Below are 57671 nucleotides of genomic sequence, written 5' to 3'. Positions count from 1 at the left end.
AGCGTTGTGGCTGTACCAAATCCTGTTGTGGCTGTTACGGTAATAGATCAATTTTTATCAGCGCGGATAAGTTTGCGACCAGATTCTGATAGTGTCGGTTTTTTTGTGCTGATAACCAGCTTTGCGTCTACTCCTATCTATGTGTTGGTGGTTCTGCTTGCTGCGCTGAGCTGCTGGGTAAGGCAGCAATGCTATATCATAGTAGGGTTATTGATTGCTACTTTAAGCAGTACTACCGTGACTTATTTGCTAAAACATGTATTGGAGCGCGAGCGTCCTGATAATAGCTTGCTTGCCGTACAAACTTTTTCATTTCCAAGTGGTCATGCGACGACTGCTATGGCGTTATATGGCTTTATCGCTTACCTACTGATTCGATTTAACCCAAATTTTGCGCGAAAAATTCGTATAACGACCATCGCCATACTTTTTATCCTATTGCTCGGCTTGAGCAGAGTGGTACTAAATCTGCATTATTTAAGCGATGTACTGGGCGGCTATCTTGTAGGTGCGTTTTGGTTGACGCTTGGCATTAGTATTACGGAGTGGTTAAGCGCTAAAGATAAGATCGTATGGAAAGTCGAGTGGTCAACTTCTCATGTATACATAATCTGGCTGAGCGGGTTAGGCGTATTTATTAGTACGTTGATTTACGCAAAAATCTATCAACTTCCAATGTTATCCTAACCATTGTAGTAAGCTACTATGAAGTATCCACACAAATAGCACACCGATAAAGGATCAAGTCCTAACTAGATTGACTAAAAAAGCCCGTGTCCATAGCCACGGGCTTTTTGCGTTTTAAGGGTATAACTATTTAAGGGTATAACTATTAAAGACACTATAATCAATAGTTATTTTGGTTACGCCAGTTGTCTACATCACGTTCAGCATCTTCTTTTGATTGACCATAACGCTCTTGGACACGACCGACTAATTTATCGCGGTCACCTTCGATATGGGTGAGATCGTCATCTGTTAAATCTGCCCATTTTTGTTTTACTGAACCTTTGAGCTGGTTCCATTCGCCTTTTAGTGTCTGGTTATTCATATCATTATCCATTTTTTGTTTGTTTTTGTACTGTTCATCCATACTTTTTTCGTTCACATTTTGATTGTCCATTATGGTTTTCCTTTTCCATTTATGAGTGTTTGAGTCAACGCATCTATACCAAGATTAAGCTCATCCATCTTTTATTTTTTTTATTGATAAATAGGCTATCAGCAATTATTAAACTTCAAGCTGACATATCTAATATAGAGAGACACAATTGGGCTGTCTGTATAACGAATGTTTAAAGTGTTGCTGAGCTATTGTTAAGTCCGCTGATTTGTTATGACGGTATAAGTTATAATTTTAATTAGACCGTTACTATCAGCAGCTTAATGAATCACTTATTCCGAACTGGGATTATAACCATCATTTTGACTCCTCTTTTACCATCGCTCTAAATCTATCGGAAAAGCCAGGTAAAACGGAACGCACTGTATTCCACGGAGAGAGGGATGCAACACCCATTGGATCCTCATAAAACTCATCTGCAGCTTCTTTGATAGCCTCTTCAAAAGCTTCGACTACACTTATCTCATTTTGGCGGTTATACTCAAGGGCATTTATCTTACTGAGTGCACTGTACTTTGAAATCTCAATACGCGACTGCTGGTAATATGAAGCAAGGAGTGTTTTAAAAGAGGCTTCTGAAAAAACCACTCCCTCTTGAGCTAAAATTCTAAAAAGAGTTTTAGCTATATCGTTTGCCATCTTGTAAATGCCATCACCTTCACTTTTTGAGCCTAAGTCTTGATGTTTATGCTCATAAGTCTTCATGATTTCTGTTTGACAGATGCGACGGCTTGAGGTGTTGTTATAAACTTCTGAGAGTGTTGAAACCTCAAGCCCCCAAGTAGGAGAAATCGCAATACCACGACCAAGAGAGCGGATAAATGCGAACTCTCCAGAGAGGGCATAACGAAAATTCTGCATATACTCCAAGTAGTGGTTTGAGCCAAAAGTAATCTTGAGTGCTTTTATGAGTGGTGTATAAAAAAGACGGGTCACACGACCGTGGAGCTTGTTTGTAACGCGAGAGTAATAGCCTTTATTAAACTCAAAATCAAGTCCTGGGTGTACTATGGGGTAAAAAAGCCGTGCAACAAGCGCTCGTGAGTAGTTTACTATGTCACAATCATGCAAGGCAAAAGCATAGTTATCTTGATCTGTGAGACCATAACCTATCATCGTCCAGACATTACGACCTTTTCCTGGAGTGTCTAAACCAGGAAAACCCTCATCTATAAGCTCTTTATATATCTTTTTCATGTTTGGACCATCATTCCAAAGTACCTCAACACTACACTCCAAAATGCTCATACGCTTCTTTACTTCTAAAAACTGCTCCTCAGTTGCACAGTCGAGTCCAAGTATAATTTTATAGAGATACTTCACGTTTTTAAGCTCATCAATAATAGTCTGCATCGCTGGCGTTTCAAACTCTGAGTAGAGAGCGGGAAGCAAAAGCACCATATTTCTGCGTTTTGAAAAGTGCAATAATTCTTCTTCTATGCTTTCTAAGGAGCGATTTCCCACATTTTGTAGTGTTGTTATAACGCCGTTTTGAAAAAAATCTGACATCTTATTCTCCCTTTTGATGTTATCTCATATAACTAGACTGCCATAATTTTTCAAAACCTCGCAGTGACAGCAAGTGTCATTGCGAGCGAAGCGCGGCACTCTAACCTTCACGGTTACCTTTTATTATTATCGCTACATCTATCATATTTGTGCCACTACAGTCTTATGTTTAGAGGGGTTACCATATTTCTTGCTATCTACACTTAAAATATTTTCTTTAAGCTAGCCATATTTTGAGACGAATTTTTTTAGCAAAGACGCCTCAAGTGCATCGGCAAATATCTCTCTTGCAAGCACTTTAGAGTCCATCAAATATCTCCAGTATAGAGCTATTCCAACCTTTTGGTCCTGGGTAGTCTGCTCTTTTTATATCTGCGTTTCCTATGGCACTAAAAGAGCCATCATAGAGGGGAACTAAAACACCAATATCTGCTTTTTTTATCATAGTAAAGTCATTTGCACTATCACCAAGGGCTATCTTGGTGCACTTTTGGTTGTAATACTCTTCATACATGTGAGCAAGTGTCAGCATGGCATTTGCTTTGTCTTGTAGGAGTGAGACAAGGTGATAAAATCTTCCCCCTTTTACTATATCAAAGCCCTCTTCATTTGCCTCTTTTTTAAGAGCCTCAAGCTCTCTTTCGTCTTGCATCAAAAAAGGCTCACTAAAGTCACGTTTCATGGCATTTAGGCTCTCTTCTCTTGGCAAACCTGTATGCTGTATTACTTCATCAACACTCATATCTCCAAAACCTTTTATAGAGTAGCTCCGTTTCATGTGTGTGAAAAAAAGTCTCAGTTCTGTGTAGGAGTGCGCCTTAGAGAATTTTATCCACTCCTCTTTAAATGCCATCTCTCTTGCAAGTACACTCTCTGAGGGCACAAATATCCCAGCACCATTCTCAACAATAAAAGGCTGCCGCATGCCTAACTCTTTTTGAAGCACTACTACTTCACTAAAGGTTTTGCTCGTAGCAATAATGAGAGGAATTGAGCGATATTTTAAAAGTGCTAAGGCCTCTTTTGCAGGAGCGAAACTATAATCCTGGTGATTGAGTAGTGTTCCATCTAAATCGGTAAATACAAGATATCTCTTCTTCATAGCAGTAGAATACAAAACAATTATTTGTTATGGTCAACTTATTTCAGACCACTTCTTAGCGGTTTTTATTGAAATAAACGCAGTCGAAAATGCCATGGAATCTCTCATGACATTCAGCACTTTAGAACAACCCCTTGAGCAATTACTTTATGGACTAATAACTTGGGTTTATTACAACTTAGATTGGGGGCAATATAGAATTCAAATCAAAGGCAACCAAATAAAAACACAAGCTAGTATGATCGCAGCCCCGTAACTGTCTTTAAGCTTATCATAACAAGTGGCGATGCCTCTAAAATGCTTCAACCTAGCAAAAGCATTTTCTACCAAATAGCGGCAGCGATATAAATATCAATCCAAGGTATCGTTATTGCTTTTAAAGTTAGACTTAACCGGTATGACCGACTCAGCACACTGCTTAAAGTCACACGCTCTAATGTCGCTACTATCATAGCCTCTGCCTGCTACTACCGTCTGAGTCTGTTTCTTAGTCGTGCTTTTAATTAATATATTGACTACCTTAGAGTCATGTACCTGTTCGCCTGTCAGCTGAACATAGATAGGGTTACCGCAAACATCAACCACTAAGTGCAGCTTGCTGCTATGATCGGCCACGCTCCTACTATAGCTTCATCACGACAACTGGCTGCACCTGTACTATGCTGATAGGCTTTGACCATACTGCCACCTATAAATAACCATTCGCTATCATAGTCTACTGTTACGATTGCCATAAGTTTTTGCCACTTACCTGTTTTACGTCAATAGCGGTATTGGTGATAAACGCTAGACCAATTGCCAAAACAGGGCAGTAAGTCACGCCATGGACAGCTCAATCGTATGCGATATAACATCGCTTCAACGGTGAGTCTTAGATTGGGCTTGGTATATATGTTGATTTGTCGCAATATATTAGACAGCTTGTGCCAGTACTCATTAGTGAGCTTAGGGCGAGCCATAAGTGATGCCTTTTTTCTTTGCTGTGGTAAACAAGAGGGTAAGGCGCTGCTTATTTTTTCAATTAGTGAATTCTATACAGTCCCTAATTAAAAAAGACTATAAAACATGCTGAGTGACATTAATTTGAATTGAATTATAACTATAATTGTTAGTCCAATAATTAAAATAAAGACTGCTACTGCCCGTATGATGAGCCTTTTATCTCTCATAGATTACCCCTCATGCTTTCATATAACTATAACCTTAAAATCCTTCTTTTATTAGCCTTTACTTCTTTTTATCGTTTGTCATTAAGTTATAAAAATAGATGAAGGCACTTACTATTTAATATCGCAAACATACAATCAATTTAGTAAACACTAGTTTATCAAGAAAAATCTACTTTTGGGGCTTAGATAATTCTAAACGTCTTTATACTGAAGGTATCACCATTTTATGTTCAAAATTACACTTCTATGTACACTGAGCTGCTATAAATAATTTTGTCTACTAACACCAATAGCATACAGCCTAATGTTCAAGTCCTCACTAGGGTACTGAACCAGTGAAATTGGTTTGTCATAGGTATACTTACAATAGATTATAGTGCAATGGGAAGATAGAACTAAGACAATTAAAGAGCTGATTAAAGAACTCCAAAGTTTTGAGGACCAAAACTTGATTGTTATGATAACTAATGATGAAGGTGAAACATTTAACTCGGTAAAGTTGGTTAGCAGAGGGTTTGTAGCTAATAAAGATGATCCTGATAAATATGAGAAAGTTTATTGTGCTTTACACTTCTAAGCTTTAAGACCATCTAAGACAGTTAGTTGGTTTTTTAATCCCTAAACCCATGAAAATCGGTTGGGGGGTGATTTTTTTGCCGTGTGCAGAGAAAAGCAAGTCAAAGATTTTTTTACTAGCTGCTTTAACGATAATCATTATTTAAGATAATTTCGTTAAAGCAGCTATGACTTAACTCTTAAATGTTAAAAGTTAAGGGTAAATTTGAAAAATCAAGGAGTTAAAATGACTTTACGACATTCTTCTTCACGCTTTTCGAAAATTTCATAACCTTTAGCAGCGTCAGACAAATTCATACGGTGAGTAATAATAGCTTCAGGTGATAAATCACCATTTTCAATATACTCTAATAATTGTGGTAAATACTTGTGTACATGGGTTTGGCCCATTTTGAAAGTAAGCCCCTTATCAAAAGCGTCACCAAATAAGAAACCATGAATAGGTCCTGCATACACACCAGGAACACTAACGACCCCGCCACGACGCACAGCTGCAATACATTGACGTAAAGCTGCACCACTTGATCCTTCAATTTTCAAATTGGTCATTATTGTTTCTAGCATACTGCCTTTGGCTTCAAAGCCAATCGCATCAATAACGCTGTCAACGCCGCGATGCCCTTTGGTCTGTTCAATGATGAACTCAGCAGCATCTACCTTATCGAAATTAACCGGAATAGCCCCGTACGTATCTTTGGCATACTGCAAACGGTAGTCATTATGATCTACCACGAAGATCTGCTCAGCGCCTAACATTTTGGCACAAGCTGCTGATAATAACCCCACAGGACCCGCACCATAAATAGCTACGGTTGAACCTTTAGTAATATTAGCATTAGTTACGGCCTGCCATGCAGTCGGTAAAATATCTGATAAAAATAAAACCTTCTCATCTGACAGTGAGCCAGGTACTTTGAACGGACCAAAATTACCTTTAGGAACCCGTACAAATTCTGCTTGTCCACCAGGAATCCCACCATATAAATGGCTAAAACCAAATAAAGCAGCCGGTGGCGGAATTATTTTTTTATTAAGAGCAGCGCCTGGGCCTGTATTTGTAGTCTCACAAGCGGACATTAGGTCATGCTGACAGAAAAAGCAGTTACCACATGCAATAACAAAAGGAATAACAACTCTATCGCCTTTTTTAACAGCAGTGACTTCAGAGCCTACTTCTTCAACCACACCCATAAACTCATGACCGAAGATATCGCCTTCCTCGGTTGCAGGCATTTTGCCACGATACAGGTGTAAATCTGAGCCACAAATTGCAGTCGCAGTCACACGTAAAATAACATCATCTTTTTCTTGCAGTTTAGGCTCTGGGACATTGTCCACTCGCACATCTTTAGCACCGTGGTAAGTTAAAGCACGCATAATTTCTCCAATTAAGTAAAGATTGCAAAATCTCGATAAACTCGATAAACAATAATCTGTGACAATACAATATGAAAGTTATTAGAATCAATGGTTTATGATATCTAAGTTAGGTATTACTCAATTATATTAGCACCTTGAAAAACAAGATTTATAATCAACGTGTGTTAAAAAGGTTGCGTGTTGTAAGTAAAAAATTGGGTGGTGGTTCAAAAAGTAGGCTAACATTAGACATACCCATGATTGATGTAAAAGAAAGCTAAATCAAAGGCTTTAAAGTGATTTTCCAGCTTTTTAGAAAAGTTACAACTTCGCCTAAATGCTCGCCTTACTCGATGTCTGATAGTGCAATTATTACCTTCAATGCCTTTTGCAGTCTTTGTATTTATAGTTTCGCTTACCATAGCTTTTGAAACCATTTTTCTTTATATTGTCACTTAGACAGGCTGGGCATTTGATGTATAGTGTCATTTGCATTTCACTATTTATCAATTTCTCAGCCTGTTTTTTTCCAGCCTACTTTTTGAACCACCACCCGGATATAAATGTAGCTATGAATAAAACAACTTTTAAAATATCGAAGATGGACTGCCCTTCGGAGGAAAACCTAATCCGAATGAAATTAGAGGGCCACTCGAATATTGAACATCTTGAGTTCGACATTCCTAACCGTCAATTAACTGTGTTTCATCATGACAATATAGAAGGGATAGAGACTGCTATTCATGACCTAAAATTAGGAGACACCCTACTCTCGACCGAAACCATTGACCCCTCTGATCCCAACAATAATTTTAAAATTGATGCTGACTCTAGTCACAAAAAAGATGCTGAGCAAAGAAAGCTACTATGGATAGTGCTGGTCATTAACTTTGCTTTCTTTATTATTGAAATGAGCACGGGACTGATTTCTCGTTCGATGGGGTTGGTCGCCGACAGCTTAGATATGTTAGCAGATAGCTTCGTGTACGGAATTAGCTTATTTGCGGTCGGTGGAACGGTCATTAAGAAAAAACGGATTGCTAGAATTGCCGGATATTTTCAAATTACGCTAGCGATTCTTGGTTTTTTAGAAGTACTAAGACGTTTCTTTGGCAATGAGCAGTTACCTGACTTTTCTACCATGATAGTCATATCGATTCTTGCGCTAATTGCAAACTCGATTTGCCTCTATTTACTACAAAAATCGAAAAGCAAAGAAGAAGCCCATATGCAAGCCAGTATGATTTTCACTTCAAACGATGTGATTATCAATTTAGGGGTAATTGTTGCAGGAATTTTGGTTAATTGGTTACACTCTAGTACGCCTGATTTGATTATTGGTAGCATCGTATTTGCTTTAGTTATTCAGGGCGCCTTTAGAATATTGAAGTTGAGTAAGTAGCCAAGCCTAATAACTGAAGCAAATAGCTCAAGTAAGTAGCTTAATTAAACCGCTAAGTGTAAAGTAACTGGGTTTGAAGCAAATAAACATCATAAGGATATGAGACCTCAAGCAATGATTGAACAAACTTTAAATCTAGTCACCACCAAAGACCATCAGCAAGTTGCCGTTTGGCGAATAATAGATGATGAAGTCTTTGATAAGAATCTGGTGGTGGTCAACTAATTTAGGACACTAATAAAATTCAAACCTACATCGCCATTCCTTATAACCCTGAGTCGAGAACGGATAATAATTATAAGCGTTGGGGCAACTTTTATGACCGCCAAGATCTGTTAGTAGGTGACGAATTATGGCAGCTTGTGTCAGGTGGTCAATTTTCACTCAATGATATGGTTGATATTTTTAGAGAGGTCGGTGCTGAGTCTAAAGAAGATATCGAGAAGGCTTTAAAGAGCCTTTCCTAAAAAGTGTGTAACTATCATTTAGATTGTAGAAGTACTTACACGAAATTTAGGAAAGGCTCTATGATTCCTATACATTTTACGCTAAAAAAACCAAAGGCTTTATGTCAAAATAGCGGGAGGGAATGTAGATTCTTATTTATTCCATAAGAATCTAGCAGACTCTGTTAACGTAGGAGAGTATTCCTCTAAACTAGATAACCAAGGTTATTACACGCTCCCATATTCAGGTAAATATGAATTGCGTATTCTTCAGCCACGCTCTCAAGCTTCTAGAGGGAAAACACCTGCGTATTGGCTAGAAGTATCTATTTTATAGTTATATAAGCTTAATATTATAATGCTGACCTACGCTATCACATACACAGACTGTAATACTCATGCTGAGTATTACAGTCTGTGTAGCGCACCGATCACAAATAAAATTTGTATGGTAAGTACACCGGAACTATTTCTTAGCCCACAGCCAAAGATTCAAGTCCTCACTAGAGAACTATACCAGTAAAGACGCCTGATCTATTTCACTAGGATTTGAGCAAAGGGCTTTAATTTGGTATCTTTTACATATTTTCAGACTTGTTCTTGGTTGGTGGTACTGAGTAGGTTCCCACAACATGGGCAACTAATTCGTCAGATCCATCTGAGTATAAAGAAACCTCACCTACGACTAGACTTCTTCCAACTTTTAGCAGTTTGCACTCAGCAATAATGAGTGATTTTGCAGTTGGTTTACGTAAAAAGTTGATAGTTAGACTCGTGGTTACTGCTAATGGTACTATGCCAATTCTACCTAAGATAGCCACATAAAGAGCCACATCAGCAATTCCCATCATTACAGGTCCCGATACAGTACCTCCAGGTCTCAAATCATCTAAACTGATATCATGGGATAAAATTGACCCACTGCTATTTACTGCCTCAATCTTGTACTTTGCTTGAGGGAACTCAGACTTCATGAACTCAGCTATCTCTTCCTTGGTTGCTGACATAGGGCTTCCTTTAATCTAACTGTTATTGGCACCTCTATTCTATCCTAACTTTCCACCTTACTACGATAAAAAGTTATATAGCCGTTTTAGTTCAGAGCACTAGTTTTAAAGTCCTTGACGGTTTGCTGAGATGTATAGTCTATTGATAGGTTATTGAGTCAGTGAGTCTGTACGAACAGGTTTGTACATTCAAGCCTTTAAACTTTATAATGCTCAATGAAATCATGAGGTAAAACGTGTTGTGATCACGGGCAATAAGAAATTACCTCACGAGAAAAGTATACAGTCCAATTAAGGTTATTGAATGAAACAATATCTAGATTTATGTCAACGTATAGTTGATGAAGGCGTGTGGGTCGAAAATGAACGGACTGGAAAGCGTTGCTTAACCGTTATTAATGCTGATTTAGAATACAACGTAGGCGCTAATGAGTTTCCTTTAGTGACTACTCGAAAAAGCTATTGGAAAACGGCTATAGCAGAGTTATTGGGGTATCTACGTGGTTATGATAGCGCAGCTCAGTTTCGAGCTATTGGATGCAATACATGGAGTGCCAATGCCAATGAAAATGAAGCTTGGTTAGCTAATCCTTATCGTAAAGGTGAGGATGATATGGGCCGAGTATATGGTGTACAGGGCCGCAGGTGGCGTAATTCAGTAGGAGAGGAGTTTGACCAGCTTCGTAAGATTTATGATAACTTGCGGAATGGTATTGATGATCGAGGTGAAATCCTAACTTTCTATAATCCAGGTGAGTTTCATATGGGATGTTTGCGTCCTTGTATGCATACCCATACGTTTTCATTGTTAGGAGGAAAGCTATATCTAACTTCATCCCAACGTTCCTGTGATGTGCCATTAGGTCAAAATTTCAATCAAGTCCAGGTTTTTACTTTATTGGCTTTAATGGCTCAAATTACGGGGCATGAGGCTGGAAAAGCTTATCACAAGATTGTAAATGCACATATATATGAAGACCAATTAGAGTTAATGCGTGATGTGCAATTAAAACGCGAACCGTATCCAGCCCCTAAACTTCACATTAACCCTGAAATTAAGTCTCTCGAAGATATTGAGACATGGGTAACATTGGACGATTTTGAAGTGGAAGGGTACCAGTATCATGAGTCTATCGCGTATCCATTCTCAGTTTGATACAAATATAGATTAAAATTTTAGAAAGATGATAAATTTCTGTTAGGCATAAAGTATTAATATATGTGATTTATGCTATAAGGTATATATTTGTTGGCTAAGCTCTTACTAGCTTTTAAGTACAAGGAAATTAAGTTTATACTTTTTATAGCATGGGTAGTTTCCGATAGATTAGTGCATCAGCTGGTTCGGTGTTGCATCTTTTAAAGCTAACATTTGTCTCAGTTTTTTAATCTCCTGTTTAGCTTCTAATAACGACCTTTTATCTGTATCAGATTGTTTTTTATAATAATCTCGTGACTCTTTCATTTTTTGTAACCGTTTATCTGAGTGTTGAGCGACTCTTTTTATATCTTGATATTCATTAAACCAGTAGATAACCTCATTTTGTGCTTGAATCATCTTTGCTTCAAGCACATTCTTAACATCAGCGTTATCTATAGCTTTTTTTTCTTTACGCGATTTCTCTTCAGCTTTTCTGATATCTTTGAGCTGATTTAGCTTTTGGACAGGCCAACCACGGTTTGTAATAGTATTTCGATGAATACCAGTCATCTTCGAAAGTTGCGCTATAGTGGGTTTTAGTTTTTTATTATTTTGAAGATCTATTAGGGCAATATTTAGAGCAGAAGTTATTGCTTCATAGTCATCATTATTTTTTTGATCATAAGCTTCATTACTCATAGTTCGATTGCCTCACCAAGATTTTCCAATACCATTTTGGCCTCGTTCATTGCTGCTAGAATTTGCTCACGAGACTCCAAATATTCTGGTTTATTGAGGTTGTTCTTATTTAACATGTAAACTTCACGCCATTTAGGAGCATGCTTGGTAGTTACAACGGCTTGTTTGCATCGAGCAGGGTTACAACGTAGCGAACCAATACATGGTAGGCTTGAGTCATACTCTTCTGCTCTACCACCATAGCAAAGCCCTTGTCCCATATAGACCATGGCAACCCCTTGATCTACCATAGCCTCATAAATCTCATCCTCTGTGTATCCTTCAGCCATATATCCACTAAACGTCTTGATCAGACCTTTTTTATGCTCACTCGCTTTACCACCATAATATGTACCATTTGGATTATGGGCAGTTTTAATAGCATCTAATTCAGCTGCTCGGCGCAGTGATTTCGTATCACCTTTTCGGTTACCGTCTTTTGACAGCATCTCACCTATATCACCGTAGCCTAACGTAACTGACGAGGTAGCGCCAGTAGATGTGTACTTAGAGATGCTCTCTACAAAATGTTTCAATTGAAACGATATAAGAGGCAATCCAACTTCAGCCTTAAACAATTGATATGTTAATGTGTGTCTTAGCATGTAGGGATTGAAATTCAGTTCATCAGCAATGTTTTTGCCTAACAGTTGGCCTATAAAACTATTCATTTGATGTGTAATGCCATTACTAGCCATTGACTGAGGGGAGCTACCTGGTTTAACAGTATCTACATTAGAAATTAAGTAAGGTGAAACTTTAATTTTTGAAATATATGATGCTGCTAATATTGCATCTTTAACAATCGGTATAGCTACCCATCTGTCGTCAAACAAGCCTGTACTAATTTCATCTTTATGTTTCTTGACGGTACTTTCAATAAGCCAAACGCCATCATCTTGAACTAGGCACGAACAATCTTGAACTCTTATTTCTGATAATTCAGATGGTCTCATACCTGTATACTGGCCTACTACATATGTGCATGCATACGCTACAAGATTAAAGTATTCTCTAAGATTATCTAACTTATAACCACGTTTTTTCAATTTTTTACGTAAAGTCAGTCCACCCATGACATTAGAGTCTTTGTTGAGCATCCAATTATAAGGTTCCACCATATCTGTAACGAAACTCGGAGAATAACCTTTAGTTCTTAATCTCATAGCAATATAAGCATTTAAAATTTCGTGGGTTACTCCTTCTTCGTTTGCCCATGAAACGTGGTTGCTTGTATTAAATCTTTCTAAGGAGTTAGGATCTGATATCTTTGCTGAAGCTCCTATAGCATTTAAAAAGTCCACTATGATAAAGGAAGCCATTTTCGAGAGAGATTCAAATACTAGATCTGGTAGTACTTGTTCTTTTTTCGAAGTATTAGTATTAGCAAGTCTCTTCCATTTCAGGCTATTTAACTCTACATAAGCGATAGGTTTTTCAAATACATACTGAACCGAAGATGGGCTGCGTAAATACTTGAAAAATTTATCTAGCTCTATATCTTTTACACGATTATAGTTTTCAGCGGCTTTGGAATACAGTTCAGGTGTTATATCGGAGAGTGTTCTGATTTTTTCCTGAACAAACTCATAGCCTAACTCATGAGACGCCTGTTTAAATATTTCATTAATAAATGCTAAACCTCTTTCGAAAATTGCAATCAACGAGTTCGCTTTTAATGATTTTTTTATTCGGCTTTTCCCCTCTTTTCCCTGAGGCTTGAAAATCGAATTGTTTAGCAGGGCCAACTCCAATATAACTTTGATTTCTATTAAAACGAATATTGGGATATCTGTATGCTTTGAAAAACTAATGCGGAGCTTCGCGCCCTGAACATTTCGTGCAGCATTAGGATAGTCGTCATTAAAGTCCCAAAAGTCGTCAGAAAACTTTGATAATTTCGATACAGGTTTGTCCATAAGGTACGTTACATACTCTATGTCATCTGTGTAATTATTTTGAAGGTGTCTCTTCTTTTGAACTGTAGCATGGTCTAGAGCATCTAAAACATATAAACGATGTTCTGCAAAACCTGTTAATACATTCAGCTTTTTTTCATAGTCCATTAGATTACTCCATCAACTAGTGTGGTCGTTTCAATGTATTCTGCTAAACGCCGCCCATTTTCTAATTCTTCTAAGGAAAAATTAGATAGTTCTGGTTCTGTGATGCCTTTTATCAGCTCTAAATTCTCTGAAACAACATGTCCATAGGGTGTATCCATGACACGGGAGTGCTCTTTCAAAAGCGTATAGTCGCGCTTCATTGCAAAAATTTCAGGAAGGTTTTTAGCTGTAATAATGACATTGTCACAACCCAAACATTTGTTATATTGTGAGCATGGAGTACCAGGTATGTAGGATGAAAGATTTTTTACAAAATCTGGCGGGTCAAAAATATTTCTGCATTCAGCTAGAGGAGTATGAAAGGTTGTTACCAACTCATCATTTTTTTTGGACTCTATATCTTTTGGCACTTTCTCAACTTCTTTATCCAGAGTCGATTGATGTATCTCTTCTAATTCATCATTTATCTTCATTCTACTCATGGAGTTAAAATCTAGAGAATCTATATAACCGAGAGTTGTTTGGAGTGAGGAGTGGCCCAACATGAGCTGAATTTCACGTACAGTTACGCCATTTCTAAGCATCTCACTAACAAATGTTGGTCTGAACCGACTTATTGTAAGAGTTAGGGGGTCTCCTGCATCATTTTTTAAATTATATTTATTAACGAACCTAGATAAACTAGTTCCCAATGCTTTTTTATTTTTTCCTTTGTTTCCTAATAGTGGAGATACTTTGCCGTGCTTTTTTGTACTATTCGACTGATAGATGAACAACCTATCTTTAAAAGCATCATCTTCAATATCTTGTCGAAAACTACCAGTTAACTGGTCCAACTCTTCAAAAATAACTTTTATCGACTTAGCTTGAGATGATGTAAGCCATGTCAGTTCTGCATTAAAAAGATCAAGGTGGTACTCTTTATGACCATCAGATCGCTCTTTCCAATATCTAAGGCAAGGTCGTGATGTTGCTGGATGAGAGTCTACGTAATCATCAATATTAAGTGAAAGTAAGGAGTCTGCATTTAGTCCTGTAATTTGGGCAAGCCTTAAAAGGTAAGGGGTGAGTACGTCTATATTTATCATTGGGGGGACGCCCCATTCGTTGTATACCTCTATCAACCCTTTATCTGAATCGGCAATAATTGCCAAGAAAGACTTCTCGATAGTTGATTTAGCTGTATTATGATGGACTGGCTTACATTTTAAGCAGTTTTCAAAAAGCCATCTTGCATTGTCCAGTGTTGAAAGCCCGTATATTCGACTTCCTTTCTTATCCAGAGGGTTTTTTCCGACTCCACTTTTTTTGTAAGGAGTTAGAGTTGCTCTAGATTCTCCTATACCTTTTTCAATAGCATCTAATATTTGAAGCCGCTCATTCATTGTAAACGGCTTTTTAATATCTGTTTCTCTGCTTACAGAAAAACCCTCCACATCAAAAAAAATGTAGTCTATATCGGACACTTGTTTTAATCTATATAAAGCCTTACGTACGGCACTTAGGTTTGTATTTGCGTAATGGCTTGAGATTTCTTCTTTTATTATCTTTTGTTCCAAGTACTTCCGATATCTAGACAGGAGATGCGGGTCAAAAACTATTAAGATATTTAAGGGTACAGTTCCATGCAGATCTGATAAGAACTTGATAAACGACGTGCTCGCAGCTCTATAGTTACTCTTGCCTGATTCTGAGGCGACAGTCTTACAGTATGAAGCAAATAGTTGCTCAACCTGAATGAAAGGTTCTAACTTTGAAGGAATAAAAAAATCATTAGTAGCATTTAATTCTCTTGATGCAAGTCTATTAAAACGGTCTATCTGACTTTCGCTGGAATTTTTTCTATTGACATTCGCTTCGCTTGTTCGCTCAACAACACTTTTATAATTTGGATCAATAATTCCAATTTTTTCTAAGTCTTTGTGAATGAATTCCCAAGCATCTTTAACAACATTAAATCTTAAGGATTCTTTTTTTATAGGTAGTTGTTCTGGAGACATTTTTCCTATCGAAATTTTGTTGCCGAAAATAGGTAAAGTGTGCTTTTCCTCTACAGTTAGCTTTCTGTACCAATTCAAAAGTTTTCTAGTGTTTTCGATGCCAGCCGCTTCGTAGCTTTCACTTGGTATTACTAGAATCCCTTCTTCAATCATCCTTTCAATTAAAGGAGTAGTAAGACCCCTATATTTTTGTGCAACAGAGTATGAGACACCTACAGCACTCTGAATATGTTTAACAGCTACACTGAAGCCTAAAGTATTATCCGCTTTACTAATTGGTATTTCCCATAGCGCTTCTTTATCTCCAGCTGTTTTCGATACCCATTCTATGACAGCTGCTTGGGCGACATTAATCGGTTGTTTTTCTTCAAATTCTTTAAAGTCTGCACCTAAAATTCCTGGCTCAGGAAAATCCTCATGAATCTCATCAATGGTTATTCCAATATTTTTCATTTGATGTCCTTAATGCCAATTCTTAACTGTGTCTGTTCAGATAAGCGCTTCATTTTCTCAGCTTTGGTTAATGTATCACCATTCTCGTCACACATGCTCTTGTAGATATCTTGAGGAATACTAGTATATGTCTGTGTAGTATAAAGATGGTTGTGGCCTAAGCAATTCTGCACAATAGCAAGCCGATCTACATAGTTAGACCCTAAATCCTTTGACTGTAGTATTGAATAAGCGTTGCCATGCCGTAGCTTGTGGGGAGAAATCAGTCGATTGAGTCGACCGTGTTTGATTGCGCGTTTACTTATACGTTCAAGTAGCTTACTGATTGAATTTGGGGTGTAAGGAGTGCCTTCAGCATTAAGGAACGCTGGTGTTTCAGACGGCTTTAAATATTTACGAGCGTATTTTTTATACAAGGGAGATGCGTGGTATTTTTCCACACGTTTGATAGTTACTAAGCTAAGCAAAGTCCAGCGTGGCTTAATTTGATTACCACGGCCCTTACTTCCTTTAACTTTCAGAGATACATAGTCGGGATGAATAGGCAGGTCAGTATCGCGGGAAATATATTTTTCAGAATTAAGGCTAGTAATATCTTTAAAGTCTTGAAGAGTAACTCTAGGTAGTTCTGAACGACGTAAGCCAGAGTCGTATAGAAACTGGAGTAAAGCTCTTTCTCGTTCTGAATCAGTAAATTCAATCAATATGAAAAGGTCATCAAGTGTGCAAGAGCTAATGGGTACGCGCTTTGGTGGTTTTGATAGCAAGCCATCGCTATATGGGTTATCTTGTCTAAGCTTATCACGGTCTTCTGTAGGGCTACAAAGGTATTCGATGAAGGCATGTATTGTCTCATCTCGACTTCTAACAGTAGATGAGTTCTTATGGTCTTCACGAATTAAAAATGTCAGGTATTCTTGAATTACGTATTTTGGAACTGTAATAAATACTTCATCGGATTCACTGTCATCATAATCTGTACGACTACGAATATAACTTAAGAAGTAGCTTAGGTTTCTACCATAAGTAACTGCTGATTTATAAGAGATTATTTGATGTTTGGTTCGATACGACAAATACTCAGAAACAAGAGGAAGGATTTTGCCATCATCATCAAATACTCCAACACCATTCACTTTTACGGTTTTGTTCAATGATAAGTTTGGAATCTCATTGAGTAAACAAGACTTAGATAAATCTAACTTTGTATCAGAACAAACTTTAACATCCATAATAATCACTATCTCAATACATAGACTAAGTTATGTATTGCATTATATACGATCTATTACTCCGTATTGTGCATTATTGTTATGGGGGTATAATAGGAATAAATCTGCTGAGCGTTGATAGAGCTGGCATGACAGTTTATTGTCCGCGACAAAAAACTGAAATAAAGTATGACAAGGTGGCAACGCAACTTGCTCCGCTTCAGCGGGATTCCAACCAGAAACGATTAAGCGGCGCGAGTTGGGATTGTTCTTAATTTGTTCAATAACTTGGGTGATTTGATCGACGCCATCGTTCTCATAGCTGCCATCTTCACGCTTGGTCGCGCCATAATTGCGCCATTGATGACCATAAATAGGGCCGAGGTCGCCCGCTGGACGGTTAAAGCGTGCGGTTTGTTCAGCGGTCGCCCATTCGTTCCAGATGCGCACGTTATTTTCTTGTAAATAATCGACGTGGGTACTGCCACTTAAAAACCAAAATAGCTCATAAACGATAGATTTAAAATGGACTTTTTTGGTGGTTAATAAGGGAAATCCATCGGCTAAGTCAAAACGTAGCTGCGCACCAAAGTGACTCAGCGTACCGGTGCCAGTACGATCGCCTTTTTCAGTGCCATGAGTAAGGACGTGTTGTAGCAAATCTAAATAGGCTTGCTCATTTTTACTGTTATGGTAATGACTGCTCATAAAATTGCTCTTTTACGCTGTGAAAACGTCTCTTTAATTTATTTCTCAAGAATATAGTTCTTAAAATAATGCTTAATATAGCTTTTAATAGGGTAGTGGATACTCAATAAGGCTTAATAAGCCGACTGCTTACCCCAATCATAGATGCCACGCTTATAAGCATAAATCAGCATGATGAGACCAATAATAATCATTGGCGCGCTCAGTATTTGGCCTTTGGTCATCCAGCCGAGTAAAATAAATCCTTGGTCAACATCTGGCTGACGGAAGAATTCGATGATAAAGCGGCTAATACCGTAACCTAATAAAAATAAGGCAGAGACGGCCATACGTGGACGCGGCTTTGAGGAATACCACCATAAAAAGATAAAGAGCAGCAGACCTTCAGCTAGGGCTTCGTAGAGCTGTGATGGGTGACGCGGCAATAAATACTGCCCATTGACCTCAAGCATTAACGATTGTAATTCAGGATTGGTTTGTAATTGCTGCGCATCAAATGCCGCGGCTTGCGGAAAGTAAGTCAGCCAATTATAGCCACCGTCTGAGACGCGGCCCCATAGCTCGCCATTGATATAATTGCCGATACGCCCAAACAGCAGACCTGTTGGTACACAGGGAATAATAAAATCGAGCACCTGAAAAGGGGTCTTTTTATATTTACGGGCAAAATATAACATGCCTAATAAGACGCCAATCATGCCGCCGTGAAACGACATGCCGCCTTCCCATACCCTAAACAGATACGCAGGATTTTGTAGCAATTCTCCAAATTGATAAAACAATACATAGCCGATACGGCCGCCCAAAATGACACCAAGGGCACCAAAAAAGACCAAATCAGACACCATGTCGGTGGTCCAGCCATCGCGTTTGCTACTGCGATACCATGCAAGGCAATAAGCGGCGGCAAAGGCCAGCAAGTACATTAAACCATACCAGTGCACTTCTACTGGCCCCAAGGACAGCGCTACGGGGTCGAACTGAGGATGAATCATCATAAAGGTATCATATTATTGATAATGGAGTGTGGCCCATAATAGCAAAATTCATCCGTTGCGAATACTATGATAAGTTTATCGATAAATAAATGGATAAGGGAATGGCACATGGAATCAATAGCAAATCGGAGCAAAAACCGATAAGATGAAAAAAAGTGCTTCAATTTCTAAGGAATCCTTATGCAGCTGCCTTTACTAACATTACCCTTGCTCGGCATCATGGCTTCAGGTTTGACGCTATGGGTTCCTATCAATGCACAAGCAGCGCTGAGTAATATTGAAAATATCACCATCTATCAAGGTTTAGCCAGTGTCACGCGTACCTTGCCAATCAATGGCAGTGGCGAGCAAACGCTGGTCTTTTCTTGTTTATCGCCGAACATTGACGCTGATAGCATTAGCGTACAAGCACTAGGTAATGTTAATGTCGGTGAAGTCAGTATCGAAACCTTGAGCGCTGAGCAAGCGGCGCAATGTCAATATGGCCAATATCAAGGCGACGCCAAAGTACAAGTCCAGAAAAACACTCTTGCCGATATCAGCGCTGAATTAGAAGCAGCACGCTTAACCAAAGCCTATCTGCAAAATTTGACCAAAGTGACGCAAATTAATACGGCTGGCACATTGGCCAATAACGCCCGCGATTTAGAGACACAAGCGGCCAATATTAATAAAAGAATTATCGAGTTACAGCAGCGCGAGGCACAAGCAAAAGATGCGCTCAATCAGCTGCTGGCGGGCAGTACGACCTCAAAACAGAATAGCGTGACCCAAGTTAGTATTCGCACCGCCAGTCGCACGCCAAGCACCGTTAAACTGCATTATCAGGTGCGCGGCGCCAGTTGGGAGCCGACCTATCAAGCGCGCTTAAATACCGACAGCAAGCAGCTGAATATTACCGCCTCCGCCATTATCGCTCAACAAACCGGTGAAAATTGGAACAACGTGCCCGTTATTTTAAGTAGCGTAAATCCCAATCAAACGACTACCAGTCAGCTGCCACACGTTGAGCGCTTGTCATTATATGAAGAGCAGCAACAAGCTAAATTGGCTCGTTATGCAGCGCCGATGATGGAGATGGAAGCATCGCCTGTCGTTGTTGCTTCTGCAAGAGACAATTATGGCGGCGGTGCAGAGATGCCGCCACTACCGAGCTTTACCGTGAGTAGTCAAAACAAAAATGGCATCACCGAATATCGCTTGCCGCAGCGGGTCAGTATTCCTAGTGATGGTCGGCGCGTACGTACGGTCATCGATGAGCAGTCTGGCACTAGCAAACTTTGGCTACGCAGCACACCAAGTGCCGAGACCGCCGCTTATTGGTATGCATCCGCGCCATTTTTGACGCCTGCTTGGGCAGATGGTTCGTTGCAGCTATACCGTGATGATAACTATGTCGGACAGTCGCGCTATAATTATCAAACCCTAAAAGAGCAGGGTATTGGCTTCGGTATTGATCCAAGTTTGCTGGTGAAGCAATTGACCGATGAGAGTAAACAAGGTGATAAAGGCGTGTTTAACCGTCAGCAAACCGAAACCATCACTCAAGCGTATCAATTTACCAATCAGCACAATCGCAGCGTGCGCTTGCAGGTGTTAAGTGCTGAGCCAGTGAGCAGTGATGACAATATTAAAGTCACGTCGGCGCACACCCCAGCGATTAGCCAAAAAGACTGGAATGACCATAAAGGTATTGTCGCTTGGGAATTTGATTTACCAAGTAAGCAATCACAAGTGCTGCAATCGACGTATCAAATCAGCTACCCTGCCGATAAAAAGCTGAGTACCAACTAAGCGCTGGTAATTTAATATTTATATCAAGGAAAACTATGTGTATCGTCGCCATTGCTTGGCAGTTATTTGATGAGTTGCCGTTGGTTTTACTGTCCAACCGTGATGAGTTTTTACAGCGTCCAACAGCGCCGCTGCATCAATGGGAGGATAAGCCTATTTATGCAGGGCGCGATAAGCAAAGTGGCGGCACATGGCTTGGCATACATCAACAGCAACATGGCGATTTTTACGACCAAAACGGGCGCTGGGCGGCGGTGTTAAATTTTCGTGATGGCGTACAAGCAAGTAATGATGAGCGCTCACGTGGCGAATTGGTCACCGATTTTTTGACCAGCACTTTAAACCCATTGGAATTTGCTCGGCAAATCAGTTTGCAAGATTACGCAGGTTTTAACCTTGTTATTGGCGATACGGCGCAAGCGGTGATTGTCAATAATCGTGGTCATGCACCAACGCCGTTATATGCTGGATTGTACGTAATATCCAATGGTCAGCCAGAAGAAGGGTGGTTTAAAACCGAACGCCTACGCGGTCGGTTACGCCAAGAGGTGTTGCCATTGATTAGCGAGAACAGCGCCTTTGACTACTGGCAAGCAGCGGCGTTTGCCGTGATGTCAGATAATACGCCAGCGCCAGAAAATAAATTACCCGAAACAGGTGTCGCTAAGCAGATTGAGCGCGCACTGTCCTCCATTTATATTGAATCTGCTGATTTAAGTAGTATGAATAAAACAGCCATGCCAAGCTATGGAACGCGGACGCAAAGTATTTTAACCTTACGTAAAGAAGATAGTTCAGACAAAAAAATCAAAGCAGCGCTTATTAGCCGTGAATGCCAGCATAGGCAAATCTAACATAAAAAAATTCCCCTATGAATAATAGCTATCAATAGGGGAATTTGTTTTCTATTTGAATACTTATTCCACCAACAAATGGTTGTTTTGTTCTGGAATAATCAGTTCTTGTTTAAGGGGTAGTTCGCGCACCAATTCTTGCAAGGCGCGACGATATACCCCGCGTTTAAAATGAATCACTTGTCCGAGTGGATACCAGTAGCTGACCCATTGCCAATGGTCAAATTCTGGTTTACCCTCATCAAAGCGGATGTGTTGAGTATTCGGCTCATCTAAGCGCAGCAAAAACCATTTTTGTTTTTGCCCAATACACAAAGGGTACTGCCCATGACGCACATAGCGTTTTGGCAAACGATAACGCAACCAATCTTGCGTGACCGCCAGTAGATCGACATGACGCGGATGTAAACCGACCTCTTCCCAGAGCTCGCGATACATCGCATCCATCGGCGTCTCCCCGCGGTCGATGCCGCCTTGAGGGAACTGCCAAGCGTTGTGACCAATACGTTTTGCCCACAGAACTTGCCCTTGTGTATTTGCCAAGATGATGCCGACATTGGCGCGAAAGCCGTCTGCATCTATCATGACTAAACCCTTTTAAATTGTTTAAAAATAGCTTATTTCGACAAGGTACAACGACAGCAATCATAGTTATTATAGGGTGATGACCATCAGTACTATGACAAAATAAGATTCATTACCGTTATTAAACCAAGAAACAACCAAAATGTGTAACAGTATTTTGCTATAAAATGTTTCACAAGATTAATCCTTTAAAATCAGTAACTTATAATTCTACTTTTGTAAGTAAATTCCGCAGATTTTTCTAACAATGATAAGTCGCGGTAACGATAGGTGTATAAATACTTAAATATCGAATATTATTGTTAAAGCATAAATAAGGTAGCGGTTTATAAAAGGTAAACAAGAAAAGGCAAACGAGGAAAGAGCGTCATAAATCTGGTTTTTGCTTATGCTACACTAATAAAAGACAGTATTTTTCAAAAAGAGATTGTATTTCAGAAAATAAGAAACCTTTACTATTCAAACTAAAAATCATGTCAAATTAAAAAGCATATGAATTAAGAAGCATATGAATTAAGAAGCATGCGCATTCAAAGTCGTAGCAATTAAAACAAGGAATATCTAAGATGTCAGAGTCAAAAGCAAGCGTCACGTGGCAAGAAAATAAAGCCTTTATGGGTGTGTCGCCATCAGGACATAACGTCCAAATCGATGCTGATAAAGAAAAGGGCGCCAGTCCTATGGAGCTAATTTTATTAGGACTTGGTGGCTGTGCCAGCTACGATGTGGTGGCAATTTTACAAAAGTCGCGCCAACAAGTGACCGACGTACGTTGTGAGCTGACCGCTCAGCGTGCTGAGACCATTCCAGCAGTTTATACCGACATTCATATGCATTTTGTGGTGACCGGACAAGAGGTCAAAGAAAGCCAAGTAGAAAAAGCCATCAAATTGTCGGCCGAAAAATACTGCTCAGCCAGTCGGATGCTGGTACAGGGCGGTGTCAATGTGACTCACGATTTTGAAGTGATTGCAGGATAGGGACGAGTATACTGATGAGTCTATTCTTTGGGTTGATTCCCGATAGTACCGCAGCGGCTATTTGGGCGATGGTGGTGGCAAGTCTGCTGCCACTGGCGATGGCGCTGACAGCAAAAGCGCTTGGCGGTTTTAATTTGGCTGACAATGCCCACCCGCGTGATTTCTTACAAGGGACGACGGGAGCTGCCGCGCGGGCTAATGCTGCCCAGCAAAACAGCTATGAAACCTTGCCTATATTTTTGGCAGCAGTGTTGGTTGCGATGCTGTTTTTTGTACCGCAGTTGATAATTAATACCATCGCTTGGCTATATGTGCTGATTCGTATTGGGTTTTGCGTGGCCTATATTACCAATTTAGCGACCTTTCGCTCTATTCTTTGGGTGCTTTCGATGGCTTGCTCATTGATGTTGTTTTATTTAGCGATTCGGGTCAGTTTTTAGCTTATTGCTGCTGTAAGTCTTTGAGATTTTTATTTTTAACACCTTTACAATATCGATCATAAGGCGCTGTTTATTCGCATGTGCTATTTTGCAGCGCCGCGATAATCACCGCTTTATTTTTTTCTCTTTTAATACGTTCCCACAAGGTTTGCGCCTCAGAGTAACCTTTGGTCAACATACCAAGCCACTGCTTATAACGCCCGACCAACACCACATCGTTTTTCGCCGCACCCTCTAAAAACTTAATCTGATGGGTAATTAAATCTTGCCATGCTAAGACTGTCAGTGTTTTTGTGTCATTATTATCGAGATCAATCTTGGCAATCAAATCAGGACGGGTGACAGCGCCGCGACCAAGCATCAGATGCTGGGTTCCTGACTGTGCCATACAGTTTTGTGCGTGCTCACTATTCCAAATCTCGCCATTAGCAATCACTGGTATAGCAAGCGTATTAAAATTTTGGATTTTGTCCCAATAAGCGGGCGGCTTATAGCCTTGGGTTTTGGTACGCGCATGAATGGTTAACCAATCAGCGCCGCTCGCAGCAATCGCCGCTTTGATATCGTCCATGCGACTCGTATCCGTATAGCCCAGGCGAATCTTTGCGGATACGGGAAGGTGCGCGGGTACAGCTCGGCGTACGGCACTGATAATCTCATACATCACCTCAGGCTCATCAAGTAGCACTGAGCCACCACGATGGCTGTTAACCGTTTTAGCCGGACAACCAAAATTGATATCAATCGCAGGCGCACCAAGCTCGGCAGCATAAGCGGCATTTTCTGCCATCAATTGCGTGTCACTACCGAGCAACTGAATATGAATCGGTGTACCGGATGCAGTTTTGGCATCATGATGCAACTCTGGTACGTATTTATAAAAAACGTGTGCTGGCAAGACAGTTTGGGTGACGCGAATAAACTCACTGACCGACCAATTATAAGGACGACCCAAGTCTGACGCAATTTGGGTTAGGATTTGGCGCATCAAAGGATCAGTTAAGCCTTCCATGGGCGCAAGAAGACGAACAGAATTGGCAAATAATTGCTGTATGGTGTTTTGGCGTGCTTGAAGTTGCTGATTATGATTCATGATAGGAGAGTCAATGTTATAAAAAGAGGTCGGCAAAGGCGATGAGGGGAGAGATAGACGGGCAGATTAAGTATTACCAAAAATCACCTTTTTACCCGTCTGCAGTCCTGATACCAAGTCTTTAATATTATGAATATCTAAATTGCTTTGCGCGCGCGTACACGCAACGTAGAGCAGACGCAGCTCTTCTGGGCTAATCTTGACCGCATTGGTGGTTACGTCATAATAAAAATCATCATCGAGCTGCACTTTGCCCCACTCAAGCCCTTTGGCTTTATGCGCGGTTGAGATGACATAATCAGCATTTTCGATACGGGTTAGGCTGTTAACTGCCTGCGTCAACACATTGGTACCATGGTCATCGACCAACTTCACCAAGGTTTTAAGGTCACTGCCTTCATTGGTTTCAGAGTATTCTTGAACGTCACCCCAATTATAAAAATACGCCAGTTCGGGCACGCCATACGCCGATTTACCATTTTTTAAGTTTTCGGCTGCCTGACAAAATTTAAGCATACGATCAGTATCGGCTTGTAACGCCACTCTATGCCCAAGTTTTAAACCAGTTAATAACTGCGACATCGCCGCAGCATTGGTACGGCAAAGAATGGCATCTTTTTTACTATGTACCATGCCTTTTTCGGTAGACGATTGCTTATTTGGATTGCCTTTTAATGGTACGTCTTCTTGTAAAGCTTTGAGCAAGGTATTGGCAATCTCGGCAATTGGTTCGCCAAAACGAAACGATTGGGTCAATAAGGTTTGCGGCAACGGCAGTTTTTTCATCGCATTGACCGCGCCGCGCCACTCATAAATCTGCTGATGGGCGTCACCGACATAAATCACCTGCCGTGGCTGCTGGGTCAAAATCCCCATCATCAACGGATCGGCATCTTGAGCTTCATCAAATAAGATAAAGTCCGCAGGAATACTCGGTTTCGATAGTGCCCACAATTTAAGATAAATATCATGGCCGATACCAGCCGGATGGCGCGCATCAATCGACTGTAACCAGCGCTGCTCAACAGCAGGGTAGAGCATTTCGCGTAACTGCTCGCTATCTGACTCAGCAAGCCAGCTTGGAAATTCAAGATGCCTTGGGGCAGGATAGCTGGCGTGGGTACTACAAAAATTACTCACTGCATCACTGACAAACCGCGACAAGCGCGCTGGCGTGAGGGTAATATATTTATTCACCCCATCCATTTGCCGGCGTACTTGTACCGGTTGTAAGCCCAAATCATCACCCAAACGCTTGGGTGAAAATCTCGGTAACGACAATTTAGCGGTAATATCACGTGGTACGTGACGGTAGGCTAATGAGTGAAACGTCCGACAATCGACATGACCGGGGAATTTTTGCCGCGCATCGTTAGCAATAGCTTTGTTAAAGGCTAAATATAAGCCGCGGCCACGTAGACGTTCACCGATTAATTTGAGCGTCGTGGTTTTCCCTGCACCCGCATAAGCGACCACTTTAAATGACTTGTGATCCATCGCCATATTTAGCGCGTTCAGCTGCTCATCAGTGGGATCGCTCATATAAGCTGGCATAGATGCGGACATAATAAAGCTACCTAAAAAACTAGAATGGGGGCAAAAATAACGAGGGTAAAAAAAGCCACTGCATAGACAATGGCCGACTGGTCATGATGACGATATTGATTGCAAAATATTTGCAAGCGCACAGGACAAAATAAAAAAGTTAGTAGAAAATAAAGGTGGAAATAAGCAGGTTATATTAACAGATTAGCGCGTTGGCTGTTTTGCAATAAGTGTCTGATAAGTAGAGCTATTCTTTCTTCAATTCTATATCGTCTACTGCATCAAGGCTACGCTCTTCTTTGATTAATATTTTCGCTAAAAATAATCCCAGCTCAAACAATAACCACATTGGGATGGCAAGCATTAACATCGACACCCCGTCGGGCGGTGTAACGACCGCCGCAACGGCAAAACAGCCGACGATAATATAACGGCGTTTATCTTCTAAGCTCTGAATGGAGACGACACCCGCCAATATCAATAGTAAGGTGACCACTGGAATCTCAAACGTCAGCCCAAATACCATGAATAATTTGAGCGCAAAACTTAAATAACTGTCGATATCTGTCATCGGCAAAACGTTCTGCGGCGCAAACATGATAAAAAACTTAAGTACGCCTTTGAGTACAATAAAATAAGAGAAAGCCACGCCCGCATAAAATAAAAATATCGAGGACATCAGTACAGGAATAGCGACTTTCTTCTCTTTTTTATATAAACCGGGTGCGACAAACGACCAGATTTGATACAAGATATAGGGCATTGCCAAAAATGCCGCCACAAAGATACTCAGACGTATTGGCGCCATAAAGTTAGAGGTGATATCGGTTGCTATCATCGTCGAGTTGGCGGGCAACTGAGCAACCAATGGGTCGGATAAAAAATCATAGAGCTCACGTGAAAATCCGACCAACGCCAAAAATATCACCAGTACCGCGACGCATATCTTAATCAGATGCCGACGCAATTCAATCAAATGCTCAGTAATCGGCATATCAGCCATTGAGCTTAAGATATCACCAGAGTCATCATGCGCAGCGGCATCTGTGGCGGCATCTGTAATAGCATCGATGTCTGTAGCCGTTACTTTTTCTTGACGGCTTTTTTTACGCTTAAATAAACCCACTAATCATTCTCCTGCTGCTTGGCAGAAGCCTGCTGAATTGATGATTTGTTAATCGATGGTTTATTTAAATGGTTATTTAATAACGTATCGGCTTTATAATTGGGCAGGTAGGGCGGCTGCGGCAGACGCCTTGCTTTGTCATAAGCGCCCAAACGAAACCACATGTTTTCCCAGGGTTTGGTAATGGCAGTTTGGATTATTTGATGGGTATTGTCGTTAACATCAGTTTTCAGATTAGCATCATTATTTGAGTTCTGTAATTCTAATGGTTCAGGCGCTGTTAATTTTTTATCGGAGTCATAGCGGTCGTAAGCGTAGTCAAATTCTTTTGGCGTTACTGATGAATGATCGTCTTTTTCATGGTCGATTTTATTACTAGCACTATCCACTTTCGCAGTATTAACTTGATGCGCGGCTTTAAGATTCTGGTTTTGCGAGGATTCAAATTCTTGCAGACTGCCGCGCATCTCTGCCATCTCACGGCGCATTTCTGCTTCAGTTTCACGAATTTTCGCCAGCTCTTTTTGCATTTGCTGCCGCGTCTCTGCCAAGTCAAGCTCAGCTTCGATTTCAGACTGCAACGTAGACACCGTGCGGCGAATTTTGGCATACCACTGCCCAGCCGTACGCGCCGCTTGGGGCAGTTTTTCTGGCCCCAAAACAATTAAGGCGATGACGCCAAAAAGCAGTAATTCAGAAAATCCAATATCAAACATAATGTCCCAATGCCACTATTAAATGCTATACATTATGCTTGTCATCAACCTTGGTGGTTGTGCGCTCTTCAGTGTGCGCATTGCCATCATGATCGAGCACGACTTGCTTTTTGGCATGTTCGGTATTTTCATCTTTAACGGCTTCTTTAAAACCTTTGACCGCGCCGCCCAAATCTTTACCGGCATTTCTTAGCTTGGAGGTGCCAAATACGACCACCACCACCACCAATAAAATTAGCCAATGCGTAATGGAAAAACTACCCATGATGCTATCCTTCTGTCTTGGTTTTTAGTCTTTATATAAATACTTTGAGTGTATAGAATATTGCTGTCGTACACAAAAGCTATCGACAGCTTATGCGAAGTAACACGTCACTATATTATAACCTGCACTTGTGACAAAAAGGTGAAAGCAACAATAATCAAACAGGGTAACGGCTAAGCTTAAAAAACGCTAGCGCGCGGCTTTTTCATCAATACCTGACAGACCAAAACGTCGGCCTAGCTCATTTAATACCGCTTCTGATTCTATATCAAACCATGCCAGCCCAACTAAGCTATGGAACCAAACATCAGCGACCTCATAGATCAGCTCGTGACGCGCTTCGTCATACTGGGTTTTATCCACATTTTCATCGCAATTGGCTAAGTCTTTAGCCGCGATAATGCTCTCGGTACTTTCTTCGCCTACTTTTTCTAATATTTTATTGAGACCCTTGGCATATAGACTTGCCACATAAGAGCTGTCAGCGTCCGCTCGTTTGCGCTCGGCCAATACCTTATCAAGCTGCTGCAAAATAGAATGAGTGGTAGCAAGGCTGTTATTTTGATGGGTGTGCAAATGGTCTATATTTTCCGCCGCCGCTTCATTAATTTTAGGCGTGGCTTTTGCTGCGGCGTTTGTCTGATAAATTTCTGCTGGGTCTTTTAATACTTTATCGACGGTTTGCCATTCAGGTATTTGCCCTGACAAATCCAAACGCTGATAAAAACAAGACTCGCGGCCAGTATGACATGCAATACCGCCCGCTTGCGTGACGCTCAGTACAATCACATCGGCGTCGCAATCTAGACGAATATCATGCACGCGCTGGGTATGCCCAGACGATTCGCCCTTATGCCATAACTTGCCACGCGAGCGCGAAAAATACACCGCTGTCTGCGTTTCAGCAGTCAATTGCAGGGATTCGGCGTTCATCCACGCCATCATCAAAATACGTCCGGATACATAGTCTTGAGCAATCGCAGGAATCAAACCAGCAGTATTAAAATTTACGGCAGCAAGCCAAGCAGGTAAAGTCATAATCTATCAGTCGTCTTATAAAAGAAATGAGAAAGTGGTAAAAAGTATAAAGTAATAAAGATAGCACTCAAACCCTACTTAAACACAGCTACCGCTGACATTCAATATGTTAACGCAGGAAATAAAGCGCAATTATAGCAGCAGCACGTTTTGCGTGTAGTGTATTTCATATCAACTAACGCACCCTATAAAGTAGCGATTAAAACTTTCCTTGGCAAAACAGCGTACTATCTGCTAAAATAGCGCCTCCCACCTCGAGGCAAATAGCCGTTTAGTGCTTGTTTTTAAAGCGACTATTCGTTTTTACTATTTGACGACCAGGTTCTATCAAAGACAAAGAGGCAAATCATCATGAAAGTTAAGATGAAAACCAGAAGCGGCGCCGCTAAACGCTTCAAAAAAACAGCGAACGGCTTTAAGCGTAAACAAGCATTCAAAAGCCATATCTTGACCAAGAAATCAGCTAAGCGTATTCGCCAGTTGCGCGGTCTAAAGATGGTGGACAAGTCTGACGAAGCAGCAGTTCGTCGTATGTGCCCATACATCTAATAGCCTATCGTCATTTAGCTTTAATCAATTAAAGATATTTGACTTTGCAATTTGATAACGATGTCTATTAGTCAATTATTTGATGACATCGTGATTCGTTTAATAATGATTAAAAAATCTTGGAGTAATTTATGGCCCGTGTAAAACGTGGTGTACAGGCAAATCGCCGTCACAAAAAAATCTTAAAGCGCGCAAAAGGCTACTACGGTGCTCGTTCACGTGTTTATCGCGTAGCAGTACAAGCTGTGACCAAAGCTGGTCAATATGCATATCGTGACCGTCGCAACAAAAAACGTACTTTCCGTCGTCTTTGGATTGCACGTATCAATGCTGGTGCACGCTTAAACGGCTTAAGCTATAGCCGCCTTATCAACGGCTTGAAAAAAGCAAACATCGCTATCGATCGTCGCGTACTTGCTGACATCGCTATGCATGATGCAGCGACTTTCACCGCCTTAGTTGAAAAAGCAAAAGCGGAATTAGCCTAAATATTAATTATCCTTTAAGTATTCTGCTTGTTTGAGTGATTGCTTAAATGGATAGCAATAATATTGATTAATAGTACGATATTAATAAAAGCTACCGCTGGTCGGTGGCTTTTTTTATAGTAGATTATTTTACAGCCAGTTTTACACCGCAAAAATGTAAAACGTTTTTAGTAAAGTTGCACTTTTTATTGTCTAAATATTCAAGCCATTTATATCACACGCCTTTGGTTGAAAATGAGTGGGTAAATGGTTTGCAATATTTGGTCAAATCCCTACAATTATAAATCACTATTATTAATAGTCCGTTTAAATCAGGAAGAATGCGTCTTATGACTACCCCTGCTGCTACCACCGATTTGTCGGCGCTACCGACCTTGTCCACCGAGCTCAGCGAGTTAAACGAAGCTCAGTTAAATGAGTTTGCCAGTGCTGCTGAAGCGTTAGTTTTACAAGTAACCGATGTGCGCGCGCTACAAGATTTACGTGTGCAACTGACCGGTAAAAAAAGCCCATTAACCGGCTGGTCAAAGCAGATGGGCAAACTTAGCAGCGATGACAAAAAAACTTACGGTGGCTGGTTATATCAAGTGCGTAGCCGCATTCAAGATGCATTGACGGCGCAGCAGCAAGAGCTAGAAGTGGCGGCATTAAATGCCAAGCTTGCCAGCGAGAGCATTGATATCACCTTGCCTGCGCGCGGTGGTCAAAAAGGTCATCTGCATCCCGTGACCATGATTACCCAGCGTATGCAGCAGTATTTTATCCAAGCGGGTTTTAATGTTGCCACTGGCCCTGAAGTTGAGAGCGATTATTATAATTTTGAAGCGCTAAATATCCCGTCGCATCATCCAGCACGGGCGATGCACGATACCTTTTATTTTGATGCGCATTATTTACTGCGTACCCATACCAGTCCCGTGCAAATTCGCACCATGGAAAAGAATGAGCCGCCGATTCGTATTATTTGTCCAGGTCGCGTTTATCGTAATGACTCGGACCAAACCCACTCGCCGATGTTTCATCAGTTGGAAGGGCTTATGGTGACAGAATCGAGCACCTTTGCCGAGCTAAAAGGCTTGATTAGTGAATTCTTAGAGGCGTTCTTCGCTAAAGAATTGACCGTGCGTTTCCGACCGTCATTCTTCCCATTTACCGAGCCTTCTGCTGAAGTCGATATCCTTGATGATAATGGTAAATGGCTTGAAGTCATGGGCTGCGGCATGGTACACCCGCAGGTGCTGACCAATTGCGGTATTGATAGCGAAAAATATACCGGCTTTGCTTTTGGCATGGGTATTGAGCGCTTTGCCATGCTGTATTATGGTATCGACGATTTGCGCCTATTTTTCCAAAACGACGTACGCTTCTTAAAACAGTTTGGCTAGATGGTCGTTATTAATATGTCACCCTTTATTCTAAAATCTTTATTATAAAATTCAGATCCGAGATATTTATGAAAATTAGCGAACAGTGGCTACGTCAATGGGTAAACCCCAACAATAGCAGTGAGCAATTGGCCGAACAGCTTACAATGGCAGGGCTTGAGATTGACGATCGCTTTGCAGTTGCTCGTGCTTTTAGCGGTGTGGTAGTAGGTGAAGTGATTAGCGTCGAGCAGCATCCCGATGCCGATAAACTGCGCGTCACGCAGGTCAATATTGGTGCCGTTGAGCCGTTACAAATCGTTTGCGGCGCGCCCAATGTGACAGTTGGTATGAAAGCGCCGGTTGCGACCGTTGGCGCCGTGTTGCCAAGTGATGACAGTAAAGGTTTCAAAATTAAAAATGGCAACCTACGCGGTGTCGATTCTAACGGTATGCTTTGCGGTGCCTCTGAAATTGATTTAACCGATAGCATCGATGGTCTGCTCGAATTGCCAGCTGATGCACCGATTGGTATGGATATTCGTGAATATTTAGGTTTAGACAATCAAATACTAGATATCTCTATCACCCCAAATCGCGGTGATTGTTTTAGTGTACGCGGTATCGCGCGCGAGATATCAGTGATTAATGACTTGCCGATGCAGCAGCCTGAGATTCCTTCTAACGTGCCAGCTGACGTTAGCGGCACTGAAAATGCTATGCCAGCAGTGACCGTAAGTGCCGTTGAAGCCTGCCCACGCTATTTACTCCAATCAATCATCAACATTGATCGTAGCATTGATACGCCAAAGTGGATGCAAGATGCGCTAGTCCAATCGGGACTGCGCTCGCATAACTTTTTGGTTGACGTGACCAACTATGTATTGATGGAACTCGGTCAACCACTACATGCGTTTGATGCTGATACCATTGAAGGCGATATCGTGGTACGTTTGGCGCAGCCTGCTGAGACCATTACCTTATTAAATGAGCAAACCATTACCTTAACCGGTGATGAGTTGCTCATTGCCGATGATAAAGGTGCATTGGCACTTGCTGGTATCATGGGCGGTCAGCGCAGCAGTGTCACTGATAGTACGACCAATATTGTCCTAGAAAGTGCCTTTTTTAATCCATTAGCTATCGCTGCACGTGCACGCCGTTTTGGTTTGCATACCGATGCCTCACAACGCTTTGAGCGTGGTGTCGATTTTGAGTTACCAGAGTTAGCACTAGCGCGTGCAGTTGATTTGATTACCAGTGTCACGGGCTCTCAAGCTGGGCAAATAGTAAAAGTAGAAAATATCGTGCACTTGCCAACACGTACGCCAATTACTTTGCCAATTAACAAAGTCCGTGAGGTCATTGGTATTGAGATTGAGCCTGCCGTGATGGTGCGTATTTTGACTCAATTAGGCTTTGAGGTAGAGCAGCAAGCAGATAAGCTGATTTGTACGCCGCCATCGTATCGTTTTGATATGAGTATCCGCGAGGACTTGATTGAAGAGATTGCCCGTATTTACGGTTATGATAATATTCCAAGCGTCTTGCCGCATTTGCAAGTCAGTATGGATTATGACGACACGGCGGACTTGACGCACGAGATGAAGCTCGCGCTAGTCGATAATGGCTATATGGAAGCCATTAGCTTTAGCTTTAGTGATGCAAAAATAGAAGCCTTGCTTGATGATAAAGCGCTGGGCGAAGTGTTGGCACTGGCCAATCCTATCTCTAGCGACTTGGCAGTGATGCGCCGTACTTTGCTATCAAGCTTATTGCCTTGTGTGCAATATAACCTCAATCGTCAGCAGCCGCGCGTGCGTTTCTTTGAAACGGGTTTAAGCTTTGTCGGTCAAAGTATTAGCGAGTTGGTACAAACGCCAAGTATTGCGTTGGTTGCTGTCGGCGATGTTTGGGATGAGCAAGCGTATCAAAACCGTGCGCTAGATTTTTATGATCTTAAGCATGATATTGAGCAGTTATTACCTGCGCAAATCGACAGTGCGCGTATCCGCTATGAGCGTAGTGCGCTTGCCTTCTTACATCCTGGTCAAAGTGCTAAGCTCTATATCGATGAGGTATACATCGGTTGGTTGGGTCAACTCCATCCTAATACCGCTAAACAGCTAGACTTGCCAGCGACGTGGGTGGCGCAATTGTCACTGGCGCCATTATTAACCTTGGTACGTGAACAGCACGCTATCACCACGCCAAGCAAATTCCCGCACGTACGCCGCGATATCGCCATCTTAGTCGATAGTGACATCAGCTTACAGACCTTGCAGGCGACGATTCGTGCCGCAGCTGATGAATTGCTGACAGATTTATGGTTATTTGATGTGTATGAAGGCGACAAAGTACCGACTGGTCAACGCTCTTTAGCATTCGCTTTAATATGGCAAGACAAAGCACAGACATTATCTGATGACGCAGTAAAAACGGCGACAGATAAAGTCGTGCAAGCGCTAACTGAACAGCACGCCGCTCAGTTGCGTGATAGCTAAAACCAAGATATAACCATCTAAAACGCTCTATGGCCTCTGCATAAATGAGGCTATGGCGTTTTGCTATTTATAAAAATGATTATCTGATAGAAATTTTCATCCTTAAAAAAGTTAAGTGGTTATTAATAAAGGATTTTCATGCAGACTTTATGAAAAAGATGACAAAAAACCTTTATAATAACTAACATTAATTCTCATACCGCTAAACCATGATATTCGACATCACGACATAGCATAGGAGTCGTACTGTGAGCACCTTAACCAAATCTGACATGATTGAGCATTTGATGAGTCATCTTAACCTGACACGCCAAGAAGGCCGCTGTTTGGTGGAGAATTTTTTTGACGAGTTGTCAGAGAGTTTGATTGATGGCAAAGAGGTCAAGCTGTCAGGCTTTGGCAACTTTGAGCTTAAAGATAAAAACAGCCGTCCTGGGCGCAATCCAAAAACAGGGGAGCCTGTTGCCGTGTCAGCACGCCGCGTCGTCACCTTTAAAACAGGACAGAAGTTTCGCCAACAAGTGGATGAGCGCTTATTTGACTAATAATAATCTCGGCAGTAAGTGAAAATGATGGTTATCACAGTCTATTGAATATATTACTGTGATAACCATCATTTTTTATGTGGCGCTTTTATATCATACTACTTTTTATAAAACATAAATAGTAGACATAAAAAAAGAGAGCATAAGCTCTCTTTTTTACTGCAGTACTTTTATTATGAAAAATAAAAATTACTGAGCTGGTTCTTCAACAACAACTTCGTCAGCAGCGTCAACAGCTGGAGTTTCGCTAGCTACATCAACGCTAGTAGTAGTACCGTCTACAGGTACTTCAGCATCAACTTCGTCAGTAGCAGTAGCCGCTTGTGCATCAGCGATGTCAGCTTCAGCATCAGCTACAGCAGCTTCAGCTTCTGCAGGTACCGCTTCGCCTTCAGCAGCAGCTTCGTTTAGTTCTTCAGAAGCGTCTTGCACTTCTTCTTGCGCGTCAGATAAATCTTCAGCAGCGTTTTCTTTGTTGCTATCACAGGCAGTAAGGCCCATAGTTGCAGTCATGATACCAGCTAGAGCAAGTAATTTAAGTTTCATAGGGTTTCTCCGGAAAAATGAAATGATCAGTAGCAGCAAAAAAGGTTGAATATCCGAGATGTCCCAGAATTCAACTAGTATTAATTACAGCTACTCAGCTTTCACGCATTCTATATGATTTCTTTCTGCATGGAAAGAGGTTGTACAATTAAGTAACAATAAAATTGTAAACCGACTTTTAACTTGCTCATTTAATATACTTTTTAATACAACAAGCCAAATTAATCGACGTATAATCAATGACATCAGGACGTTTTAGCACTTTTTTGATAAAAGGATTTTCTTTAGGATTTTAAGCGTATTTTGAGATTATCGATAGGCTATTTATCAATAAAATTGACATTAAAATAAAGCAAAAATATAGAAGCGATTATGGTTGAAAGCTAGAATATAAAATCAACGGAATGAGTCATATATCTTATAACGTTAATAATCAAATAATAGGGTTTACTACGATAGTGATAGGCATGCTATTGGATTTTTAGGAGAAACATTATGAAGTGGCAAGACAGACGTGGTAGTTCGAATGTGCGCACCACCAGTGGCGGCGGCAAAATGATTGGTGGCGGTATCGGCGGTATTATCATTGCTGGTATTTTATGGCTGGTTTTTGGAGTCAATCCGATGACCGCCTTGCAAACGGGGCAAGTGATTACGGGCGGCGGCAATACGTCTACCCAACCTGCCACTAGTGATGACCGTGATACCCGCTTTGTAAAAGTCGTATTGGCGGATACAGAGGAAGTTTGGCATCAGATATTTAACGAGGCAGGGAGCACTTATAAAGAGCCGTCATTGATTTTATTTAATGGACAGGTCAGCTCAGCTTGCGGCAGTGCCAGCGCCGCCACCGGGCCTTTTTATTGCCCAGGCGATCAGACGGTATATTTGGATACGTCGTTTTTTGTAGAAATGCGGCAAAGTTTGGGTATTACTGGCGATGAACAAGGTTCAGGCGATAGTGAAAATCAAGGTAAAGCGGGAGACTTTGCGCAAGCCTATGTCATCTCTCATGAGGTCGGTCACCACGTGCAGACTTTGCTTGGTATTACTCAGCAAGTCAATGAAGCCAGTCGTCAAGTAACACGCGCGCAGGCTAACAGGTTATCCGTCATGCAAGAGTTACAAGCCGATTGTTTTGCAGGTGTCTGGGCGCAGCGCAATCAAGAGCGTGTACAGTTCTTGGAAGCGGGCGATATTGATGAAGCCATCAATGCTGCCAGTCAAATCGGTGATGACCGTTTAGCGCGTGCCGGCGGCGGCGCTGTGGTACCAGATAATTTCACTCATGGCACCAGTCAACAGCGCGTGCAGTGGTTTACCCGTGGTTTAGAGAGCGGTAATGTGGAAGCGTGCGATACTTTTAGCGGCGCGTTATAGAGTTCGTTTTGTGTTATAAAAATATTTGGGTATTGCTTACCCTATAAACGTAAAAAAGCCTGCAAATCCATTGCAGGCTTTTTTCTTGCTAACTTTTTAATAGTCAGCTATCTTTTTTCAATACTCATGTAATCTATCATCTTAATTAAGATAATGATTTAATCATAGCTAACGAATAGTGATTAACGAGTTTGGTCAAGGATATAAGCACCTGCGCCGCCGATTGCTGCGCCGCCGATTGCACCGCGAGCGATATCTTTACTATCGCCGCCACTTCTGATCAAAGCGCCCGCTGCTGCGCCTGCTGCTGCACCTTTAGCAGTGTTGCTTAAGCCACTGTTATAACCATAACCATTGTTAGCACAACCGCCCATCATCAAAGCTGAGCTTGCAATCGCAGTTAGTGCAAAAGTTTTAGCAAATTTCATGGTATCACCTATTAAGTTGTCAAATTTGAAATCCAATATACAGGATGTATCTAAATATGTCTGTACTACTTTTAATAATAGCTTGTTTGTCTCTATCAAGCCGTAGTAGAAACGCTAAGCTTTGCAAATATACGGTAAATTATGTTACTTCGCTGTATCATTGGTAGGGGTTTTGCTTATAGTTATTGTATTTATAATGATAGTCCGCTAACTGTTTTTTGCAATTGCGTAATTGCAAAACCAAAAAGACCACATAAAGTGGTCTTTTTTAATCTATAAGTCATGCTATCGGTCTAGTTTTGTGACTTACGTTTCATTTGCTCAAAGAATTCATCATTGGTTTTGGCTTCTTTTAAACGATCAAGCAAAAACTCAGTCGCTTGCACGCCATCCATCGGTTGTAACAGTTTACGCAATATCCAAACTTTACGTAGTTTATCTTCATCAAGTAGGCGCTCTTCGCGGCGGGTACCGGATTTTTTGATATTAATCGCAGGGAAGACGCGTTTTTCGGCTAAGTCACGCTCAAGGGTAATTTCTTGGTTACCCGTACCTTTAAACTCTTCAAAGATAACACTGTCCATTTTACTACCTGTATCAATCAAGGCACTGGCAATGATGGTTAAGCTGCCGCCTTCTTCGACGTTACGCGCCGCGCCAAAAAAGCGTTTTGGACGTTCTAACGCGTTAGCATCCAAACCACCGGTCAATACTTTACCCGATGATGGAATAACAGTGTTGTAAGCACGGGCAAGACGGGTGATAGAGTCAAGCAAAATAACCACGTCTTGCTTATGCTCGACCAGACGTTTAGCTTTTTCGATGACCATTTCGGCGACTTGGACATGGCGCTGCGGTGGCTCATCAAAGGTTGAGGCAACGACTTCACCGCGCACGGTGCGTTCCATCTCGGTTACTTCTTCTGGACGCTCATCAATGAGCAAGACGATAAGGTAGCATTCAGGATTATTGCGGGTGATAGACTGAGCAATAGATTGCAAGAGCATGGTTTTACCGGCTTTTGGCGGTGCAACGATAATCGAGCGCTGTCCTTTACCAATCGGGGCAATCAGGTCGATGATACGACCAGTCAAATCTTCAGTCGTACCATTACCAAGCTCTAGCTTTAATTGCTCAGTTGGAAATAATGGCGTTAAGTTCTCAAAAATCAGCTTATGACGCGAGCGATCTGGGGTATCAAAGTTGATTTCACCAACTTTTAGTAGCGCAAAATAACGCTCAGAATCCTTTGGCGGACGAATGGTGCCCGCGATACTGTCGCCCGTCTTGAGACTAAAACGGCGAATTTGGCTCGGACTGACATAAATGTCGTCAGGGCCTGCTAAATAAGAGCCCTCTGATGAGCGTAAAAAGCCAAAACCATCAGGAAGTACCTCAAGCACACCGTCGCCGTAGATGGCTTCGCCGTTACGGGCATGGGTTTTTAAGATAGCAAAGATAATGTCTTGTTTACGGCTACGCGCCATATTATCAAGGCCCATTTCTTTGGCGATGGCCAATAGCTCAGCGATTGATTTTTTCTTTAGTTCAGTAAGATTCATAGATAGGTCATTAGCAGTTGATCAGATGAGAGATGCCATTATCAGCACAAATCACGACAAGGATTAAACAAAGGGTGTAGGGCGATAGAGGGTATATACACAGGGCTTGGGGCTTATGTAGGATTTGTTTTACGTGCCAGCTTATAAACGCCTTGCAAGACAGTCGGGCAGGTTTATAAAAAGTGAAGATAAAGAAGTCTACATAAGAGTCTGCGTCAAAAACTCAATATCAGTAATTGTGTTTAGTCATTGCGTTCAGTAGTGGTGTTTTATAATGACGATTGTGTTTTTGTTGATAAACACGAGGAGAATAGCGACAAGACACTTAGGAAAATGATTAGTTTTCTCTTGTCAGCAGACTATACGGCGTTCAAGACAGCGTTGTCAATAATTTTTGCTAAAAAAGCTATAATATCCAGCTTTTTGCTCAGAAAAGCAGCAAAAAAGCCATTAGCTCAAAAAGATAATGGCTTTTTCAATACGTACTTTATAAATAGCATAGCGCATTCTTTAAAATCGCTATTTTTAACAAACACCTTTAGCGATTATTAGAGGGCGTTTATTAACTGTACTTATAGATGTTTATCTAATACTTTAGCAAGTTCAGCTTTTGGCTGTAAGCCCATGACTGAATCGACTTTTTCGCCATCTTTAAAGACAAATAGCGTTGGGATGTTGCGGATACCAAAACGGCTCGCTGCTTGCGGGTTGTTATCGACGTCGACTTTAACGATTTTGACTTTACCTTGGTACTCGCTCGCCAAATCTTCTAAAATAGGTGCAATGGCTTTACAAGGACCACACCAAGTTGCCCAAAAGTCTACTAGCACTGGCATATCAGATTGTAGAACGTCTTGGTCGAAGTTTGCATCAGTGGTATTAACAATAAGGTCTGACATAATTTATCTCTCTTGTTTTATTATTTCTATCACCAGTCATCATACAATACGGCTGTCATATTCGAGCGATGAGTGGTTAAAGAATGGTTGGGAGGTGGTGAAAATCTGCCATTATATTAACATGTTTGCTCAAAGTTGACAGATGCAGGCGGGTTAAAATGTTTAACTATTACTATTAGCACAATAAATCGACACATAATGACACAGGTTATGTTTTATCTGTCACCCTAATCTCTTGCGGGCATTATTCTACATCTAGCATGTTTACCGTGTAGCGCCGTTAATATTTCTAAACCCTAATATCATTTATTGCCTTATTAGAATAATCTATTTTTAGACCACCAACCTTTTGATATAAGTAGCCCATTTTTATGCCTTTTACCGATGAAGCAATAAACGCCTTAAACGCTCAAGAAAATGCCTATCCTCTTGCGTTTTTCCAAAAATTTGCCCAAGACATTACTGTCTATGAAGACGATGATATTTGGGTTGTTGATAAGCCCGCCGGACTGTTAAGCGTCGATGGTAAAAGCCTTAAGGTAAGTTTATTGGCACGGCTCGAGCGCGCCAATCCGGCGGTAAAATTGATTCATCGTTTAGATATGGATACTTCAGGGCTACTAATTTTTGCCAAGAATGCCGCCGCACAAAGCCATATTAGTAAGCAATTCATCGACCGCCTGCCGCAAAAAAGCTATCAAGCGCGCGTCTTTGGGGCGTGGCAGCGTGTCGGTGCCAAAGGCGAGATATCAGTGCCAGTACGCTATGAGCCCACGACCAAACCGCGGCATATCGTTGACTATGATTGGTCAAAACATGCATTGACATTGTATGAAGTATTGGCGCATGAAGAATGCAATGGTCAGGTCGTCACCCGCGTGCTGTTAAAGCCCGTGACCGGACGCAGTCATCAGCTGCGCGTGCATATGGTACACGTCGGTCATGTGATGATTGGCGACCCAATCTATGCTGAAGGTGATGCCTTAACGATTGCGCCGAGGCTTAATTTACATGCCCAGCATTTGCGCCTCAAGCATCCGACGCTTGGTGCTTGGATGGATTGGGAAAGCCCATGCCCTTTTTAACCATTCCTCTTTAACAACTTTTTTGATCAGCTTATTTTAAAAAGCTTTTTTAAATAAATCATGCAAAACAAGGATCGTATTATGCTTGATATCAATACCGCTAAACAGACGCTTAAACAGCGCTTTAAACCTAAATCGTCGTCATCTACCTCAAAGACGCCCGTCGATTGCGAGGTGCTGATTATTGGCGCAGGGATTGCCGGTATCGGTATGGCGTGTCGATTGCAGCAGCAAAAGCACAAAGGGCTGTTTGGGCAGAAAAGCCCAAGTCGCTTAAAACAGCGAGCCACAAGAAAGCGGCAAAAAACTAGCCAGCGCTTTGTGGTATTAGAAAAACGCGCAGACTTGGGCGGTACTTGGGATTTGTTTACATATCCTGGTATTCGTTCCGATTCTGATGCTTTGACCTTTGGCTATAGCTTTCGTCCATGGTTGGACCATCGGGTATTGGCAAAAGGCGATGATATTAAAAACTATATTGCCGATACCGCGCGTGTGTTTGGCGTCTCTGAGCACATTCGCTATCAGCATGAGGTGCAACAACTGTCTTGGTCAAGCCATAGTCAGCAGTGGACGGCAACGGTAAAAAACCATGTAAGCGGCGAGGTATTTGCCTTAACGGCAAAGTTTGTCGTCGGTGCTACAGGCTACTATGATTATGAGCAAGGTTATCGCCCGCATTTTGAAAACGAAGCAGATTTCCAAGGTGAAATCATCCATCCGCAGCATTGGCAAAACGTCAATTATGACGATAAAAAAGTGGTCATAATCGGTAGCGGTGCCACCGCGATGACGCTACTGCCCGCTATGGTCGATGAAGAAAGCGAGCAGTGCGCGCAGCACGTCACTATGCTACAACGCTCGCCGACCTATGTAGCAAGTGTACCGGGCGATGATTATGCGCTTGATTGGCTGGCAGGTAAATTTTCGCCGTTATCAAAAACGCAAGCTTATAAGCTACTGCGCGCGCGTAATGTGTTGATGCAACAAGGGACGTATCGAGCGGCAGTTTTTGCGCCCAAGGTGATAAAAGCCTTATTAAAGCGTAGTGTTAAAACCGAGTTAAAGGGCAGCGGAGTTGATATTGCGCATTTTATGCCTACTTATAATCCGTGGGATGAGCGGCTTTGTGCCGTGCCAGACAGCGATTTGTTTAAGGCATTACATGGCAAGCACGCTGCCGTCGTGACTGATCAAATTAGCCACTTTACCAAAACTGGCATCATGCTTGATTCTGGTAAACACCTTGACGCTGATATTGTTGTGACCGCAACGGGGCTAAAGCTGCAAATGCTTGGCGGCGCGAAACTATATATCGATGGACAGGCAATTGATATTGGCAAACGCATGACGTATAAGGCGGTGATGATTGAAGGTGTACCAAATATGGTGGCGCTATTTGGTTATACCAATGCGTCGTGGACGCTCAAAATCGATTTGGCTTGTCAGTATGTGCTGCGCTTGCTCAACCATATGCACAAGCACGGTTATCAGGTGGCAGTGCCACACGCAAAAACTGCGCATAGCGAGGCGCATACGCAGCCAGATACGGTCATGGGCGCGCTAACGGCAGGCTACGTGCAGCGCGCGCAACACGAATTACCGAAACAAGGCGATATTTATCCTTGGCGAGTCACCAATAATTATCTGAGTGACCGCGTGATGCTTAAATACCGTAAAGTAAAAGACGACTGGTTACGCTTTAGTCGTTAAGTGTTATTAGTGGTTGTCTTTTAATGCTTATCGATAAATTCTGAGACTTGTTTGCTTAAGATTTGCCATAAGGTTTCTTGCGCGCTTTTGCTGCCCCAAGCGTTATGTGGGCTAAATATCACCCGAGGATGATTAGAAAGGGTTAATAAAGGGTCGTCTTTGACAATCGGCTCTTGCTCAAATACATCGGTGGCATAACCAATAATTTGCTCGTTGTTAATGGCATCGCTCAGCGCTTGGCTGTCGACAATACCACCACGAGCGACATTAACAATTAGTGGCTGCTTAGCCATTTTTGCTAAGGTGTCTTTATTAATTATGTGCTTGGTTTGCTCGTTTAATGGGCAATGTAAGCTCAATACATCAGACTGCGCAAGTACCTCATCGAACGCCGTATAATCCTCATTACGCGGCGTACGCCCTTGATGCTCCGCCCACAATACCGTCATCCCAAAAGCACGGGCGATGTCGGTGACACGTTTACCGATAGTGCCAACACCAATAATACCAAGCGTCTTATCTTCCAAATCTATCAGTGGAATATCAAGTAAGCAGAAATTACCATCATCTTGCCACGTACCGTCCGCAACTTTTTCATGATAATAGATGCCTGCGCGCATGGCCGTTAGCATCAGCATAAAGGTATGCTCGGGCACGCTTTTGACCGCGTAACCTGCGACGTTATATAGCGCAACATTGTGCTTAGCGCAGGCATCTTGATCGACGTTGTTCATACCTGTTGCGGTCAGTTGGATAAGCTTAAGTTTCGGCAGATTGGCAATGACGTCAGCGCTGATTTGGACTTTATTGGTAAAAATGATATCAGCATTTTGACAGCGCTCAATAATCAGCTCTTGAGGTGTATCGTCGTAAGTAATATAGTCGGTAACGCCAACGGGTGCTGGCAAGTCGACATTATCAGAAAAAGTACCTTTGTCTAAAAAAACCGCTTGCATGATGATTCCTTATTTCATTGTTATTTTAAATAGATGACATTTTAAATAGAGTACGTTTTAAATGGGCTTGCATTTTAAATAGGCTGACAGAGTTATCCGCTTAATGTAACACGTTGCAGGGTTTAGTCAAAAAGCGTGTCAAAAAGCGTACAGTAAAAAACCTCTACTTCAATTGAAATAGAGGTTTTATTTTATGGAACAGTCGTTTTTACGCTTATAAAGAGAAGCGCTTACGCAATTTACCAATCAGACTACGTACGCGACTGCTTAAATCGATACGCACGTCGTTTTCAGGGTCATGCTCAACTTCATAACGCTTAACCAATTCAGGGCTGGCTTTTAATTTTGTATGATGCTGAAAGGCACGGTTGACGCTAATCTCAAGGAGGCTGGCGCGCATTGGTTTTGGTAAGCAGCGATAGACCTGACCTTTATTAATCAAGTCAATCAACAAGCCTGCATCTTGGAATTCAGTCTGTACTAAAACCACCAAGTGCGGCGCATCTTGTTTTAAGGTAAAGATAATTGGCGCGATATTTTCGCCGCTGACATTGATGTCGGTAATACACACGCCGATATCTTCATTGGCCAAATAATCGTAAGCTTCTTCTAAGCCTTCTGCGTGCAGGACTTTATAGCTATGCGAGAACTGCTTGCTTATTTGCTCAATCAGCTCGTCGGTTTCATCGATGACCAACAGTGTCTGCTTTTTACCCGAGCTATCAAATTGCTCCGCGTCCTCATCTGGATTATAAGTCAACGCGATTTCGGTAGCGCGGCCAACGACCGCAAGTAGTTCCTCAGATTTACAAGGTTTGGTCAAATAACGATAAATCTCCCCATCGTTAATAGAGCCAATAATCGCGTTTAAATCAGCATAACCGGTCAATAAAATCCGCATGGTAGACGGCGAGACTTCTTTGACTTCGCGCAAGATATCGACACCCACGCGCTCGGGCATACGTTGGTCACTGACCGCTACGTGTACATGGTTATTTTTGATATAGTCGATATACTCAGTCGGGTCGGTGGTGATAAACACGTCATGCGTTTTACGAAACAGCAGTTTCATCGAACGTAAAATACGTTGTTCATCGTCGATAAACGCCAACTTCGGTTTCGCTTCAGACCCTAGCTCAGCACCAGAGGTTTCCATTTCATGGTCAAATTCATTCATGATGATATCCTTATGATAAATAATAATACGATAGTTTTATATAATCATTTAAATAGCAATTGAGCTCACAACAAAACGAACACCAGAACCTAGCATTTATGCTGCTAGGCTTTGTTCGGTTAAATCATTATCAATCGGTAGCGTTAAGGTAAAGGTAGTGCCAACGCCTTCGGTTGAAACCGCTTTAATGTCGCCATTATGCTGCTCCATAATCTGCTGACTGATGGCCATCCCAAGACCGGTTCCTTCGCCCGCGCCCTTAGTGGTAAAGAACGGCTCAAAGATTTGGTTAAGTACCTCGGCGCTCATGCCTTTACCATTGTCGCTGACATCGATATAGACATGACTGTCATCGGCGCGCGTTCGCACTTCGATTTTGCCATCTGGTTTTTCGCCCATGGCTTGCGCGGCGTTATTAAGCAAGTTCACTAGCACCTGATTAATCTGTGACGGCGAGCATTTAATTTCAGGCGTCGGCGCAAAATCAGTGACAATCTCTTGATGTCTGATAGAGTTGCCAGCGATTTTCAATGACGCTTCGATACATTCGCGCACATCGATGGTTTTCACTTTTGACTCATCAAGACGGGCAAAGTTACGTAGGTTTAGGACCATCTCGGTGATTTGCTCGACACCAAAGAGTGAGTCTTTAATCAGCTCTTTAAGCTCAGTGGACAAATCATCTTCTTGGATTTCATCCGACGCACGGACGATATCAGCCAATAACTTATCAATTTTGCCATCAGTAGCGGCATCAGTTTTAGCGGCTTTTAACCCTTGTACCAACTCAATCAACTCTTCGTATTGCTCAGTCAACTGACCGATAATCTCAAGGTTGTTTTGCACATAAGATAATGGCGTATTAACCTCATGAGCGACGCCCGCCACCATTTGACCCAAGGTTGCCATTTTTTCTGAACGGATCAATTGCAGCTGAGAGTTTTTCAGCTCTTTTAGCGTCTCTTGTAGCTCAGCGGTACGCTCTTCAACTTTAATCTCTAGCTGCTGATTAATATTGGCAAGCTTACCTTCGTTAGATTGGATACGGTCTAGGAGGTCATTAATAGAGCCGTTTACCAGCCCAATCTCGTTGCGACCTTCGGCGAATTTAACCTCACTTAGCTTATTGTATTGCTTATCATTAATCAGGTTTTCCGCTTGCGCGATTTTATCGGTGGTTTCTTTTAACGGTTTAAACGCTAAATAAGTGAGCATAAAGTAAATCAAACCCGCGGTGATAAGTAGCGCGAGGGCAATCCAGTTAATCAGATTTTTACTTAGATTGTCAGCGATGGCGTTAATTTCAGCATCAGGCTGGACGACGATAAGTTTCCAATAAGTCTCAGGAATCTCAAATACGTACGCTTGGCTGCCGTTATAATAGCTGTCTTTTTCTAACTCAAAGCTCTGCAATAAGCGGCTGTCCATCGCGTTTTGCTTATTTTCACCGTTGTTTAGATAAGCGGCGTAGTTGACGAGATAATAGCCTTTTGACGTACCGGTTTCGGCTTTATCAAGCGTGGTCAATACTTGCTGAACTTGCGGCGATACGCTAGCGGCAACGCGCTCGATGGTTTCGTTACGCTGCGTCTCCAAGAAGTTTAGTACCGGATTCCAAGCAGGGTCAGCGTTGATAACTTGTTTGATATCAAGCGGTGTACCGGTGGCTTCGTCGATATAGCTTAAGCGCTCAGGATTAGAGGAGGCGATAACTTTGTCACTGTTATCGAGCAGTAAAATATAACCTGAGCCTGAGCTTTCGCTGAGCTTAACGATGTTTTCTTGCAGCTGGTTGAGGGTAAAGTTGACGGTACTGGCACCCCAGAACTGGTTGTCACGCTCGATGGCGACACCGCAACTCATCGCCAGCTCGCCTTTGGTTTGGCTGGCGCGGACATGGTTCCAAATACAGCTTTCAGGTTTAAGCAATTTCAAAACGCTAAACCAGTCTTCTTGATAATAAGGATTGGCAGGGTTTGGGTCGCTGAGTACCGCTTGATAATCGCCGTTTTGACGCACCATCAAAAATGGATGGGTGGCGGTATTGGCGCCCAGTGCGCCTTTTTCTGGCCAAATGCCGCCACTACCTAATAAGTTATAATCGCGCTTATCAAAAGCATTGGCGGTACTGGCTTGCAAAATCGCTTCTTGTGGCGGCAAAGTCTGCGCGCTTTGCTGCAATAACAGGGCACTGCGCATCACGCGATTGATATCGGCTGAGATACTATTGACCGCGGTATTACCACGCTCAGCGACCAGTTTTGCCGATTCAAGGCGAATTTTTTCATGACCTTCTTTATCAACAACATACACAACAACGGCTAGTACGACCACAAAAGCCATAAATAGAATGGTCGTCACTTGGGTACTGACTTGGTTAAAAAAGCCAACTTTTTTGGAGGCACTCATGAGGGGATTGTCCTTGGATAAACGTGACCACAAAGCAGACTGTCTATACAGACTACTGATGCTATTTGCTGTGAGCAATCGATGATGTGGTGATACGTAAGCCTTACGAAAATGGGATTTGAGTATTGGGGCAAAGTTTTTAAAATTATCACTCAGTTAAATATCTAGATATATAACTAGTATTAAAGTATTTACGGTTAATTCATAACTTAAACGACTATGAAAAACACTATTTGGCTTACTTAACGGTCTTAAAAAGGACGGTATTAAGTAGGAGGTTGCCGAAATTTTGTGTTTTAAGACTTGATAGTTAAATTTTTTGAATAAATTTTTTATATCATTTGGAAAATCTAAAAGGGGGTAATGGGTAACATAGCTTCAATAACAATAAGAAATGTTAAATTGCATATATTAACAATATAGAAACAATTTTATGATAACAATGTTTAGCGCATAGTAGCGAGCCTTTTTCTTTACTTGTGAGTCGTTATATATGGATTTCTAAAAAGTTACTTAAGCGCAGTATTGCAATATTCTTGCCAAACAATTGCAATAATCTTGCCAAAAAGTGCTCTTGAAAAGTCAAGTTAACGCACTCATCTAGGCGCTAACGTTATATAATGGTCTGTTTTATCCATCGACCTAGCTGACAAGTTGGGCGTTGCTGATAGCTTCAATGACCAGCAACTTATTAATGAGTTTGAGCTATTAATTGACTAAATCCTTGCGTGATTGTTTGTATGATTGTGGCTTGATTCATTAACTATCTATTTTCTTATCATCTGAGTACAAAAGACATCGCCTTATGACTATCTCTATCGCTTCATTGCACAGCACCGAATTTGCCGTTGGTCAACGTTATTTATCTGATACGGAGTCTGAGCTTGGCTTGGGTGTGGTCATCGACGTCGATGACCGCTGTGTACATATCTTATTTCCGCAAAGTGAAGAGACCCGCGTCTACGCCAAAAATTCTGCGCCGTTATCGCGCGTGGTGTTCAAAGAAGGTGATAGTATTTCTGACCAAGCCGGTAATAGCTATACCGTAACCGCGGTCGAAGAAGTGATGGGCGTGCTCAAATACAGTGTTGATGAGCATGAGCGCGGCATTATGGAAACCCGTTTGGCGGCTAATATCACGCTGGCTAAGCCGCTTGAGCGTTTGCTGGCTGGTCGTATTGAGCGCGGGGATTGGTATGAGCTGCGTCAAGATATCTTGCGTATGCAATCAGCGCTAGCGGGTCATCCGCTCAAAGGCTTGATGGGCGCACGCGTCGATATTATTGAGCATCAGCTGTATATTGCCCATGAAGTTGGCAAACGCATCGCCCCGCGTGTCTTGCTTGCTGACGAAGTTGGCTTGGGTAAAACCATTGAAGCAGGTTTAATTATTCATCAGCAGCTATTAACTGGTAAAGCTGAGCGCGTCCTAATTCTTGTACCAGACAGTTTGCAGTATCAGTGGATGATTGAGCTGCGTCGCCGTTTTAACCTAAACTTTGCCTTGTTTGATTTGGTACGTACCGCTGCGATTAAAGAACACGACCCTGAGCAAAACGTCTTTACGACCGAGCAATGTATCATTGCCGGCATGGACTTATTGCTTGACCATCCAGATTTGTACGATCAAGCGATGGAAGCGGGTTTTGATTTATTGGTCGTCGATGAAGCGCATCACCTGCATTGGGATGAAGCACAAGGCGGCAATGATAAATATGACCTCATTGCTGACTTTGCCGAAGAGACACCGGGTGTCATGCTATTAACGGCAACACCTGAGCAGCTTGGCGCCCAAAGCCACTTTGCCCGTCTGCGTTTATTAGACCCCGATCGCTTTGATGACCTTGATGAATTTATCGATAGCCAAGAAGCCTTTGCCGAAACTGCCGCTGTTGCCAGTGTCTTAATCGAAGATAAACCATTAAGCAACGGTCAAATCACGGCATTAAGTCATCTGCTTTCTATTAGTATCGATGAATTAGTAAACATTAATGACGACGAAAAACTGCGTACTTATGCGCTCAATGAACTCCTTGACCGTCATGGTACGGGGCGTATTTTATTCCGTAATACCCGTGAGAGTGTCAAAGGTTTTTATGGTCGTAGCAGCCAGCCGTATCCGTTGCCGCTACCTGAAGCATGGGTAGATAGCTATCAAACCAAGGGTAAATTGCGCGAGCAGCTTTGGGGCGAAGAAAATCAACCCGATGGCGGCTGGCTAGAGGATGATCCGCGGGTGCCGTGGTTGATTGATATTTTGAAGGGTGAGCTTAAGCATAAAAAAGTATTGTTGATTGCTCGTAGTGGGGCGACGGTTGAAAGTTTAGAGGCGGTATTGCGTCTACATGCTGGTATTAAAACCGCTATCTTTACTGAGCAGATGACCTTACTTGAGCGTGACCAAGCGGCGGCGTTTTTCGCCGACTTAGAAGGCGCGCAGATATTACTCTGCTCAGAGATTGGCTCAGAAGGTCGCAACTTCCAGTTTGCAAGCCAGCTGATATTGTGGGACCTGCCTGCCAATCCAGATACGTTAGAGCAGCGTATCGGTCGCCTAGACCGTATCGGACAGACACAACAAATTATGCTGCACGTTCCTTATGTACAAGGAACGGCGCAAGAGCGACTGTACCGCTGGTATAACGACGCGCTCAATATGTTTAATCAGATTTCTCCAACGGCGCAAAGCGTACAAGAGCAATATATCCAAGAGTTGAAACCGCTGCTTGAAGGCGCGGATACCGACGCTAACCGCACCACTTTGCAGGATATTATCGAAAAAGCACAGCAAACGCGCTTGGGACTCGAAGCACAGCTACAAGCTGGTCGCGATCGCTTACTTGAGTACAACTCATGCCGTCCGCGCGTTGCTGGGCGTATTGCCGATGCCATGCATGATTTTGATAAACATAATCTATTGCCGCAATTTATCGAGCGCTTCTTTGCTTCCGCCAATATCGACCACAATATCCAGCGCGATGGTTCATGGGTGATTGCGCCGATTGATAGCACGGAAATTAGCGATTATATCGACGGTCTGCCGCTCGGTGACGAAGATGGTATGACGCTGACCTTTGAGCGCAAGCAAGCGCTGCAGCGCGAAGATATCGAATTTATCACCCATGAGCATCCATTGATGCGCGCGATTTATGAGCTAGCAAGTACCAGCACTTTTGGGAATACTACCGTTGCGATGCTCAAGAGTGCCGCTGTTCCCCAAGGTATGGTGCTGCTAGAAGTGAATTTCCGCGTTGAAGCAATTGCGCCAAGATTGCTTAATCTGCCTGCTACCTTGCCGACGCAAAATATTCGTGTGTTTATCAGTGAGCAGGGCAGTGATTTATCCGCGCGTATTAGCAGCGATATGATTATGCCGCATATCGAGCGCTTGGATAAAAACCGCGCTCGCCAAGTGATTAAGGTACGTGGCGATGTGATTGAGCAGCGTTATTATGAAGCCGAAGATATTGCCCGTCAGCAGCTAGAAGACATTGGTGAACAGGCAAGCGCGCGCTTTAGCCAGCAGTGGTCACGTGAAATCAAACGCCTAAAGCATCTGCAAACGATTAACCCTAACGTGCGCCCAGAAGAGATTGAACGCCTAGAGCAACTAAAAGCCCAAGGCGAGCAAGCACTAGGCAATTTATCGCTGGTACCAGACTCTATTCGCGTGCTGGTCGCTGTAAAACCATAATATAAAGTCAAATAAAAAACGAGGTGTCTCATCATCTCGTTTTTTATTTATGTTTGTGAGCTTAGATGCTGCTTGTTTAGACAGCTACTTGTTTAGATAATTACTTGCTCATGATTGTTAAGCTAATAAAGCGTTAAACCGACTCGTAAGGCGGCGACTGCCTAGTCAAAATCTTTAATATTCGCTAAGATGATTGGCTTTTCGCTTTATAATGAGTGATTGCTAATCATTTTACTGGCTATTTATTTGGCGTTCTCAGCGTTATGTGGGTGTTTATCGCAAACTATAATAGTCATGCCATAACAGTTTTAAAATGAACCTACTATATATATTATTTTAAATTAAAACGCCGCATTGGCTTAAGCCATATCGTATTGATACGCTTGACCCTTGAGTGCTTATATCTCAATGCTTGGCGTGATTGATCAAAATAAGGAAACCTATCGTCATGTCTGATTATCCGCAACTGATCGATGAGCTGCTTGCTACCGTGGCGCTTATTGAAGTCAGCCCTGATGTTTTTGAAGGTAAAAGCCACGACTATGTGGGCAGTCGTATTTTTGGCGGGCAAGTGCTGGCGCAAGCGATTATGGCAGCGGCGCATACACTGGATAAAGATAAGCCATGTCATTCGCTGCATGGTTATTTTTTGCGCGGTGGCGATATCAATCAGCCGGTAATTTACCAAGTACGCCGCCTGCGTGATGGTCGCAGTCTGTCAGCACGTGAAGTCACGGCAATTCAGTATAAAGAAGTGCGCGGTAAAGCGCCTGTCGAGCAAGTGATATTTTCGATGATTGCTTCGTTCTCACCGATGGAAGAGGGCTTGGAATATCAAGAAGATATGCCCGTGTATCCGCCGCCAGAAGACTTGCTTGATGAGCAAGATTTAAAAGAGCAGTATGTTGGAAAGGTTCCTGATGCCCTAAAAGCGCGTTTTATGCGTCATCGTCATGTCGAGATTAAACCGATTAAGCCGCGTGATCCGATTCATCCAGAACCGATGAAACCCAAGCAAGCAAACTGGCTGCGTATCCGTGAGCTTGGAAAGCAGCCTGTGGCCATTCAGCAAGCACTATTGGCGTTTTCGTCTGATTTTTACTTGGTCGGTACGGGGCTGATGTCACATGGGGTCAGCTTTATGACCAGTGGTTTGCAAGCGGCGAGTATTGATCACTCGATGCATTTTCATCGTGATTTTGATTTAAATAATTGGCTGCTATATGACATGTGGAGCGACACGACCTCTAATGCCAAAGGCTTAAATCACGGTCAGTTTTGGCAAGATGGTCGATTGGTCGCAACGGTACAACAAGAAGGCCTGATGCGTTTGCGGGTGCCCAAATCTTAAGTTTTGTCTTAGTTTTTTGTATGTTATAAATGAAAAAAGCGACTCAGAATATATTTTGAGTCGCTTTTTTTTATAAAGGTTACTTAGTCGCCCTAACTTAGGCTTCCAAGATCTTTACCATTGCTCGTGGTAATCCAAGTGTTGCCTGCGCATCACTCGCATTTAACCAGTTAATATTAATTTCTGCCGCTTGCAAGGCTTTGGTCAAATCAGCCGTTTGCTCATTAGTTAAAGTCAGTGATTGCGGCGTTAAATACCAATGGAAATGGGTTAAGGAGTGTTTGATAGGCGCCTCATCAAGTAAGGTTTTATTAATGGGCGCGACTGCTAAATTACGCTTATCTAGCCATTCATTGATAATTTGCTCAGCAGTGGTAAATTCTGTTTCATAGACTTTTTCATAGTTTTTTTTATTACTAGCAACTTTTAATAATTTATCATCGCTGGCTCCTAAATTTTTAGCAGTTGTTTTGCCACTTACTTTACCGTCAATTTTCTCTACAAATTGCAAAGGCAAACTCCATAGTCCGCCCCAAATACCATTGTCAGGACGCTGTAGCCACAGTATTTTGCCGTCCGTATCTTTAATTAATAATGCATTGCTAACTTTGCTGGGTTTGGGCTGTTTTTTGGCCTTGACTGGATAATCGGTTTCGCGACCCTGCGCATGGGCTAAGCAATCATCTTGTAATGGGCACAATAGACAAGCAGGTTTGCTACGCGTACATAAGGTTGCACCCATATCCATCATGGCTTGCGCAAACAATCCTGAGTTCTCTCTTGGTGTTAAACGCTCCGCCAATGCCCACAGCTCTTTGGTAGTAACAGACTTGGTAATATCACCATCGATAGCCGCCCAGCGGGTGAGAACGCGTTTGACATTACCATCACAGATCACGCCATAACGATGTAGCCCCATTGCCATAATCGCCCCAGCGGTCGAAGGGCCAACGCCAGAAATCGCTTCCCAACCTGCTAGTGTCTGCGGGAAGTCGTCCGTTTCATTGATAACCTCAACCAACTGCTTCGCGCCTTTGTGCAAATTACGCGCGCGCGCATAGTAGCCAAGTCCCGCCCAGTGTTCCGCCACCATATCCCATTCTGCTGCGGCTAAATCTTGCACCGTCGGAAACGACGCCATAAAGCGGGCAAAGTAGGGCAGCACTGTCATTACTTGCGTTTGCTGGAGCATGACTTCTGATAGCCAAACGATATAAGGATTGGGCGTATCGGTTTGGTGCTGTTGCCACGGCAGATCGTGGCGACCGTTTTCAGCGAACCAATCGAGCAGGCGGGGAGCGAATGAATCCAGAGAAGTTAATGACTGAGAAAATTGAGTAGGCAAGAGTATTCCTTGTAAATTGAACAGGGATATATAACGTTTGGGACAAACAGTGTTTATGGGTGTAATACGATTGATACAAGACAATAGTAGATGAGCTTCGTTTTCAGTATCGGGGAATGAAAATCAAGGAATGGAGCTATAATTCACTGTCTTGTTTGCCAAGTAAATTTTGAGTAAACCTTCAGATAAGTTAAAGGTAAATAATAGAATATAACAGGTGCGCTAGGCGCACCCTACAACTTTATCTAAGTTCGATCTACTTCCGATTCTTCCGCGTTTTTAAACGACGTAAACGTTTTTCTTCTTCTTTAGCGATTCTTTTCTCTTCGGCTGCGACTCGTTGTTCAGCGACCACAATTTCTTCAGCTTCAGTCATTTCTGGCGTCTCGAGGGTAATATTTCCAAGCTTGCCGCTACGTAACTCGTTAATCAAAATCTCAGACATGCGGTAGGTATCGACTTGATTGCCCGCGCGTACGCAGCCGCGATTACGTCCCGCCACTTCGAAAAACTCCCAATCGGTCTTGGGTAATTCTTCAATCTTATAGCGGGTTTTTAGCAGTTCAGGATAGGCTTGCATGAGATACTCAGCGGTATAACTGGCCACATCGGCGAAGTCAAACGCCGTATCACGAATACCGCCGGTCGCCGCCAAGCGATAGCCAGAGTTTTCGTTTTCAACCTTTGGCCACAGCATGCCAGGCGTGTCATAGAGCATGATGTCATCGTCAAGCTTGATCAGCTGCTGTGACTTGGTCACCGCTGGCTCATCACCGGTTCTAGCTACCGCGCGCCCCGCTAAGGTATTAATCAAGGTTGATTTACCAACGTTTGGAATACCCATAATCATGGCTTTGATTTGACGTCCCGTCCCGACTTTATTGGGTACGAGGGATTTGCATATTGCAATGATACGCTTGACGTCATCGGCTTTGTTATTGTCGCAAGCGATAGCTTTAACGCCGTCTTGTTGTTCAAGATATTCCATCCACGCTTTGGTCAATTCAGGATCAGCGAGATCGGCTTTATTTAAGATTTTAATGACTGGTTTTTCGCCGCGTAATGCCGCGACCATTGGGTTTTCGCTACTATAAGGAATACGCGCGTCAATCACTTCAATGACGACGTCCATCTGCGGCATGATTTCTTTGATTTCGTTACGGGCTTTGTTCATATGCCCAGGGAACCACTGAATACTTGCTCTCTTATCCATCTGCTTTACTAACCTTTTATAAAAAATGCTCAAAGTAAGACAATCAACGTCTACTTTCTAATGGTGTTCAGTTTACTACACAACCAGCGTCACCACGTTAACATTTCATTTAACGTAACGCACAGAGCAGACTATTATTCAAACTCGTCTGTTAAATCCTCACGTGCTGGTGGCAATGGCGCTAAATAACCAATGACCAAGATTAAGCTACCCGCACCAAGGAAGGAAATCACTCGCCAAATCGCCTCGGTCTGGGATAAATCAACCAAGACCAGTTTTAACACCACAACGCCCAGCAGCCCAATACCCATAAACCATAGCGTTCGTTGTCCATAGCGGCTGGCGATAATAGTGGCGACCAAAGCAATGAGCGTCCATAAAATGGTTAGTCCCGTTTGTACTTGCTCGCTATTCCAAGCGCCTCCTGTCACGTCGTATAAACCGCCAGTCCATAACGGCGTGCCGATAAATGCGTGCAGCGTTCTAACTAACATGCTAGAGCCTATCCAAAAACTAATCAGCGCTAAGATAATTAACAGCATATCGTTTTTAGGAATGGCTTTTAATAGATTTCTCGAACCTCTACCATGTGGCTGACGGAGTAAATAAACGCCCAAGCCGTAAAACACCACCAGCCATAACGTCACATCATATAAGTTAAATAAAGGAAAGTAGGGCAGTTCCCAAATAATACCATCGTAAGTGAAGTTGGTAAAAATAGCCCAACCTAGTGTGATTGGTACAAATATTTTGGCACTGTCTAATAATGCCTGATGCCAATCAAACCAATAAGGTGCAAATACTGAGGTCGCTGCTCCCGTTTGCGAGTGTGATTGCTTATCATTGTATTGAACCATAGCATGACGCTGTGTACACCATAATCCAGCCAGCATAAAGGCAACCGGAACCAAAATAGTCATGACGCCTTTTGAATCAGGCAAGCCATAATGCATAGCTTCTGCCAACAGGATAATGCCAGCACCAAGCCAGCTCGCGCTATCAAAACTTTTTAACTCCAATTCTTTATGCCATGACTTTAACCATAGTTGCCCAACGACTAACCAACCTATGAATAAGGCAATAAATATCGGCCAATGAAAGGTTGTCCATTGATGATCAAATTCATACTTTTGTGGCAGTTGAAACAGTAGTGCGGCATAAAATAGCAGCAATAACCCATGGCTAAACTGCCTAATCTCGCGCCACGCATGATAGTGATTGATTGCCTGATAAATAGCTAGGCTGGTTAAGGTGGCCAATCCTAGCAGCGCCGTCGTTGCTAAGCGCCGGCTGGCAAGCCAGTGGTCAAAATCAATCACCAATACATACAGCAGCCAAACCATTGCAGTAAAGGTTAAAAAGCGACCCAAATTTGGACTGCGCCACATCAAGTTAAACGCCATACTTTGGCTATTGATACTGGTAAGCCATTGCTTAGTAGCGAGTTCACCAATGCCCAAAGCTTTAGTATAGGCAGTCAGCGTATGATTGGCATTAAGCTGGTTGTTGGCGTCATCAATAGGCGAGTTGCTGGCGCGTAAGATAAACATCGTTGCTAGATAGCTGAGCGCCGAAATCGTCAACGCCAACGTTGGATAATCTTTTATGGTAAAGACCACAGTTATCATCAGCATCGCGATACTGAGCAGCTGCAATAACAACCCAAACAATACTGACCATGCACGTAGTGAGCGCCGTCCAAACCATACCAAGGCCAGCCCTTGTACCGACCAGCCAAAGGCAATCCATTCTGCATCAAGTGCCAGCGGAATCACTAATGCTAAAAAGCCAAACCCTAACGCCAGCATACCTTCAGTAATCAGAGCATAGCGCTGACTGCGTTTAATAAAGCGCCAACCGAGACCCAGATAAATCATCGCTAAAATAGCACTAACAATGGTCAACGCATGATGAATATCCTGCAATAAGGCAGAAAATAAGCCAAATGCCAATATCGGCACGGAGAATAACAGACCAATATCGATAGGGAATACATAGCTAGAACGTCGTTCTTCAACATTAGCCACGTTCATAATCGCTTCATTGTCATCGTTATAAGCAATGATTTGTTGCGCGTAGCGAATCACCACAAATAAATACAGAATGAGATGTAGGGCAACCAGTACCACCAATGACCAACGCTGATTATCAATAATTACCGTTACGTTCTCTGTCAGTCCCCAATAATAAGCCAGCCCAAACGTGACTCCTGACCCAAAAATATTGAGCACTTTCCACGGACGATAATGAGCAATTACTGCAATAGTCACGTTTAGTAATAAGTAATAGCTAAACAAAACCGTCAAGCTGCCTGTATCCTGACTGGTCAATATAGGCGCAAAAAAGCCGCCCGATAATGCCAGTAATGCCAAAGGAAAGGCGTTTTGACGGACGGCTAAAACGACGGTAAGTGCTGATAATAAACCAAGTCCTATAAAGCTTGGTAGACTTGCCAGCACTTGATAAACGCTATAGGCAAAAAAGGTGGTTAGATAAGCAATCGCCAATCCTGCGCCTTGCAAAGTGATACCGTAAGCAAAGCGGTTTTTTACTAATTTTAATCCTAAAGCTGCTAACCCTAAACCGAGGACGCCTATGGCAATGAGTTTAAAGGCGATGGGTATTTCAATATAGTCGCTTAATAAGCGCAGTAATAACACCACCCCGACGAGCAACACCAATACCCCAACACGCACTACTAAGTTGCCGCCAAAAAACCAGTTTTGCATAGAGTGAATAATGGAGGTGACGATAGGCAAGGAGCGCTCGTCTGGATCTATCGTTGTAACGGGGGTTCTCGATTTTGTCGATTCTGCTGGTTTTGGCTTTAAGCCGAGGTTTTCTTCTATGGGTTCGGCGCTAGCGTCAGCGGCTGTAACCAAATCTACTGCTGCTAACGGTATCGGTGGCGGCATTGATGACCGCAAGGTTGGAGAGGTGTCAGGCACTGATGCAAATTGACTTTCTTGATCGCTATTTATATCGGCGTGAGAAGATTTTGCTGTGATCAAGCCCTCTT

The 57671-nt window shown here is 42.3% G+C and carries 48 protein-coding genes and 2 pseudogenes (2 of these 50 only partly in view); 19 read left to right on the top strand and 31 right to left on the bottom strand.

Going from position 1 to position 57671, the window contains the following annotated elements:
- Window positions 1-687, top strand: the 3' portion of a protein-coding gene (locus ACPEGP_RS08225) for a phosphatase PAP2 family protein (protein ID WP_313206079.1). Its footprint begins 318 nt before the window's first position; 687 of the gene's 1005 nt are visible here — the last part of the coding sequence; the start codon falls outside the window, past its left edge; it ends in the stop codon at window positions 685-687.
- A 160-nt stretch (window positions 688-847) separates the two neighbouring features.
- On the opposite strand, the gene ACPEGP_RS08220 is transcribed toward ACPEGP_RS08225, so the two are convergent.
- The 7 genes and pseudogenes from ACPEGP_RS08220 to ACPEGP_RS08190 all read right to left on the bottom strand — a co-directional run bounded on the left by ACPEGP_RS08220 (window position 848) and on the right by ACPEGP_RS08190 (window position 7327).
- The gene (locus ACPEGP_RS08220; protein WP_423813119.1) at window positions 848-1123 is read right to left on the bottom strand and encodes a CsbD family protein; all 276 of its coding nucleotides are present in this window, start codon (window positions 1121-1123) and stop codon (window positions 848-850) included.
- A 297-nt stretch (window positions 1124-1420) separates the two neighbouring features.
- Window positions 1421-2632, bottom strand: coding sequence for a glycosyl transferase (locus ACPEGP_RS08215; protein ID WP_423813118.1), 1212 nt, complete (start codon window positions 2630-2632; stop codon window positions 1421-1423).
- A gap of 298 nt (window positions 2633-2930) precedes the next feature.
- Entirely contained in the window at window positions 2931-3734 is an 804-nt protein-coding gene (locus ACPEGP_RS08210) for an HAD-IIB family hydrolase (protein ID WP_011512360.1), read from the bottom strand.
- Window positions 3735-3935: 201 nt separating this feature from the next.
- Window positions 3936-4693: pseudogene (locus ACPEGP_RS08205) on the bottom strand (IS5 family transposase).
- 999 nt (window positions 4694-5692) lie between these two features.
- Window positions 5693-6856 (bottom strand): zinc-dependent alcohol dehydrogenase, encoded by a 1164-nt coding sequence (locus ACPEGP_RS08200; protein WP_423813117.1) that lies wholly within the window; start codon window positions 6854-6856, stop codon window positions 5693-5695.
- 227 nt (window positions 6857-7083) lie between these two features.
- A pseudogene (locus ACPEGP_RS08195) lies at window positions 7084-7224 on the bottom strand (IS1 family transposase); the annotation flags it as partial.
- On the bottom strand, window positions 7217-7327 hold the full coding sequence (locus ACPEGP_RS08190) for a transposase-like zinc-binding domain-containing protein (RefSeq protein WP_415622344.1): 111 nt from the start codon (window positions 7325-7327) through the stop codon (window positions 7217-7219). The gene ACPEGP_RS08190 and the pseudogene ACPEGP_RS08195, both read right to left, overlap by 8 nt.
- An 82-nt stretch (window positions 7328-7409) precedes the next feature.
- Here ACPEGP_RS08190 and ACPEGP_RS08185 point away from each other — a divergent pair, with 82 nt between their 5' ends.
- From ACPEGP_RS08185 to ACPEGP_RS08175, 3 genes are all read left to right on the top strand, one after another.
- Window positions 7410-8240, top strand: coding sequence for a cation transporter (locus ACPEGP_RS08185; protein WP_087814222.1), 831 nt, complete (start codon window positions 7410-7412; stop codon window positions 8238-8240).
- 99 nt (window positions 8241-8339) lie between these two features.
- Window positions 8340-8465 carry a hypothetical protein gene (locus tag ACPEGP_RS08180; RefSeq protein ID WP_256713876.1) on the top strand — a complete coding sequence of 42 codons (126 nt, stop codon included), beginning with the start codon at window positions 8340-8342 and terminating at the stop codon, window positions 8463-8465.
- 17 nt (window positions 8466-8482) lie between these two features.
- Window positions 8483-8707 carry a TdeIII family type II restriction endonuclease gene (locus ACPEGP_RS08175; protein ID WP_102077605.1) on the top strand — a complete coding sequence of 75 codons (225 nt, stop codon included), beginning with the start codon at window positions 8483-8485 and terminating at the stop codon, window positions 8705-8707.
- 557 nt (window positions 8708-9264) lie between these two features.
- Here ACPEGP_RS08175 and ACPEGP_RS08170 read toward each other — a convergent pair.
- Window positions 9265-9693: a PaaI family thioesterase gene (locus tag ACPEGP_RS08170; protein WP_191690772.1), complete on the bottom strand. Its 429-nt coding sequence runs from the start codon at window positions 9691-9693 to the stop codon at window positions 9265-9267.
- Between the two features lie 304 nt (window positions 9694-9997).
- Here ACPEGP_RS08170 and ACPEGP_RS08165 point away from each other — a divergent pair, with 304 nt between their 5' ends.
- Window positions 9998-10849, top strand: a complete 852-nt coding sequence (locus ACPEGP_RS08165) for a thymidylate synthase (RefSeq protein WP_102077603.1) — start codon at window positions 9998-10000, stop codon at window positions 10847-10849.
- 171 nt (window positions 10850-11020) lie between these two features.
- On the opposite strand, the gene ACPEGP_RS08160 is transcribed toward ACPEGP_RS08165, so the two are convergent.
- The 6 genes from ACPEGP_RS08160 to lgt form a co-directional block, all read right to left on the bottom strand.
- Complete coding sequence (locus ACPEGP_RS08160) at window positions 11021-11533, bottom strand: hypothetical protein (protein ID WP_423813116.1); 513 nt, start codon at window positions 11531-11533, stop codon at window positions 11021-11023.
- A complete protein-coding gene (locus ACPEGP_RS08155) occupies window positions 11530-13638 on the bottom strand; it encodes a site-specific integrase (protein WP_423813115.1) in 2109 nt (702 codons plus the stop codon). Before ACPEGP_RS08155 ends, ACPEGP_RS08160 begins: the two co-directional genes overlap by 4 nt.
- Window positions 13638-16091, bottom strand: coding sequence for a tyrosine-type recombinase/integrase (locus ACPEGP_RS08150; protein WP_423813114.1), 2454 nt, complete (start codon window positions 16089-16091; stop codon window positions 13638-13640). Before ACPEGP_RS08150 ends, ACPEGP_RS08155 begins: the two co-directional genes overlap by 1 nt.
- Window positions 16088-17323, bottom strand: a complete 1236-nt coding sequence (locus ACPEGP_RS08145) for a tyrosine-type recombinase/integrase (RefSeq protein WP_423813113.1) — start codon at window positions 17321-17323, stop codon at window positions 16088-16090. The genes ACPEGP_RS08150 and ACPEGP_RS08145 overlap by 4 nt, the downstream gene beginning before the upstream one ends.
- A 42-nt stretch (window positions 17324-17365) precedes the next feature.
- Window positions 17366-18010, bottom strand: a complete 645-nt coding sequence (gene thyA / locus ACPEGP_RS08140; RefSeq protein WP_271134617.1) for a thymidylate synthase — start codon at window positions 18008-18010, stop codon at window positions 17366-17368.
- A 113-nt stretch (window positions 18011-18123) separates the two neighbouring features.
- Complete coding sequence (lgt, locus tag ACPEGP_RS08135) at window positions 18124-19008, bottom strand: prolipoprotein diacylglyceryl transferase (RefSeq protein ID WP_423813112.1); 885 nt, start codon at window positions 19006-19008, stop codon at window positions 18124-18126.
- Between the two features lie 180 nt (window positions 19009-19188).
- On the opposite strand from lgt, the gene ACPEGP_RS08130 reads away from it, so the two are divergent.
- Window positions 19189-20802 carry a DUF4139 domain-containing protein gene (locus tag ACPEGP_RS08130; RefSeq protein WP_423813111.1) on the top strand — a complete coding sequence of 538 codons (1614 nt, stop codon included), beginning with the start codon at window positions 19189-19191 and terminating at the stop codon, window positions 20800-20802.
- A gap of 35 nt (window positions 20803-20837) precedes the next feature.
- Window positions 20838-21656, top strand: coding sequence for an NRDE family protein (locus ACPEGP_RS08125; protein WP_423813110.1), 819 nt, complete (start codon window positions 20838-20840; stop codon window positions 21654-21656).
- 63 nt (window positions 21657-21719) lie between these two features.
- Here the strand turns inward: ACPEGP_RS08125 and ACPEGP_RS08120 are convergent, their stop codons facing one another.
- Entirely contained in the window at window positions 21720-22241 is a 522-nt protein-coding gene (locus ACPEGP_RS08120) for an RNA pyrophosphohydrolase (protein WP_068403735.1), read from the bottom strand.
- A gap of 566 nt (window positions 22242-22807) precedes the next feature.
- Here ACPEGP_RS08120 and ACPEGP_RS08115 point away from each other — a divergent pair.
- The gene (locus ACPEGP_RS08115) at window positions 22808-23221 is read left to right on the top strand and encodes an OsmC family protein (protein WP_191690731.1); all 414 of its coding nucleotides are present in this window, start codon (window positions 22808-22810) and stop codon (window positions 23219-23221) included.
- 14 nt (window positions 23222-23235) lie between these two features.
- Entirely contained in the window at window positions 23236-23661 is a 426-nt protein-coding gene (locus ACPEGP_RS08110) for an MAPEG family protein (RefSeq protein ID WP_423813109.1), read from the top strand.
- Between the two features lie 70 nt (window positions 23662-23731).
- On the opposite strand, the gene ACPEGP_RS08105 is transcribed toward ACPEGP_RS08110, so the two are convergent.
- The 6 genes from ACPEGP_RS08105 to hisI form a co-directional block, all read right to left on the bottom strand.
- The gene (locus ACPEGP_RS08105) at window positions 23732-24754 is read right to left on the bottom strand and encodes a tRNA dihydrouridine synthase (protein ID WP_423813108.1); all 1023 of its coding nucleotides are present in this window, start codon (window positions 24752-24754) and stop codon (window positions 23732-23734) included.
- Window positions 24755-24820: 66 nt separating this feature from the next.
- Window positions 24821-26320, bottom strand: coding sequence for a UvrD-helicase domain-containing protein (locus ACPEGP_RS08100; protein ID WP_191690735.1), 1500 nt, complete (start codon window positions 26318-26320; stop codon window positions 24821-24823).
- A gap of 226 nt (window positions 26321-26546) precedes the next feature.
- Window positions 26547-27425: a twin-arginine translocase subunit TatC gene (gene tatC, locus ACPEGP_RS08095; protein ID WP_288727001.1), complete on the bottom strand. Its 879-nt coding sequence runs from the start codon at window positions 27423-27425 to the stop codon at window positions 26547-26549.
- Entirely contained in the window at window positions 27425-28141 is a 717-nt protein-coding gene (gene tatB, locus ACPEGP_RS08090) for a Sec-independent protein translocase protein TatB (protein WP_288726999.1), read from the bottom strand. The genes tatC and tatB overlap by 1 nt, the downstream gene beginning before the upstream one ends.
- A 25-nt stretch (window positions 28142-28166) precedes the next feature.
- Window positions 28167-28406: a Sec-independent protein translocase subunit TatA gene (tatA, locus tag ACPEGP_RS08085; protein WP_296191325.1), complete on the bottom strand. Its 240-nt coding sequence runs from the start codon at window positions 28404-28406 to the stop codon at window positions 28167-28169.
- A gap of 189 nt (window positions 28407-28595) precedes the next feature.
- Window positions 28596-29444 (bottom strand): phosphoribosyl-AMP cyclohydrolase, encoded by an 849-nt coding sequence (gene hisI / locus ACPEGP_RS08080; protein ID WP_423813107.1) that lies wholly within the window; start codon window positions 29442-29444, stop codon window positions 28596-28598.
- 351 nt (window positions 29445-29795) lie between these two features.
- Here hisI and rpmI point away from each other — a divergent pair, with 351 nt between their 5' ends.
- The 5 genes from rpmI to ACPEGP_RS08055 all read left to right on the top strand — a co-directional run bounded on the left by rpmI (window position 29796) and on the right by ACPEGP_RS08055 (window position 34894).
- On the top strand, window positions 29796-29993 hold the full coding sequence (gene rpmI / locus ACPEGP_RS08075; RefSeq protein WP_011281253.1) for a 50S ribosomal protein L35: 198 nt from the start codon (window positions 29796-29798) through the stop codon (window positions 29991-29993).
- 131 nt (window positions 29994-30124) lie between these two features.
- The gene (gene rplT / locus ACPEGP_RS08070; protein WP_058369591.1) at window positions 30125-30481 is read left to right on the top strand and encodes a 50S ribosomal protein L20; all 357 of its coding nucleotides are present in this window, start codon (window positions 30125-30127) and stop codon (window positions 30479-30481) included.
- 329 nt (window positions 30482-30810) lie between these two features.
- Window positions 30811-31866: a phenylalanine--tRNA ligase subunit alpha gene (gene pheS / locus ACPEGP_RS08065; RefSeq protein WP_423813106.1), complete on the top strand. Its 1056-nt coding sequence runs from the start codon at window positions 30811-30813 to the stop codon at window positions 31864-31866.
- A gap of 68 nt (window positions 31867-31934) precedes the next feature.
- Entirely contained in the window at window positions 31935-34349 is a 2415-nt protein-coding gene (pheT, locus tag ACPEGP_RS08060) for a phenylalanine--tRNA ligase subunit beta (protein WP_423813105.1), read from the top strand.
- 248 nt (window positions 34350-34597) lie between these two features.
- Entirely contained in the window at window positions 34598-34894 is a 297-nt protein-coding gene (locus ACPEGP_RS08055; RefSeq protein ID WP_068403716.1) for an integration host factor subunit alpha, read from the top strand.
- A gap of 189 nt (window positions 34895-35083) precedes the next feature.
- On the opposite strand, the gene ACPEGP_RS08050 is transcribed toward ACPEGP_RS08055, so the two are convergent.
- Window positions 35084-35440 (bottom strand): hypothetical protein, encoded by a 357-nt coding sequence (locus tag ACPEGP_RS08050; protein ID WP_191690749.1) that lies wholly within the window; start codon window positions 35438-35440, stop codon window positions 35084-35086.
- A 477-nt stretch (window positions 35441-35917) separates the two neighbouring features.
- Here ACPEGP_RS08050 and ypfJ point away from each other — a divergent pair, with 477 nt between their 5' ends.
- On the top strand, window positions 35918-36820 hold the full coding sequence (gene ypfJ, locus ACPEGP_RS08045; protein WP_423814268.1) for a KPN_02809 family neutral zinc metallopeptidase: 903 nt from the start codon (window positions 35918-35920) through the stop codon (window positions 36818-36820).
- A gap of 182 nt (window positions 36821-37002) precedes the next feature.
- On the opposite strand, the gene ACPEGP_RS08040 is transcribed toward ypfJ, so the two are convergent.
- The 3 genes from ACPEGP_RS08040 to trxA form a co-directional block, all read right to left on the bottom strand.
- Window positions 37003-37248 (bottom strand): hypothetical protein, encoded by a 246-nt coding sequence (locus tag ACPEGP_RS08040; RefSeq protein ID WP_288727330.1) that lies wholly within the window; start codon window positions 37246-37248, stop codon window positions 37003-37005.
- A gap of 293 nt (window positions 37249-37541) precedes the next feature.
- Window positions 37542-38810 carry a transcription termination factor Rho gene (gene rho, locus ACPEGP_RS08035; protein WP_068403707.1) on the bottom strand — a complete coding sequence of 423 codons (1269 nt, stop codon included), beginning with the start codon at window positions 38808-38810 and terminating at the stop codon, window positions 37542-37544.
- 572 nt (window positions 38811-39382) lie between these two features.
- Window positions 39383-39709: a thioredoxin gene (trxA, locus tag ACPEGP_RS08030; RefSeq protein WP_068403703.1), complete on the bottom strand. Its 327-nt coding sequence runs from the start codon at window positions 39707-39709 to the stop codon at window positions 39383-39385.
- 371 nt (window positions 39710-40080) lie between these two features.
- Between trxA and ACPEGP_RS08025 the strand changes: the two genes are divergently transcribed.
- Complete coding sequence (locus ACPEGP_RS08025) at window positions 40081-40794, top strand: RluA family pseudouridine synthase (protein WP_191690755.1); 714 nt, start codon at window positions 40081-40083, stop codon at window positions 40792-40794.
- A gap of 81 nt (window positions 40795-40875) precedes the next feature.
- Complete coding sequence (locus ACPEGP_RS08020; protein ID WP_423813104.1) at window positions 40876-42507, top strand: flavin-containing monooxygenase; 1632 nt, start codon at window positions 40876-40878, stop codon at window positions 42505-42507.
- A gap of 20 nt (window positions 42508-42527) precedes the next feature.
- On the opposite strand, the gene ACPEGP_RS08015 is transcribed toward ACPEGP_RS08020, so the two are convergent.
- The 3 genes from ACPEGP_RS08015 to ACPEGP_RS08005 all read right to left on the bottom strand — a co-directional run bounded on the left by ACPEGP_RS08015 (window position 42528) and on the right by ACPEGP_RS08005 (window position 47049).
- Window positions 42528-43463: a D-2-hydroxyacid dehydrogenase gene (locus ACPEGP_RS08015; RefSeq protein WP_423813103.1), complete on the bottom strand. Its 936-nt coding sequence runs from the start codon at window positions 43461-43463 to the stop codon at window positions 42528-42530.
- Window positions 43464-43677: 214 nt separating this feature from the next.
- Window positions 43678-44640, bottom strand: coding sequence for a response regulator (locus tag ACPEGP_RS08010; protein ID WP_423813102.1), 963 nt, complete (start codon window positions 44638-44640; stop codon window positions 43678-43680).
- Window positions 44641-44736: 96 nt separating this feature from the next.
- Window positions 44737-47049 carry a sensor histidine kinase gene (locus tag ACPEGP_RS08005; protein WP_423813101.1) on the bottom strand — a complete coding sequence of 771 codons (2313 nt, stop codon included), beginning with the start codon at window positions 47047-47049 and terminating at the stop codon, window positions 44737-44739.
- An 805-nt stretch (window positions 47050-47854) separates the two neighbouring features.
- Here ACPEGP_RS08005 and rapA point away from each other — a divergent pair.
- Both rapA and ACPEGP_RS07995 read left to right on the top strand, forming a co-directional pair.
- Window positions 47855-50743 (top strand): RNA polymerase-associated protein RapA, encoded by a 2889-nt coding sequence (gene rapA, locus ACPEGP_RS08000; RefSeq protein WP_191692213.1) that lies wholly within the window; start codon window positions 47855-47857, stop codon window positions 50741-50743.
- A 448-nt stretch (window positions 50744-51191) separates the two neighbouring features.
- On the top strand, window positions 51192-52094 hold the full coding sequence (locus tag ACPEGP_RS07995; RefSeq protein ID WP_191692215.1) for an acyl-CoA thioesterase: 903 nt from the start codon (window positions 51192-51194) through the stop codon (window positions 52092-52094).
- Between the two features lie 97 nt (window positions 52095-52191).
- On the opposite strand, the gene mutY is transcribed toward ACPEGP_RS07995, so the two are convergent.
- The 3 genes from mutY to ACPEGP_RS07980 all read right to left on the bottom strand — a co-directional run.
- On the bottom strand, window positions 52192-53439 hold the full coding sequence (gene mutY / locus ACPEGP_RS07990) for an A/G-specific adenine glycosylase (RefSeq protein WP_423813100.1): 1248 nt from the start codon (window positions 53437-53439) through the stop codon (window positions 52192-52194).
- Window positions 53440-53695: 256 nt separating this feature from the next.
- Entirely contained in the window at window positions 53696-54652 is a 957-nt protein-coding gene (ylqF, locus tag ACPEGP_RS07985; protein WP_068403686.1) for a ribosome biogenesis GTPase YlqF, read from the bottom strand.
- A 134-nt stretch (window positions 54653-54786) separates the two neighbouring features.
- Window positions 54787-57671, bottom strand: partial view of a DUF2339 domain-containing protein gene (locus tag ACPEGP_RS07980; RefSeq protein ID WP_423813099.1) — the 3' portion only. 34 nt of this gene lie beyond the right edge of the window; 2885 of the gene's 2919 nt are visible here — the last part of the coding sequence; its start codon lies beyond the right edge, outside the window; it ends in the stop codon at window positions 54787-54789.

The sequence above is a fragment of the Psychrobacter sp. 219-2-C genome, from assembly GCF_049560815.1.
In the GTDB taxonomy this organism is placed as follows: domain Bacteria; phylum Pseudomonadota; class Gammaproteobacteria; order Pseudomonadales; family Moraxellaceae; genus Psychrobacter; species Psychrobacter faecalis.
This window is presented reverse-complemented; position numbering and strand designations above follow the sequence as displayed.

What these genes read in the sequence shown, in the direction of transcription:
- ACPEGP_RS07995 (WP_191692215.1), top strand. Translation starts at nt 51,192, where the DNA reads ATGTCTGATTATCCGCAACTGATCGATGAGCTGCTTGCTACCGTGGCG.
- ACPEGP_RS08180 (WP_256713876.1), top strand. Translation starts at nt 8,340, where the DNA reads ATGAGACCTCAAGCAATGATTGAACAAACTTTAAATCTAGTCACCACC.
- ACPEGP_RS08165 (WP_102077603.1), top strand. Translation starts at nt 9,998, where the DNA reads ATGAAACAATATCTAGATTTATGTCAACGTATAGTTGATGAAGGCGTG.
- hisI (WP_423813107.1), bottom strand. Translation starts at nt 29,444, where the DNA reads ATGACTTTACCTGCTTGGCTTGCTGCCGTAAATTTTAATACTGCTGGT.
- ACPEGP_RS08105 (WP_423813108.1), bottom strand. Translation starts at nt 24,754, where the DNA reads ATGAATCATAATCAGCAACTTCAAGCACGCCAAAACACCATACAGCAA.
- thyA (WP_271134617.1), bottom strand. Translation starts at nt 18,010, where the DNA reads ATGAGCAGTCATTACCATAACAGTAAAAATGAGCAAGCCTATTTAGAT.
- ACPEGP_RS08005 (WP_423813101.1), bottom strand. Translation starts at nt 47,049, where the DNA reads ATGAGTGCCTCCAAAAAAGTTGGCTTTTTTAACCAAGTCAGTACCCAA.
- rpmI (WP_011281253.1), top strand. Translation starts at nt 29,796, where the DNA reads ATGAAAGTTAAGATGAAAACCAGAAGCGGCGCCGCTAAACGCTTCAAA.
- pheT (WP_423813105.1), top strand. Translation starts at nt 31,935, where the DNA reads ATGAAAATTAGCGAACAGTGGCTACGTCAATGGGTAAACCCCAACAAT.
- tatA (WP_296191325.1), bottom strand. Translation starts at nt 28,406, where the DNA reads ATGGGTAGTTTTTCCATTACGCATTGGCTAATTTTATTGGTGGTGGTG.
- ACPEGP_RS08125 (WP_423813110.1), top strand. Translation starts at nt 20,838, where the DNA reads ATGTGTATCGTCGCCATTGCTTGGCAGTTATTTGATGAGTTGCCGTTG.
- rplT (WP_058369591.1), top strand. Translation starts at nt 30,125, where the DNA reads ATGGCCCGTGTAAAACGTGGTGTACAGGCAAATCGCCGTCACAAAAAA.
- ACPEGP_RS08100 (WP_191690735.1), bottom strand. Translation starts at nt 26,320, where the DNA reads ATGTCCGCATCTATGCCAGCTTATATGAGCGATCCCACTGATGAGCAG.
- trxA (WP_068403703.1), bottom strand. Translation starts at nt 39,709, where the DNA reads ATGTCAGACCTTATTGTTAATACCACTGATGCAAACTTCGACCAAGAC.
- ACPEGP_RS08190 (WP_415622344.1), bottom strand. Translation starts at nt 7,327, where the DNA reads ATGACACTATACATCAAATGCCCAGCCTGTCTAAGTGACAATATAAAG.
- ACPEGP_RS08110 (WP_423813109.1), top strand. Translation starts at nt 23,236, where the DNA reads ATGAGTCTATTCTTTGGGTTGATTCCCGATAGTACCGCAGCGGCTATT.
- lgt (WP_423813112.1), bottom strand. Translation starts at nt 19,008, where the DNA reads ATGATGATTCATCCTCAGTTCGACCCCGTAGCGCTGTCCTTGGGGCCA.
- ACPEGP_RS08010 (WP_423813102.1), bottom strand. Translation starts at nt 44,640, where the DNA reads ATGAATGAATTTGACCATGAAATGGAAACCTCTGGTGCTGAGCTAGGG.
- tatB (WP_288726999.1), bottom strand. Translation starts at nt 28,141, where the DNA reads ATGTTTGATATTGGATTTTCTGAATTACTGCTTTTTGGCGTCATCGCC.
- ACPEGP_RS08185 (WP_087814222.1), top strand. Translation starts at nt 7,410, where the DNA reads ATGAATAAAACAACTTTTAAAATATCGAAGATGGACTGCCCTTCGGAG.
- ACPEGP_RS08150 (WP_423813114.1), bottom strand. Translation starts at nt 16,091, where the DNA reads ATGAAAAATATTGGAATAACCATTGATGAGATTCATGAGGATTTTCCT.
- ACPEGP_RS08115 (WP_191690731.1), top strand. Translation starts at nt 22,808, where the DNA reads ATGTCAGAGTCAAAAGCAAGCGTCACGTGGCAAGAAAATAAAGCCTTT.
- ACPEGP_RS08210 (WP_011512360.1), bottom strand. Translation starts at nt 3,734, where the DNA reads ATGAAGAAGAGATATCTTGTATTTACCGATTTAGATGGAACACTACTC.
- ACPEGP_RS08130 (WP_423813111.1), top strand. Translation starts at nt 19,189, where the DNA reads ATGCAGCTGCCTTTACTAACATTACCCTTGCTCGGCATCATGGCTTCA.
- rho (WP_068403707.1), bottom strand. Translation starts at nt 38,810, where the DNA reads ATGAATCTTACTGAACTAAAGAAAAAATCAATCGCTGAGCTATTGGCC.
- ACPEGP_RS08145 (WP_423813113.1), bottom strand. Translation starts at nt 17,323, where the DNA reads ATGGATGTTAAAGTTTGTTCTGATACAAAGTTAGATTTATCTAAGTCT.
- ACPEGP_RS08040 (WP_288727330.1), bottom strand. Translation starts at nt 37,248, where the DNA reads ATGAAATTTGCTAAAACTTTTGCACTAACTGCGATTGCAAGCTCAGCT.
- ACPEGP_RS08025 (WP_191690755.1), top strand. Translation starts at nt 40,081, where the DNA reads ATGCCTTTTACCGATGAAGCAATAAACGCCTTAAACGCTCAAGAAAAT.
- ACPEGP_RS08050 (WP_191690749.1), bottom strand. Translation starts at nt 35,440, where the DNA reads ATGAAACTTAAATTACTTGCTCTAGCTGGTATCATGACTGCAACTATG.
- pheS (WP_423813106.1), top strand. Translation starts at nt 30,811, where the DNA reads ATGACTACCCCTGCTGCTACCACCGATTTGTCGGCGCTACCGACCTTG.
- ACPEGP_RS08160 (WP_423813116.1), bottom strand. Translation starts at nt 11,533, where the DNA reads ATGAGTAATGAAGCTTATGATCAAAAAAATAATGATGACTATGAAGCA.
- ACPEGP_RS08215 (WP_423813118.1), bottom strand. Translation starts at nt 2,632, where the DNA reads ATGTCAGATTTTTTTCAAAACGGCGTTATAACAACACTACAAAATGTG.
- rapA (WP_191692213.1), top strand. Translation starts at nt 47,855, where the DNA reads ATGACTATCTCTATCGCTTCATTGCACAGCACCGAATTTGCCGTTGGT.
- ACPEGP_RS08155 (WP_423813115.1), bottom strand. Translation starts at nt 13,638, where the DNA reads ATGGACTATGAAAAAAAGCTGAATGTATTAACAGGTTTTGCAGAACAT.
- ACPEGP_RS08200 (WP_423813117.1), bottom strand. Translation starts at nt 6,856, where the DNA reads ATGCGTGCTTTAACTTACCACGGTGCTAAAGATGTGCGAGTGGACAAT.
- ylqF (WP_068403686.1), bottom strand. Translation starts at nt 54,652, where the DNA reads ATGGATAAGAGAGCAAGTATTCAGTGGTTCCCTGGGCATATGAACAAA.
- ACPEGP_RS08120 (WP_068403735.1), bottom strand. Translation starts at nt 22,241, where the DNA reads ATGATAGATGCAGACGGCTTTCGCGCCAATGTCGGCATCATCTTGGCA.
- ACPEGP_RS08170 (WP_191690772.1), bottom strand. Translation starts at nt 9,693, where the DNA reads ATGTCAGCAACCAAGGAAGAGATAGCTGAGTTCATGAAGTCTGAGTTC.
- ACPEGP_RS08220 (WP_423813119.1), bottom strand. Translation starts at nt 1,123, where the DNA reads ATGGACAATCAAAATGTGAACGAAAAAAGTATGGATGAACAGTACAAA.
- ACPEGP_RS08015 (WP_423813103.1), bottom strand. Translation starts at nt 43,463, where the DNA reads ATGCAAGCGGTTTTTTTAGACAAAGGTACTTTTTCTGATAATGTCGAC.
- ACPEGP_RS08020 (WP_423813104.1), top strand. Translation starts at nt 40,876, where the DNA reads ATGCTTGATATCAATACCGCTAAACAGACGCTTAAACAGCGCTTTAAA.